Annotated in this window: 52 protein-coding genes and 1 riboswitch (2 of these 53 running past the window's edge); of the genes, 34 read left to right on the forward strand and 18 right to left on the reverse strand. The window is 65.2% G+C overall.

Annotated features, from left to right (window positions below):
- The 3 genes in view from DUGA2_RS09075 to ispF are tightly spaced (at most 15 nt apart) and all read left to right on the forward strand, a layout consistent with a single transcriptional unit that may run on beyond the window.
- A protein-coding gene (locus tag DUGA2_RS09075; protein ID WP_083296261.1) for a hypothetical protein crosses the window boundary here: on the forward strand, positions 1-457 show its 3' portion. 272 nt of this gene lie to the left of the window's left edge; only the last 457 of its 729 coding nucleotides appear in the window; the start codon falls outside the window, past its left edge; it ends in the stop codon at positions 455-457.
- 5 nt (positions 458-462) lie between these two features.
- A complete protein-coding gene (ispD, locus tag DUGA2_RS09080; protein ID WP_070268910.1) occupies positions 463-1176 on the forward strand; it encodes a 2-C-methyl-D-erythritol 4-phosphate cytidylyltransferase in 714 nt (237 codons plus the stop codon).
- Between the two features lie 15 nt (positions 1177-1191).
- A complete protein-coding gene (ispF, locus tag DUGA2_RS09085) occupies positions 1192-1680 on the forward strand; it encodes a 2-C-methyl-D-erythritol 2,4-cyclodiphosphate synthase (protein ID WP_070268912.1) in 489 nt (162 codons plus the stop codon).
- On the opposite strand, the gene DUGA2_RS34180 is transcribed toward ispF, so the two are convergent.
- Both DUGA2_RS34180 and DUGA2_RS09090 read right to left on the reverse strand, forming a co-directional pair.
- Positions 1620-2123, reverse strand: a complete 504-nt coding sequence (locus DUGA2_RS34180; protein WP_210402542.1) for a DUF433 domain-containing protein — start codon at positions 2121-2123, stop codon at positions 1620-1622. The two genes, ispF and DUGA2_RS34180, sit on opposite strands and share 61 nt — an antisense overlap.
- 168 nt (positions 2124-2291) lie before the next feature.
- A complete protein-coding gene (locus DUGA2_RS09090; RefSeq protein ID WP_070268914.1) occupies positions 2292-3017 on the reverse strand; it encodes an SDR family oxidoreductase in 726 nt (241 codons plus the stop codon).
- 137 nt (positions 3018-3154) lie between these two features.
- On the opposite strand from DUGA2_RS09090, the gene DUGA2_RS09095 reads away from it, so the two are divergent.
- Together DUGA2_RS09095 and DUGA2_RS09100 are read left to right on the forward strand one after the other, a co-directional pair.
- On the forward strand, positions 3155-4060 hold the full coding sequence (locus tag DUGA2_RS09095) for a LysR family transcriptional regulator (protein ID WP_070268916.1): 906 nt from the start codon (positions 3155-3157) through the stop codon (positions 4058-4060).
- 54 nt (positions 4061-4114) lie between these two features.
- A complete protein-coding gene (locus DUGA2_RS09100) occupies positions 4115-4417 on the forward strand; it encodes a hypothetical protein (RefSeq protein WP_070268917.1) in 303 nt (100 codons plus the stop codon).
- On the opposite strand, the gene DUGA2_RS09105 is transcribed toward DUGA2_RS09100, so the two are convergent.
- Complete coding sequence (locus DUGA2_RS09105) at positions 4418-5662, reverse strand: MFS transporter (RefSeq protein ID WP_070268919.1); 1245 nt, start codon at positions 5660-5662, stop codon at positions 4418-4420. It abuts the gene before it with no gap.
- A 103-nt stretch (positions 5663-5765) separates the two neighbouring features.
- On the opposite strand from DUGA2_RS09105, the gene DUGA2_RS09110 reads away from it, so the two are divergent.
- Both DUGA2_RS09110 and DUGA2_RS09115 read left to right on the forward strand, forming a co-directional pair.
- Entirely contained in the window at positions 5766-6377 is a 612-nt protein-coding gene (locus DUGA2_RS09110) for a TetR/AcrR family transcriptional regulator (protein ID WP_070268920.1), read from the forward strand.
- A 124-nt stretch (positions 6378-6501) separates the two neighbouring features.
- A complete protein-coding gene (locus DUGA2_RS09115) occupies positions 6502-7107 on the forward strand; it encodes an FxDxF family PEP-CTERM protein (protein ID WP_070268921.1) in 606 nt (201 codons plus the stop codon).
- Between the two features lie 77 nt (positions 7108-7184).
- On the opposite strand, the gene DUGA2_RS09120 is transcribed toward DUGA2_RS09115, so the two are convergent.
- From DUGA2_RS09120 to DUGA2_RS09135, 4 genes are all read right to left on the reverse strand, one after another.
- A complete protein-coding gene (locus tag DUGA2_RS09120) occupies positions 7185-8174 on the reverse strand; it encodes an FHA domain-containing protein (RefSeq protein ID WP_070268922.1) in 990 nt (329 codons plus the stop codon).
- On the reverse strand, positions 8171-9598 hold the full coding sequence (locus tag DUGA2_RS09125; protein ID WP_070268924.1) for a serine protease: 1428 nt from the start codon (positions 9596-9598) through the stop codon (positions 8171-8173). Before DUGA2_RS09125 ends, DUGA2_RS09120 begins: the two co-directional genes overlap by 4 nt.
- Before the next feature lie 22 nt (positions 9599-9620).
- Entirely contained in the window at positions 9621-10274 is a 654-nt protein-coding gene (ribA, locus tag DUGA2_RS09130; RefSeq protein WP_070268926.1) for a GTP cyclohydrolase II, read from the reverse strand.
- Between the two features lie 123 nt (positions 10275-10397).
- On the reverse strand, positions 10398-11099 hold the full coding sequence (locus DUGA2_RS09135) for a pirin family protein (protein WP_070268927.1): 702 nt from the start codon (positions 11097-11099) through the stop codon (positions 10398-10400).
- Positions 11100-11220: 121 nt separating this feature from the next.
- Between DUGA2_RS09135 and DUGA2_RS09140 the strand changes: the two genes are divergently transcribed.
- The 7 genes from DUGA2_RS09140 to DUGA2_RS09170 all read left to right on the forward strand — a co-directional run bounded on the left by DUGA2_RS09140 (position 11221) and on the right by DUGA2_RS09170 (position 17670).
- On the forward strand, positions 11221-12165 hold the full coding sequence (locus DUGA2_RS09140) for a LysR substrate-binding domain-containing protein (RefSeq protein WP_070268928.1): 945 nt from the start codon (positions 11221-11223) through the stop codon (positions 12163-12165).
- A gap of 68 nt (positions 12166-12233) precedes the next feature.
- A complete protein-coding gene (locus DUGA2_RS09145) occupies positions 12234-13214 on the forward strand; it encodes an EAL and HDOD domain-containing protein (protein ID WP_083296263.1) in 981 nt (326 codons plus the stop codon).
- Complete coding sequence (locus DUGA2_RS09150; RefSeq protein WP_070268931.1) at positions 13207-15369, forward strand: bifunctional diguanylate cyclase/phosphodiesterase; 2163 nt, start codon at positions 13207-13209, stop codon at positions 15367-15369. The genes DUGA2_RS09145 and DUGA2_RS09150 overlap by 8 nt, the downstream gene beginning before the upstream one ends.
- 80 nt (positions 15370-15449) lie before the next feature.
- Positions 15450-16145 carry a glutathione binding-like protein gene (locus DUGA2_RS09155; RefSeq protein WP_070268932.1) on the forward strand — a complete coding sequence of 232 codons (696 nt, stop codon included), beginning with the start codon at positions 15450-15452 and terminating at the stop codon, positions 16143-16145.
- Between the two features lie 100 nt (positions 16146-16245).
- Positions 16246-16827, forward strand: a complete 582-nt coding sequence (locus DUGA2_RS09160) for a YSC84-related protein (protein ID WP_070268934.1) — start codon at positions 16246-16248, stop codon at positions 16825-16827.
- Positions 16828-16915: 88 nt separating this feature from the next.
- Complete coding sequence (locus DUGA2_RS09165) at positions 16916-17281, forward strand: glutaredoxin (protein WP_070268935.1); 366 nt, start codon at positions 16916-16918, stop codon at positions 17279-17281.
- Positions 17281-17670 carry a PPC domain-containing DNA-binding protein gene (locus DUGA2_RS09170; RefSeq protein ID WP_070268937.1) on the forward strand — a complete coding sequence of 130 codons (390 nt, stop codon included), beginning with the start codon at positions 17281-17283 and terminating at the stop codon, positions 17668-17670. The genes DUGA2_RS09165 and DUGA2_RS09170 overlap by 1 nt, the downstream gene beginning before the upstream one ends.
- Here the strand turns inward: DUGA2_RS09170 and DUGA2_RS09175 are convergent.
- Positions 17667-17972 (reverse strand): protealysin inhibitor emfourin, encoded by a 306-nt coding sequence (locus DUGA2_RS09175; RefSeq protein WP_070269092.1) that lies wholly within the window; start codon positions 17970-17972, stop codon positions 17667-17669. The two genes, DUGA2_RS09170 and DUGA2_RS09175, sit on opposite strands and share 4 nt — an antisense overlap.
- 10 nt (positions 17973-17982) lie before the next feature.
- Positions 17983-19002 (reverse strand): M4 family metallopeptidase, encoded by a 1020-nt coding sequence (locus DUGA2_RS09180; RefSeq protein ID WP_070269093.1) that lies wholly within the window; start codon positions 19000-19002, stop codon positions 17983-17985.
- 131 nt (positions 19003-19133) lie between these two features.
- On the opposite strand from DUGA2_RS09180, the gene DUGA2_RS33990 reads away from it, so the two are divergent.
- The gene (locus DUGA2_RS33990; RefSeq protein ID WP_168167773.1) at positions 19134-19310 is read left to right on the forward strand and encodes a hypothetical protein; all 177 of its coding nucleotides are present in this window, start codon (positions 19134-19136) and stop codon (positions 19308-19310) included.
- A 2-nt stretch (positions 19311-19312) separates the two neighbouring features.
- Here the strand turns inward: DUGA2_RS33990 and DUGA2_RS09190 are convergent, their stop codons facing one another.
- Entirely contained in the window at positions 19313-19531 is a 219-nt protein-coding gene (locus DUGA2_RS09190) for a DUF3820 family protein (RefSeq protein ID WP_070268940.1), read from the reverse strand.
- Positions 19532-19596: 65 nt separating this feature from the next.
- On the opposite strand from DUGA2_RS09190, the gene DUGA2_RS09195 reads away from it, so the two are divergent.
- The 6 genes from DUGA2_RS09195 (at position 19597) to DUGA2_RS09220 (ending at position 27326) form a co-directional block, all read left to right on the forward strand.
- Positions 19597-19950, forward strand: a complete 354-nt coding sequence (locus DUGA2_RS09195) for a hypothetical protein (RefSeq protein WP_070268942.1) — start codon at positions 19597-19599, stop codon at positions 19948-19950.
- A 146-nt stretch (positions 19951-20096) separates the two neighbouring features.
- A complete protein-coding gene (locus DUGA2_RS09200; protein ID WP_070268944.1) occupies positions 20097-22013 on the forward strand; it encodes a M61 family metallopeptidase in 1917 nt (638 codons plus the stop codon).
- A 103-nt stretch (positions 22014-22116) separates the two neighbouring features.
- Positions 22117-23328 carry an MFS transporter gene (locus DUGA2_RS09205; RefSeq protein ID WP_070268945.1) on the forward strand — a complete coding sequence of 404 codons (1212 nt, stop codon included), beginning with the start codon at positions 22117-22119 and terminating at the stop codon, positions 23326-23328.
- 73 nt (positions 23329-23401) lie between these two features.
- Complete coding sequence (locus tag DUGA2_RS09210) at positions 23402-24847, forward strand: sodium:solute symporter (RefSeq protein ID WP_070268947.1); 1446 nt, start codon at positions 23402-23404, stop codon at positions 24845-24847.
- Positions 24848-24898: 51 nt separating this feature from the next.
- Positions 24899-26782, forward strand: a complete 1884-nt coding sequence (sppA, locus tag DUGA2_RS09215; RefSeq protein ID WP_070268948.1) for a signal peptide peptidase SppA — start codon at positions 24899-24901, stop codon at positions 26780-26782.
- 1 nt (position 26783) lies between these two features.
- Complete coding sequence (locus DUGA2_RS09220; protein WP_070268949.1) at positions 26784-27326, forward strand: N-acetyltransferase; 543 nt, start codon at positions 26784-26786, stop codon at positions 27324-27326.
- Here the strand turns inward: DUGA2_RS09220 and DUGA2_RS09225 are convergent.
- The 3 genes from DUGA2_RS09225 to DUGA2_RS09235 are packed head-to-tail and all read right to left on the reverse strand — an operon-like array spanning position 27289 to position 29798.
- Complete coding sequence (locus DUGA2_RS09225; RefSeq protein WP_070268954.1) at positions 27289-28566, reverse strand: HAMP domain-containing sensor histidine kinase; 1278 nt, start codon at positions 28564-28566, stop codon at positions 27289-27291. The two genes, DUGA2_RS09220 and DUGA2_RS09225, sit on opposite strands and share 38 nt — an antisense overlap.
- Complete coding sequence (locus DUGA2_RS09230) at positions 28566-29279, reverse strand: response regulator (RefSeq protein ID WP_070269094.1); 714 nt, start codon at positions 29277-29279, stop codon at positions 28566-28568. The genes DUGA2_RS09225 and DUGA2_RS09230 overlap by 1 nt, the downstream gene beginning before the upstream one ends.
- 42 nt (positions 29280-29321) lie before the next feature.
- Entirely contained in the window at positions 29322-29798 is a 477-nt protein-coding gene (locus DUGA2_RS09235) for a Spy/CpxP family protein refolding chaperone (RefSeq protein ID WP_070268956.1), read from the reverse strand.
- 251 nt (positions 29799-30049) lie between these two features.
- Between DUGA2_RS09235 and DUGA2_RS09240 the strand changes: the two genes are divergently transcribed.
- From DUGA2_RS09240 to DUGA2_RS09270, 7 genes are all read left to right on the forward strand, one after another.
- Complete coding sequence (locus DUGA2_RS09240; RefSeq protein WP_070268958.1) at positions 30050-31423, forward strand: efflux RND transporter periplasmic adaptor subunit; 1374 nt, start codon at positions 30050-30052, stop codon at positions 31421-31423.
- Positions 31420-34527 (forward strand): efflux RND transporter permease subunit, encoded by a 3108-nt coding sequence (locus DUGA2_RS09245; protein WP_070268959.1) that lies wholly within the window; start codon positions 31420-31422, stop codon positions 34525-34527. Before DUGA2_RS09240 ends, DUGA2_RS09245 begins: the two co-directional genes overlap by 4 nt.
- Positions 34524-37820, forward strand: coding sequence for an efflux RND transporter permease subunit (locus DUGA2_RS09250; RefSeq protein WP_070268960.1), 3297 nt, complete (start codon positions 34524-34526; stop codon positions 37818-37820). The genes DUGA2_RS09245 and DUGA2_RS09250 overlap by 4 nt, the downstream gene beginning before the upstream one ends.
- Positions 37817-39244 (forward strand): efflux transporter outer membrane subunit, encoded by a 1428-nt coding sequence (locus tag DUGA2_RS09255; RefSeq protein ID WP_070268962.1) that lies wholly within the window; start codon positions 37817-37819, stop codon positions 39242-39244. Before DUGA2_RS09250 ends, DUGA2_RS09255 begins: the two co-directional genes overlap by 4 nt.
- 140 nt (positions 39245-39384) lie before the next feature.
- Positions 39385-41970: a chemotaxis protein CheB gene (locus DUGA2_RS09260; RefSeq protein WP_229214645.1), complete on the forward strand. Its 2586-nt coding sequence runs from the start codon at positions 39385-39387 to the stop codon at positions 41968-41970.
- A 1-nt stretch (position 41971) separates the two neighbouring features.
- Entirely contained in the window at positions 41972-43723 is a 1752-nt protein-coding gene (locus tag DUGA2_RS09265) for a PAS domain-containing protein (RefSeq protein WP_070268964.1), read from the forward strand.
- 97 nt (positions 43724-43820) lie between these two features.
- Positions 43821-45929, forward strand: coding sequence for a S46 family peptidase (locus DUGA2_RS09270; RefSeq protein WP_070268967.1), 2109 nt, complete (start codon positions 43821-43823; stop codon positions 45927-45929).
- Between the two features lie 90 nt (positions 45930-46019).
- On the opposite strand, the gene DUGA2_RS09275 is transcribed toward DUGA2_RS09270, so the two are convergent.
- Positions 46020-47009 carry a hypothetical protein gene (locus DUGA2_RS09275; RefSeq protein ID WP_070268969.1) on the reverse strand — a complete coding sequence of 330 codons (990 nt, stop codon included), beginning with the start codon at positions 47007-47009 and terminating at the stop codon, positions 46020-46022.
- A gap of 214 nt (positions 47010-47223) precedes the next feature.
- Between DUGA2_RS09275 and pnuC the strand changes: the two genes are divergently transcribed.
- From pnuC to DUGA2_RS09290, 3 genes are read left to right on the forward strand one after another with little or no spacing between them, the layout of a single operon-like run.
- Positions 47224-47835: a nicotinamide riboside transporter PnuC gene (gene pnuC, locus DUGA2_RS09280; RefSeq protein WP_070268971.1), complete on the forward strand. Its 612-nt coding sequence runs from the start codon at positions 47224-47226 to the stop codon at positions 47833-47835.
- Positions 47832-48353 (forward strand): AAA family ATPase, encoded by a 522-nt coding sequence (locus DUGA2_RS09285; protein ID WP_070268973.1) that lies wholly within the window; start codon positions 47832-47834, stop codon positions 48351-48353. Before pnuC ends, DUGA2_RS09285 begins: the two co-directional genes overlap by 4 nt.
- A complete protein-coding gene (locus DUGA2_RS09290) occupies positions 48350-49075 on the forward strand; it encodes a hypothetical protein (protein ID WP_070268975.1) in 726 nt (241 codons plus the stop codon). The genes DUGA2_RS09285 and DUGA2_RS09290 overlap by 4 nt, the downstream gene beginning before the upstream one ends.
- Here DUGA2_RS09290 and DUGA2_RS09295 read toward each other — a convergent pair.
- On the reverse strand, positions 49072-51210 hold the full coding sequence (locus DUGA2_RS09295; protein WP_070268977.1) for a TonB-dependent siderophore receptor: 2139 nt from the start codon (positions 51208-51210) through the stop codon (positions 49072-49074). The two genes, DUGA2_RS09290 and DUGA2_RS09295, sit on opposite strands and share 4 nt — an antisense overlap.
- A 53-nt stretch (positions 51211-51263) precedes the next feature.
- Positions 51264-51362, reverse strand: a riboswitch (TPP riboswitch).
- A 175-nt stretch (positions 51363-51537) separates the two neighbouring features.
- Here DUGA2_RS09295 and DUGA2_RS09300 point away from each other — a divergent pair.
- The gene (locus DUGA2_RS09300) at positions 51538-52035 is read left to right on the forward strand and encodes an Imm26 family immunity protein (RefSeq protein WP_043481106.1); all 498 of its coding nucleotides are present in this window, start codon (positions 51538-51540) and stop codon (positions 52033-52035) included.
- 7 nt (positions 52036-52042) lie between these two features.
- Here DUGA2_RS09300 and DUGA2_RS09305 read toward each other — a convergent pair whose 3' ends face one another.
- Genes DUGA2_RS09305 through ompR form a run of 3 tightly spaced genes read right to left on the reverse strand, consistent with a single transcriptional unit; the run spans position 52043 to position 54885 of the window.
- A complete protein-coding gene (locus DUGA2_RS09305; protein ID WP_070268979.1) occupies positions 52043-52741 on the reverse strand; it encodes a hypothetical protein in 699 nt (232 codons plus the stop codon).
- Positions 52741-54102, reverse strand: a complete 1362-nt coding sequence (locus tag DUGA2_RS09310) for a sensor histidine kinase (RefSeq protein ID WP_070268981.1) — start codon at positions 54100-54102, stop codon at positions 52741-52743. The genes DUGA2_RS09305 and DUGA2_RS09310 overlap by 1 nt, the downstream gene beginning before the upstream one ends.
- A gap of 15 nt (positions 54103-54117) precedes the next feature.
- Positions 54118-54885, reverse strand: coding sequence for a two-component system response regulator OmpR (gene ompR, locus DUGA2_RS09315; RefSeq protein ID WP_008450215.1), 768 nt, complete (start codon positions 54883-54885; stop codon positions 54118-54120).
- 171 nt (positions 54886-55056) lie between these two features.
- Between ompR and DUGA2_RS09320 the strand changes: the two genes are divergently transcribed.
- Positions 55057-55443: a hypothetical protein gene (locus DUGA2_RS09320; protein ID WP_070268982.1), complete on the forward strand. Its 387-nt coding sequence runs from the start codon at positions 55057-55059 to the stop codon at positions 55441-55443.
- A 173-nt stretch (positions 55444-55616) separates the two neighbouring features.
- Positions 55617-56247: the 5' portion of a flagellar assembly protein A gene (locus tag DUGA2_RS09325; protein ID WP_229214646.1), read on the forward strand. 1274 nt of this gene lie beyond the right edge of the window; only the first 631 of its 1905 coding nucleotides appear in the window; the start codon lies at positions 55617-55619; its stop codon lies beyond the right edge, outside the window.

Raw genomic sequence — 56247 nt, forward strand, 5'->3', positions numbered from 1 at the left:
GTACGCGGTCGATCTTGGCGGGCCGGTTTTGCAGGATGCCGCCAGCGGCTACGAGTGCATCGCGCCGCGCGTGGACGTGAAGCTGAATTACTCGCCGGTGCTGATCTATGTCGGTAACGAGTTCGCGCCGGGCACCTGTGCTTACAAGGAGATCCTCGAACACGAGCAGCGGCATTTGCAGGCCTACATGGAAAACCTGGCGCGCGTGGAGAAGGTGGTGCGCGAGGCGCTGAACAAGCGCTTCGAAGCCAGGCCGCTGTATGCGCCATCCGGCACCGCGATGTCGGCGCTGGAGCATGAGATCAACGGCACCTGGTTCCCGTTCATCCGGGATGAATTCGAAAAGGGCAGGCCGAAGCAGGCGGAGATCGACTCTCCGGAAGAATACGCCCGCATGGGCAAGGTGTGCGACGGCGAGATCGCTGCGATCCTGCTGCGCCGCCATAAAAACAATTAAAGAATATGACTGCATCCAAAACGACACCTCGCTACTTTGCATTGCTGCCCGCCGCCGGCGTCGGCGCGCGCATGGCGGCGGACGGACCCAAACAATACCTGACGGTAGGCGGCAAGCCAATGCTGCGCCACGCGGTCGACGCCTTCCGTGCCAGCGATCTGGTGGCGCACACCTATGTGGTGGTCAGCGCGGCCGACGGCCAGATCGACGGCGTGCTGCCAGCGGACCTGGACGGCGTGACGGTGCTGCGCTGCGGCGGCGCCACGCGCATGGACACGGTGCTCAACGCCCTGCGCGCGCTGCAGGGCGTGGTGGCCGGCGGCGACATGATCATGGTGCACGACGCTGCGCGTCCCGGCCTGACGCCGGCGCTGATCGCCAAGCTGATAGACGGCGTGGGCGACGACGCGGCGGGCGGCCTGCTGGCGCTGCCGGTGGTGGACACGGTCAAGCGCGCGACCGGCATAGTGCCGGTGGCCGCGACGACGGTGTCGCGCAACGGCCTGTGGCTGGCGCAGACGCCGCAGATGTTCAGCTACGAGCTGCTGCTGCGCGCACTGGGCAGCGCGCCGGACGCCAACGCCATCACGGACGACGCCAGCGCGGTCGAGATGCTCGGCCTCTCGCCGCGCCTGATCGAAGGCCATCCGAGAAATTTGAAAGTCACGCTGCCGGCCGACATCCGCATCGCGGAAATGTACCTGGCCGCCGGCGAATAACACAGGATAGAAAACATGACCAAACTCCCATTCCGCATCGGCCAGGGCTATGATTGCCACGCACTGGTGGAAGGCCGCAAGCTGATTATCGGCGGCGTCGACATCCCGCATCATGTGGGCTTGCTGGGGCATTCGGATGCCGACGTGCTGCTGCACGCGATCACCGATTCGATACTCGGCGCGGCTGCGCTGGGCGACATCGGCAAGCATTTTCCGGATACCGATCCGCAGTTCAAGGGCGCCGATTCGCGCACCTTGTTGAAGGAGGCGGCGCGGCGCGTGGTGGCCACCGGCTACAGCATCGGCAACATCGATGCGACCATCATCGCGCAGCGTCCGAAGATGGCGCCGCACATCGCCAGCATGTGCGCGAATATCGCGGAGGATCTGGGCGTGGCTGTCGGCCAGGTCAACATCAAGGCCAAGACTAACGAGAAGCTGGGTTACTTGGGCAGGGAAGAGGGCATTGCCGCAGAGTCGATCGCTTTGCTGATCGCTTCGTAAAACAAGGTCGCATCGTTCTCCAGCACACCGATGGCGGTGTCGCGGGAGACCGATGGATAGTCAGCCAAGAAATCAGCCATGGGTTTGCCTGCAAGCAGATAGTCGAACATCCGTTTGATGGGTACCAGCGTGTTCTTGAATACTGGCATGCCGCCCAGAATATCCGGCTCCATTTGCACCAGCGGTGTGATGGATTTCATGTAGGCCAACCATTCCGGATCGAACGGATCGGTTGGTGATTTTCGCGGCGGAATGATCCTGCCCCTGAACTTATGTACTGGTTCGGTGAAGTATCTCGGATCGTACTCCGGGCCATCTTCATCAATCACGATCTCGTCGTCATAGTTTGGCATGACATTCAGCCAGCTATCTGGGGTATCTAAATATTCTGCTTTTTTCCTGTCTGGTTGTTCTTCGAAATGAGATGATTCGTATTTCATCATTTTCCTCCGTGTATGTTACCGCCGCGCTGCGGCCTTGAAAATGTCCGCACAAGTGTACGTGGTCATTTCAGTGTAGTGGCTTGAGGGCATCCTTCAAGCGGCACAAAAAAAACAGGCGCAGGACATCGTTTTGATATCCTGCGCCCGCCATTCTCAACCGCCTTCGGTCTAGATCAATAGTGCCCCGCCGTCGACGATGTGGGTCTGGCCGGTGGCGAAGCCGCTGCTCATCAGGAACAGGTAGGCGGCGGCGATGTCTTCTGCCGAGCCTACACGGCCGACCAGCAGCGCATCCCCGACGTCGTCGAACATCTGCTTGCGCTGCACCGGCGTCATGTCCGCCCACAGGTTCGTCGCAGTCACGCCCGGCGACACGGCGTTGACCCGCAGCGGTGCCAGCTCTACCGCCAGTGCCCGCGTCAAGGCCTCCATCGCGCCGCACACGCTGGCCCCCAGCACCCATCCCGACTGCGGCCGCATCGCTGCGATTCCGGTCGTGAACGTGATCGAGCCTCCCGGCCTGATATGCCGGGCACCGTGCTTGGCCGCCGCCAGCGCCCCCCAGTAGCGCACGTCAAATGCCGAACGCGCTGCGGTCAAATCGGTCCCGGACAGCGCGCCGATTTGCAGTGCATCGCCCGCCGTGTAGACCAGGTGATCGAACGCTCCATTGGTGGCGAAGAAGCGCTCGATGGCCCGCTCGTCCAGCAGGTCCAGCGCGCATCCCTGCGCTTTGCTGCCGAGGTGCTCCAGCGCCTTCTCGATGCGCGAGATCTGGCTCGACACCACCAGCACTTCCGCGCCTTCACGCAGCGCCTCGCGCGCCACCGCCAGCCCGATGCCCGACGAGGCGCCGAGTACGATCACGCGCTGCCCAAGCAGACGGCCGCTCATGCCGGCACCCGTTTTTTCATTGCATCCATCGTGTTCTCCTTGAATTGGGCGGAAAGTCCGCATGCAAGAATTCTGATGCAAAATCACCGATACTCCGATAGCATGCGACTCATATCATTCATGACCAATTGGCATATATGGGTTTTGACGAACGGGTAGTGAACGGCATGCGCGTGCTGGCGGCGATCGTCGATGCCGGCAGTTTCGTGCGCGCGGGCGAGGCGTTGGAGATGTCGCAGTCCGGCGTCAGCCGCGCCATCGCCAAGCTGGAGGCCCGGCTCAATATCCGGCTGTTCGACCGCACCACGCGCAAAGTCTCTCTGACGGACGAGGGACGCCGTTTCTACGCGCAAATCGGCTCACTGCTGGCGGGACTGGAAGAAGCGGTTGCCTCGGCGGGCGAAGGCGCGGTGGCGGTGCGCGGACGGCTGCGCGTCAACGTCGAGCCGCTGCTGGCGCGGCTGATGCTGGGCCCCAAGCTGGGCGCCTTCCTGAAACGCTATCCGGATCTGGATCTGGATGTGGTGGCGCGCGACCAGCTGGGCGACATGGTCGGTGACGGCTTCGATCTGGCGATACGCTTCGGCCATCCACAGTCGTCGTCGCTGATCGCCCGCAAACTGATGGACACCCGGGTGCTGACGGTCGCCACGCCGGCCTACCTGCGCCGCCATGGCGTGCCGAGGAAACCATCGGACCTCGAAAGCCCGGAGCATACCTGCATCCACTTCCGCAACCCGGCGACGGGCAGGCCTTACGAGTGGGAGTTCCATCGCGGCGGCAAGACCACCATCGTCAACCCGCGCAGCCAGCTGACGCTGAACGACGCCGGCACGATGGAGAGCGTACTGCTGGCGGGCTACGGCCTGGCGCAGGTGATCGATCTGGCGGTCGAACCGCTGCTGCGCTCCGGCGCCGTCGTGCCGGTGCTGACGGCATGGCCGGACGAGCGCTTTCCGTTGTACGCCTACTACCCATCGCGCTACCATCCGCCGGCGAAGACGCTGGCCTTCCTGGACTTCGTCGCTGCGCTGGTGGGGTAGGGCGGCGCCATAGGCGATCTGCTACCATGGCGCTTTTGACGCAGGGGATGAACAATGGCGCGTGATATCTACGCTTATCGGCAGGTGGCGGTGCACTCGGTGGCGCCTGAGGGCAAGGTGGAGATCCATCCCGTGCCGGGGCAGGCGTTCTCGCCCGCGCTGCATGTGCAGTGCTCGCGCCGCATGAGCGACGTCGAGCTTTACCCGCTGGGCACCTGCTTCCTGCTGGACGCCAAGCTGACCGACCGCATGGGCGGCACGCAGTATCTGTACGCCTGGCACGGCGATGAAATCAAGGTGCTGTCAGCCAGTGAGACCGAGACCTTCCTGGCTGCCTTCAAACGCGGACGGATTTAATCAGTGCACGGCGTGCAGCTTGCCCAAAGGCTTGCCGTCGTCCTTGGCCCATGCAGCGATGACGGCTGCCATCGCCAGCGCGAACACGCCGCCGACCACCATCGCACTCGCCACACCCAGATGATCGACTGATACGCCGCCTACCAAGGCGCCGCTGGCCAGCGAGATCTGCGCGGTGGCGACGAATACCGCACCGCCGCTTTCCATCGCATCCGGCGCTGCCTTGAACATCCAGGTCTGCACCGAGATCGGCATCATGCCGAAGGCCAGGCCCCAGATCACGATCAACACCGTTGCACCGGCAGCGCTGGCGCCGAACAGCGGCATCGCCGCAGCCGACAAGCCCATGACGACGCCGGTGGCGATCAGCGAATTTTTCACGCTCTTCGCCACGGCCCAGCCGCCGATCAGATTGCCGACGAAACCAGCCGCGCCATAAATCAGCAGCAGCACGCTGATGCTCTTGGCGCTCAAGCCTGCGACCTGGCTCAGGAACGGCGTCACATAAGTGTAGGCAGCGAACTGGCCGATGAAGATCAGCAGCGTGGCCAGCATGCCCAGCCGCGCCTTCTGCACGCGCAGCAGCGCAGGCAACTGGCCGAAGGTCAGGGACGTGGTGGTCGGCAGGCGCGGCAGCAGCCACATTTGCGCCGCCAGCACCAGCAGCGAGACCGCCGTCGCAGCGAAGAAGGCCATGCGCCAGCCCACCAGTTCACCGATCATCGCACCGGCCGGCACGCCGGCGACGGTGCCCAGCGAGATGCCGGCGAAGATGATGGAGGTGGCGCGCGCGGCCGACGCCTCCGGCACCAGCCGGTTGCCCAGCGCGCCGCCGATGGCCCAGAAGCCGCCGACACCTATGCCCAACAGCGCGCGCCCGAGCAGCACCAGGGCATAGGAGTGCGACAGCGCGACGATCAGGTTGGAGGCGATCAGCGTGGCGGTCAGGCCCCAGATCACGTAGCGGCGGTCGGTCTTGCCGACGCCTATGGTCACGAGGATGGCGGCGAATGCGGCCACCAGGCCGGGCACCGTCACCATCATGCCGGCGACGCCTTCGGTGACGCCCAGCTCTGCGGCGATGGACGGCAGCAGGCCGACCGGCAGGAATTCCGTCGTCACCAGCGCGAAGGAGCCGACGGCGACCGACAGCACGGCCAGCCAGGCGGCGCGGGTGGGGGAGCTTGAAATGGGGAGGGGCGCGTCGTCGCGGAGGACGGCTTGGGCGCTGGTGTTGTTTTTCATTTGAGATTATTCCTATCGACTGTAAAAATACTTGAGTTTTTTACTGATCGGTTCATAATGATCTTCGCAAGGAACTTTGTCAATGAATTTTTAACCGAACGGTATGAAAGATAATTCCGCAGCCGCACGCAAGTCGGGCCGCCCGCGCACTTTTGACGCGGAAACGGCCCTGGATAAGGCCATGAAGGTGTTTTGGGAAAAGGGCTACGAAGGCAGCTCTTTGCCTGAGCTGACCGAAGCGATGGGCATGAACCGGCCCAGCTTGTATGCCGTATTCGGCAACAAGGAAAACCTGTTCCGCATGGCGCTGGAGCGTTACAGCGCGACTCACGATCCGCTGTTCAACGCGGCGCTGGCGCAGCCGACGGCGCGCGCCGTGGTCGAGCATTTCTTGCGCGGCAATGCCGACGCCCAGACAGAAACCGAGAATCCGCATGGCTGCCTGGTGATCAATGGCGCGCTGGCATGCAGCGACGATGCGTTGCCGATCCGCGACTCGCTGATCGAGCGCCGCGCCGCCAGCGAGGCCAAATTGCGCGCGCGGCTGGAGCAGGCCAAGGCCGACGGCGACCTGCCGGCCGACAGCTGCTCGGGCCAGATGGCGCGCTTTGTGATGACGGTCTCCAATGGCATGGCGGTGCAGGCGGCGGCCGGCGCCACCCGCAAACAGCTGCAGGAAGTGGTGGACCAGGTGCTGCGCGGCTGGCCTTCTTGATCTCGCAGAAATGTTGCTTTAAAAATATATTCAGTAACAAAATGAAATTTTAGTTGTGCTTTTGAAATTCTTCGGTAGAATGGCTTCATTCGATCGCCGTTCTATCTTTTTTGAAAGTCACATCATGAAAATGTCTAAACTGTTACTGGCAGCAGCTGTTACCGCACTGACCGCTTCGGGCGCCGCATCGGCTGTCGACCTGATCCAGAACGGCGATTTCGAAAACGTCGCCGGCGTGAATGCATACAACTACGTCATGGTGGGCGCGGGTTCGAATGCGATTGCAAACTGGAATGTCGATGGCGTTTCGGTCGACGTGATCAACAACAGCTATGGTTCGGTGTCGGGCAACAGTATCGACATGCTGGGTACGCCTGGTCCGGGTGTGTTGTCGCAAAACTTCTTTGCCGATGCGGGCATGTACACGCTGTCGTTCGACTTGAGCCGCAATCCTTACGCGCATGGCGCGGGCATGGATGTATTCGTCGGCGGCAACCACTACCTGTTCGAAGGCACCAGCACCATCACCAACTATACCTTCAACGTCAGCCTGGCTGACGGTGCGCAAGGCATCGTCTTCAGCAGCGTGGGTGGCGATGGCTACTCGGGCGCCGTGCTGGACAATGTGTCCCTGACCGCCGCCGTACCTGAGCCGGAAACCTACGCCATGATGCTGGCCGGCCTGGGCCTGGTAGGCGCCATTGCCCGCCGCCGCAAGATGGCGAAGTAATTCGCTGCCTACCCCCAAAGCTAAAGCAGGGGTCTGACCCGTCGGGTCAGACCCCTTTTTCGTTGTGCGGGGTGGATTTATTCGGCGCCGTCGTCGTCCTCGGTTTCCGGCGTGCCGTCCTTGATGGCGTGGGCGCGGGCTGCGTCGGCGCCGGTTTTCAGTTTGGCGGCATCGGCCATGAACTGGTCGACGCTGCGGTCTGCGCTGTGCCGCACTTCCGGCGGCAGCAGCACGGACATGTAGAGCTCGTCCGCCGCCCGCCCTGTGCCTTGCAGGTTGGTCATCAGCATCAGTCCGGCCCCAGCCACCAGCATCACCCAGCAGCTGACCGCGAAGCGTCGCGGATGGTGCGGCTTGATCGTGATCAGGTGGAAGAACAACATGCCGCAGGCGATCGCCAGCGTCACCAGGTTGCCGTAGCGCGTGAAGGTCTCGGCCGACCATGCGTAGGCCAGCGCCGCGCTGCCGATCTTCCACAATCCCACGGTCGCCAGGCCGCTGCCGAGGATGAACAGGTGCCGCCCCAGCCGCGCATGGCTGCCGAACAGGCGGTTGGCCAGCGCCCACAAGCCGCTCCACAGCAAACCGGCGGCCAGGCTGGACGCCAGCACCAGCAGGTAGCGTATCAGCGCGAACGGTTCGACGTCGGACAGCCAGGTCTCCAAACAGGTGAAGATGGCGATCAGCGCCAGGCCGATGGCGGCCGGCACCGTGCCTTCCCATCCATGCATGGTGGTGTCCGCGATTTCGGCGGCCACCGGGAAGTCGGCCGCGCGCACGCGCAGTCGCGTGTGGCCCAGGCGCACCATGGTGTCGCCGCCCAGCACCACGCTGGTCTGGCGCTTGCCCTTCAGGTAGGTGCCGTTCTGGCTGCCCAGGTCGCGCAGCACCAGCTCGCCCTGCTCGTTGGCGTCAACGATGGCGTGGGCGGCGGCGCTGTGGGCGTCGTCGAGGATGACGTCGTTGTCGTAGCTGCGGCCCAGGCGGATCGGCAACGCGTCCACCTTGTGCCGGTGCAGCACGTCGCCGTTGCGGGCCAGGATTTCGATGAAGTAGGGGGCTTTCATTGCGCGCGTCCCTTGCTTGCCACGGCGGGCTTCTTCGCCACCGGCGTCAGGCCCAGCGAATCGATGAACACGCGCGACAGGCGCAGGCCGTTTTCATACGAGACGCCGCGCGCATCGAGCCGGCTTTGCAGGCTCATCAAGCCCTGGTCGGTGGTCGCGGTCAGCAGCGCGAAGTCGTACAGGCCGGCGAACTTGCGGTAGGCCCGCACGCACAGCACGGCGCGTAGCGGCAGGTCCTTGTTCTTGACGAAGTCCTCGGTGCATTGCGGGCCGGTCAGGCGGGTGTCCTTGTTGGTGCCGAAGTGCTCGTTCTTGAACGAGGCGCTGGCCAGTTGCGCGAAGCGCAGCTTGTCCAGCCCGGTGCCGCGCAGGAACTGGTGGCGGATGCTGAGCTGGCCCGTTTGCAGCGAGCCGCTGATGAAGATCGCCGATTCCATCGCGCAGCTGGCGTCGTCCACCGTGAACGGCTTGTCGGCCTTGACGTTGGAGCGCCCCCAGCAGCGCATCTGTTCGGACTCGCGCACCGGCACCTGGTAGGGGCCCATGGGCTTGAGGCTCAGCGGGCTGGCCAGCAGCTGGTCGACCATGGCGCGCTGGTGGTTCAGCAGCTGGGCGGCGACGATGGCGGTGAAGTCGGTCGGGGTTTTCTTTTGCTGTTCCACGCGCTTGAGCAAGTCCTGCGCAAAGCGGGCCGGCACCAGGAAGCTGACCAGCTCGCCATCGAGGCGCTTGGAGACGTTGACGCCGGCCACCGCGCCATCGACCGTCACGCTGGGACCGCCGCTCATGCCGGAGTTGATCGGGCCGGTGAACATCAGCTGGTCGTAGAAGCTGCGCGCGATCACGCCGTTGTAGGCGCCTTCGGAAATGGCGAAGCCCAGGTCCAGCGGATTGCCCAGCGAGTACAGGTACTGGCCCTGCGTCAGCTTGGCCAGCTGATCGGGGATCTTGAAGAAGCCGGTGCCGTTGCGGCTGACGCGCAGCACGGCCAGGTCGTGCAGCACGTCCACCGCCAGCAGCTCGACGTTGCCGCGCTGGCCGCTGGTGTCCACCCATTCGCCGACATAGGTGTCGGGATCGAGCGCGAACTGCGAGACCACGTGGTAATTCGTCACCACCAGGTTGCTGGTGCCGATGAGGAAGCCGGAGCCGACCGACGATTGCGTGCGGCCGCTCTTGAGCAGCGAGCGCACCTGCAGGATATCGTTTTTGGCGGAACCGTAGAGATGCTGGGCCGCGCTGGAGGGCGGCGGCAGCGGGGCGGCGTCGGCGTTGTCGGCGGCGGGCGCCGAAGCCTTGGCGGAGGATTGCGCCGCCGCAGCCAGTTGCGCGGGTGCGGCCGGCGGATGGTCGGCGGGCGCCGCCAGCGCGCCGGCGCTGGCCCAGGTCAGGGCGAAGGTAGCGGCAAGCTCTTTAAATTTCATGCAGTCCTTAAAAATCAACCTCTTACAATGCGCCATCCTCCACCGGGGCCGGGGTCAGCGGCGTCATCATGTGGCCCAGCTTGGCGGCCTTGGTATTCAGGTAGTGCTGGTTGAAGGCATTGCGGTTGACCAGCAGCGGAACGCGCTCGGCCACCTCGATGCCCAGTTTGGTCATGGCATCGATCTTACGCGGATTATTGGTCATCAGGCGCAGGCTTTTGACGCCGAATTGCGCCAGCATCGGCTGGACCAGGCCGTAGGTGCGCTGATCCGGCTTGAAGCCCAGCTGTTCGTTGGCCTGCACCGTGTCGGCGCCGGCCTCCTGCAGGCGGTAGGCGCGGATCTTGTTGATCAGGCCGATTCCACGGCCTTCCTGGCGCAGGTACAGCAGCACGCCGCGGCCTTCGGCGGCGATCTTCTTCAGCGCGCCTTCGAGCTGGGCGCCGCAGTCGCAGCGCTGCGAGAACAGCACGTCGCCGGTCAGGCATTCGGAATGGACGCGCGCCAGCACCGGTTCGCCGTCGCCGATATCGCCCAGCACCATGGCCAGGTGTTCCTTGCCGGTGGCTTTTTCGACAAAGGCGTGCAGCGTGAACTGGGCCCAGGGGGTCGGCAGGGCGCACGAGGTCGTGTAATCCAGTTCATCGGTTGCCGGGGTTGCTGCGCTCTGCGACATAGCTATGCTCTTCAATTAGTGATATTCAAGGTGAAAAAGGCACGCCGGGCTGTTCAAACAGACCCGGCGTGCCCTTCATGATACCAAAACTGGCGGAAAGTTTTTTTAGGCCGGCCTCTAGCCTCAGGCAGGGAGGTCGAACACCAGCACTTCCGCGTCCTTGGCATCCTGCAGCGACACCAGCGTTTCACCGCTGATTTTCAGCGCGTCGCCGCCTTTGAGCGCCGTGCCGTTGACCGTCACCTCGCCCCGGATCACGTGCACGTAAGCCTTGCGCCCGCCGCTCAGCGTGTGCTGCAGGCTGTCGCCGGCCGCCATGATGGTGGCGTAGATCGCCGCATCCTGGTGGATCAGCACCGATCCTTCGCGGCCGTCGCTGGAGGCGATCAGGCGCAGCTGGCCCTGTTTGCTTTCCGGCGTGAAGTGCTTTTCCTCGTAGCTCGGTGGAATACCGGTCTGGTTGGGCTGGATCCAGATCTGCAGGAAATGCACCCGCTCGTCCTGCGAGTGGTTAAACTCGCTGTGGCGCACGCCGTTGCCGGCGCTCATGCGCTGGACGTCGCCGTAGTGCAGCACCGAACCGGTGCCCATGCTGTCCTTGTGGGCCAGCGCGCCGTCCAGCACGTAGGAAATGATTTCCATGTCGCGGTGGCCATGGGTGCCGAAACCCTGGCCGGCCGCTACCTGGTCTTCATTGATGACCAGCAGCGGGCCGAAGCCGACATGTTCAGGATCGTGGTAGCTGCCGAACGAGAAGGTATGGCGCGACTGCAGCCAGCCGTGGTTGGCGACGCCGCGTTCTTCACTTTTACGAATTTGCAACATGGTAGGGCTCCGTTTCTTTTTAATTAATGTGCGATAATTTCGCATCCATGAACCACAGTGTACGCCTGTGTTTTGGAATAAAAAAACGGAAAATTTACCTCACTACTATCGAAAAAATCGAATGCTCAGACTCAGCCTGGAAGCCCTGCAAATCGTCGACGCCATCGACCGTCGCGGATCGTTCTCCGCCGCCGGCAAGGAGCTGCACCGCGTGCCGTCGACCATTTCCTACACCGTCGGCAAGCTGGAGGACGATCTCGGTGTGCAAGTGTTCGAGCGCAACGGCCCGCGCGTGGAGCTGACGGCGGCCGGCGTCGAGCTGCTCAAGGAGGGGCGCTACCTGCTCAAGGCCGCGCAAGACCTGGAGCACCGGGTGCGCCGCGTGGCCTCCGGCTGGGAGACGGAACTGGCGGTCGGCATGGACAGCATGTTCTCGGCCAGCCTGTTCATTGACGATATCAAGGCCTTCTACCAGGTCGCCCAGCAGACCCGGCTGCGCATCGTGCAGGAGGCGCTGTCCGGCACCTGGGAAGCGCTGCTGGACCGCCGCGCCGACCTGCTGGTGGGCGTGGCCGGCGACGGCCCGGCCGGCGGCGGCTATGTCTCGCTGCCGATCGGTAAGATCCCCTTCGTGTTCGCGGTGGCGCCTTCGCACCCGCTGGCCTCGGTGCAGGGCAAGCTCGACCGCGTGCAATTGCAGCAGCACCGCGCCGTCAGCGTGGCCGATTCGGCCCGCAAGCTGGCGCCGCGCACCGTCGGCCTGCTGCTGGGGCAGGACACGCTGACCGTGCCCGACATGAAAACCAAGTTCCAGTACCAGCTCGACGGCATGGGCTTCGGCTTCCTGCCGGAGCCGTGCGCGCGCGCCGCCATCGCCGCCGGCCTGCTGGTGGAAAAGGAAGTGGAGGAGCCGAAGCCGGCCGAAACCTTCTACCTGGCCTGGCGCAGCGGCGAGCACGGCGCCGCGCTGCAATGGTGGCTGGCCCGCATGAAACAGCCCGGACTGTTCGAACGGCTGCTCGGCCATCTGCCGCATCGTTTGATATTGCCGGCCCCGGCACCATAATGTTGGCCGACGCCAATAATTTCGGAGTACCATAGCGGGATCACCGACTGTTATACGCTGGACATTCCATGACCGCTACGACTGCCATGCCGCCCGTGTTTTTGCATCCTCTGGCCGACCGCAACGGCGTGCCGTCGGCGCTGCTGCTCGACGCCGCCAGCCTGCAGGCCGGCGCGGTGCAGACCAGCATGCTGCAGGAGCTGGCGTCGGGCAGCATGAGCTGCTACTACCGCGCCGGCCAGGCCGAGGCGGTCCACCAGATTCTTGACGAGGCCGGCTGGAAGCCGCTGCCCGCCGACAAGCTCCACCACAGCGACACCGCGTTGGCCGCCGACCTGCCGGCCACTGTGACCTGGATAGCCGGCGACTGGTTCCTGGCGCCGCCGCCCAAGCCGGTCGGCAGCCAGGCCGCTTCGCGCGCGCTGGCGCTGCAACTGGTGCAGCTGGTCTCGGCCGACGCCGACACCCATGAAATCGAAGCGCTGCTGCGCCAGGATCCGACGCTGTCCTACCATCTGCTGCGGCTGGTCAATTCGCTGGGCATGGGCACCGGCCGCCGCGTCACCAGTTTTTCGCAAGCCATCCTGATCCTCGGTCGCTCGCAGCTGCGGCGCTGGCTCAACCTGATGCTGTTCTCCTCGCGCGAGGCCGACCAGCGCTCGGCCATGCTGCTGGCGCGGGTGTCGGTGCGGGCGCGGGCGATGGAGCTGCTGTCCAAGGCCGCCGGCCAGGACAAGCCGCACCAGGAGCAAGCCTTCATGACCGGCATGTTCTCGCTGCTGGGCGTGCTGTTCGGCATGCCGCTGGCCGAGGTGCTGAAGCCGCTGTCCATCAGCGTCTCGGTGCAGCAGGCGCTGCTGGCGCGCGAGGGCGAGCTGGGCCAGCTGCTCGACGTGGTCGAGGCGGCCGAGCATGACGACCTCGCCGCGCTGACCCGGGGCTTGCAGGCGCTGCAGATCGACAACGCCGGCTTCAACCAGATCCTGGCCGAGGCCTACCTGTGGATGCAGGGTGTCTCGGTAGGCAAGGCGGGCGCTCCCCATGCGTGACGCGCTGGAGCGCTGCCTGGCGCTGAGCCGGCAAGCCCGCAAAGAGTCGGGCACGGCGCTGGCGGCGACGCTGGCCGAGCTCGACGCGCTGCTGGCGGCCACGCGCTCCGGCATCGCCGAGCCGAACACGGCGCCGACCGCCGACGCCGAGCTGGAGCTGGACCTGGCCGGCTATCTGACCGGCTGGAGCGACGGCGCGCAGCGCATGTTCGGCTACGCGCCCGAGGAGGCGCTGGGCCAGCACGTGCTGTTCCTGTACGCCGAGAACGACGACGACGGCAATATCGCCGAATTGTTCTTCGAGCCCGACAGCGGCGCCACCGACGCCCGCACCGAAGTGCGCCGCCGCAAAAAGAACGGCGAGCTGATCTGGGTAAAGCTGCGCCTGCTGCTGCGTCATGACGAGGCCGGCGATCCGGTCGGCATGCTGGTCGAGCTGAACATGGCCGATGCCGCGCTGTCGGCCTCGGACAAGATCAACCTGCACGCGCGCATCATCGAGGACAGCGACCAGGGCGTGCTGATCACCGACGCGCACGAACGCATCGTCTCGATCAATTCCTCGTTCACCCGCATCACCGGCTACACGCCGGAAGAATCGATAGGCAAGACGCCCGACCTGCTGCGCTCCGGCGTGCACGACGCCGAGTTCCGCGCCAAGGTGCGCTCGGCCATGCAGGGCGAGGGGCCGTGGCGCGGCGAGATCATCGGCAAGCGCAAGAACGGCGAGCTGTTCCCGCAATCCGTGACCATCAGCGTGGTGCGCGACGAGCACGGCAAGATCAGCCATACCTTCTCGCTGTTCTCCGACATCAGCGTGCACAAGGATGCCGAGGCGCGCATGCAGCGCATGGCCAACTACGACTCGCTGACCGGCCTGCCCAATCTGTGCCTGCTGAACCAGCTGGTCGGCCAGGCGCTGACCGAGACCAAGCGCTCGCAGGAGCACGGCGCGCTGCTGGTGATCGACATCACCCGCATCGGCGCCATCAGCGACACGCTGGGCCACGAGGTCGGCAACGGCCTGCTGTGCGAGATCGGCCGGCTGTTCCGGCTGTCGCTGCGCGAGGCCGACGTGCTGGCGCGGCTGGACGGCCACAAGTTCGCGGTCGCGCTGCTGCACATCGAAAAGCGCGAACATGCCGCCATCGTCGCGCAAAAGCTGCTGGCCGCATTGGCCGCGCCCATCGTCATCGGCACGCACAGCCTGCAGGTGGGCGGCCACATCGGCATCACCGTCTACACCGAGGACGGCACCGACGTCCCGACCCTGATACGCTACGCCGACGTGGCGATGAACAAGGCGGCGCAGAATATCGAATCGGCCTTCCTGTTCTACAGCGAGGAAATGAACCAGCGCGCCAAGGAGCACCTGCGCATCGAAAGCGAGCTGCGGCGCGCGCTCAGCAACAACGAGCTGATGCTGTACTACCAGCCCAAGGTCAGCCTGCGCAGCGGCCGCATCGTCGGCGCCGAGGCGCTGCTGCGCTGGCGCCATCCGGTGCGCGGGCTGGTGTCGCCGGGCGTGTTCATTCCGGTCGCGGAGGAGACCGGCCTGATCCTCGACCTCGGCAGCTGGGTGCTGGAAGAAGCCTGCCGCCAGGTGCGCGAGTGGAAGGACGCGAACCTGATCATGCCGCCGATCGCCGTCAACCTGTCGGCGCGGCAGTTCGACAGCCAGCTGCCCAAGCGCATCGCGGCGGTGCTGGAGCGGCACGGCGTGCAGCCCGACCAGATCAACCTGGAGATCACCGAGAGCCTGCTGGTGCGCGGCACCGACAATGTGATCGCCATCATGAACGAGCTGGTGGCGATGGGCATGGCGCTGGCGCTGGACGACTTCGGCACCGGCTACTCCAGCCTGGCCTACCTGAAGAAGTTCCCGATCAGCACCCTGAAGATCGACCGTTCCTTCGTCATCGGCCTGCCGTACGAGGAGAACGATTGCGCCATCGCGCGCGCCATCGTCACCATGGCGCAGCAGCTGCGGCAGGAGATCGTCGCCGAGGGCGTGGAGACGGCCGAGCAGATGAGCTTCCTGCGCGAGCTGGGCTGCGACCAGCTGCAGGGCTATCTGTTCAGCCAGCCGATCCCGGCGGCCGACTTCGCGGGCATGCTGCGCGAAGGCAAGCGCCTGGCCTTTGGCCATCGCTGAAGCGCCCGGCCTGAATGGCCTCCTGAAAAATCCCGCGATTGGCATCCCGCCGGCGGGCCATCCCCGTGCACAATCAAACCATGATAGATCTCTACTACGCCGCCACGCCCAACGGCTTGAAAATGACCATGTACATGGAAGAGGCCTGTATCGACTACCGCCTGATCCGCGTGAACATCGGCAAGGGCGAACAGTTTGCGCCGGAGTACCTGCGCATTTCTCCGAACAACAAGATCCCGGCGCTGGTCGATCACGCGCCGGCCGACGGCGGCGGGCCGCTGAGCATGTTCGAGTCGGGCGCCATGCTGCAATACCTGGCCGACAAGACCGGCTTCGGCCTGCCGCGCGATCCGCGCGCGCGGCTGGAGGCGCTGCAATGGCTGACCTGGCAGGTGGCCGGGCTGGGGCCGATGGCGGGGCAGATCGGCCACTTCAACATCTACGCGCCGGAGACGGTGCCTTACGCCATCGACCGCTACACGCGCGAAGTCAGCCGGCTGTACGGCGTGCTGGACAAGCAGCTGCGAGGCCGCGACTTCATCGCCGGCGAATTCTCGATCGCCGACATCGCCTGCTATCCGTGGATCGTGCCGCACGAGGGGCACGGGCAGACGCTGGCCGACTTTCCCGACTTGCGGCGCTGGTTCGAAGCGATGCGCGCGCGGCCGGCCACGGTCAAGGCCTACGTCGGCGTCGAAAACGTCTACGCCCGCAAGGACCGCAGCATGTCGGCCGAAGAGCGCGCCATTTTGTTCGGGCAGGGACGGCCCGTTTGATACGGATGGGACAAAGCATGAAACGCCGGAAGATGACAGAATAGGGAGGCCATGGCCATCATGGCAACCTTCCGCTCACTGATCCCTTACGGAGACTTCCATGCAAAAACGTACTTTCCTGGTCCGTAGCACCGCAGCGCTGATGTTCGCCGGCTTGACGCTGGGCGGCTGCACCACGACCACCTCCGCCGGCAAGGCCGATTCGGCCGCCGTCCGCACCGAGATCGAGCAGGGCTCCTACGCGACGCTGGAGCGCCTGTATTCCGAAGTCAAAGGTTCGCGCGAGCTGGTGCGCAAGTCGGCCGGCGTGCTGGTGTTCCCGCGCGTGCTGGCCGCGGGCCTGGTGGTGGGCGGCGAATACGGCAAGGGCGTGCTGCGCACGGGCGGCCAGACGGTCGATTACTACAGCGTCGCTTCGGTGTCGGTCGGCTTCCAGGCCGGCGCGCAATCGAAGGCCGTGGTGCTGCTGTTCATGACGCGCGAAGCGCTGGATAAATTCCGCAACAGCAAAGGCTGGACCGCCGGCGTCGACGGCTCGGTGGCGCTGCTGAAGGTGGGTGCCAACGGCGAGATCGATACCAACACCGCCAACAATCCGGTGCAGGCGCTGGTGCTGACCAACGCCGGCCTGATGGCCAACCTGAACCTCGAAGGTACCAAGATCTCCAAGCTGGAGCTCTGACCCGGTCGCCGCCGGCGCGGAAAAGGCTATGCCGCCGCGCCGGTTTGCGGCTACTCTTACGCTCATCTAACATTCATGAGGAACAACGATGAGCCGTAACATCCTGGACGAAGCCCATATCCACCCGGCCGTGCGCGAGCGCGTCAGCGGCTACCACCGCGATCTGGTGGCCGAAGTGCAGGCCGCCGTGGCCGCCAACAAGGTGGTGGTGGTCGGCATGGGCTTGAATCCTTTCCCGCGCAAGGCCCGCAAAATCCTCGACGGCCTCGGCACGCCCTACACCTATCTGAGCTACGGCAACTACCTGTCCCAGTGGCGTCCGCGCACGGCGCTGAAGATGTGGGCCGGCTGGCCGACCTTCCCGATGATTTTCGTAAAAGGCACGCTGATCGGCGGCGCCACCGACCTGCAGAAGCTGGTCGACGACGGCGAATTCGCGCGCATGGTGGCCTGATGCGGACGCTGGCGCTGCGGCTCGATCCGGGCGACGATTTGCGCGCCTCGGTGGTGGCGGCGCTGACCGCCAGCGGCCATCAGGCCGGCTTCGTATTGCAGGGCATCGGCAGCCTGGACGGCGCACAACTGCGCTACGCCGGCATGCCGCACCCCGACACGCTGCGCGGCGACCTGGAAATCCTGACCCTGGCCGGTTCGATCTCGGCCGATGGCGCGCATCTGCATATGTCGGTATCGGACGCGCAGGGCAAGGTGCTGGGCGGCCATGTGTGCGCCGGCTGCACGGTGCGCACCACGGCCGAGCTGTTGCTGGCGCTGCTGCCCGGCCAGCGTTTTACACGCGAGCTGGACCCGCGCACCGGCTATCCGGAATTGAAGATCGGCTAGTCGGGCTCGACTTCATTGAGCCTGTTGGTCAGCTCCTTGAGTGGCGCTGGCGCGGCGTCCAGATGGTAGCGCACGCAATGTGCCTGCCGGCCTTCGTCCACCTTGAGGTCGTACAGAAAGTCAGACGATTGCGGCGCGGTCTTGGTCAATTTTTCCGGCAGCGTGAAGAAGCAGCTGGCCGTCAGCAACTGCTCCAACTCCTGCGCCTGAGGCTGCGGCAGTTGCGACAGCTCGACGGTGCGCGTCTGCGCGCCGGCCGGTCCGGTGAAGCCGCCGGTGCACTTCAAGATCAAGCGTGTCATGGCCATCCTTTCATACAACGCCAACCATCTTCCATGCCGCCTGCACGGCGTGCTGCTCGGCCGAATCGGCGCCGTACAACATCACCGCCGCCTGCGTCGTCGCCTTGGCCATGTCGGCGAAGGTGGCGTTCGAGGTCAGCAGACCGAGCGCCTTGTACCAGATGGGCCCGGCCTTCTCCCAGGCATTGCCCTTGAGCGCGATGGCCGCCGCATAGAAGGCATGGTTGGGGATGCCTGAATTGGTGTGCACGTCGCCGCCGTCCACATATCCTGCCATGGTTTTCGGTTGTTCGTCGCCCGACCAGGTTAATTCCTTGTTGCCGGGATCGGCCATCGAGCGCAGCGCCTTGCCGACGCTGGCCGCCAGGATGCCCGAGCCGATCAGCCAGTCCGCCTGCTCGGCGCTCTGCTTGAGCTTCCACTGCTTGACCAGGCTGCCGAACACGTCGGAGATCGATTCGTTCAGCGCGCCGCTCTGGTTTTCGTAGACCAGGCCGCCGGGCACGGCGTGCTGGGTGACGCCGTGGGTCAGCTCGTGCGCGATGACTTCGACGGCGTGGGTGAAGCCGAGGAAGAGCTTGCCGTCGCCGTCGCCGTAGACCATTTGCTGGCCGTTCCAGAAGGCGTTGTTGAAGCGGGTCTGGTAATGGACGGTGGAGTCGATGCGCAAGCCCTTGTTGTCGATGGAGTTGCGCTTCAGGACTTCGCGGAAGAAATCGTAGGTGGTGCCGGCGCCGTCGTAGGCCTGGTTGACGGAGACATCGGCCACCGCCATGCTGCCTTCGCCGCGCATCAGTTTGCCGGGCAGGGAGGCTTTGTGCCTGGCGTCGTAGACGGTGCGGCGTTTTTCGCCGGGAGCGGCGGTGCCCGCCAGCGTTGGCGCGACCGAGCGCTGGCCGCGCAGGTGAGCCGACATTTCGCATTGGTCCAGCAGTCGATGGCGTTCGGCGGGCTCGGCCTCATCGGCCAACTGGCGCAGCATGCGGGAAGAGATGATGAAGCAAGTGCAGCCGTGCGGTTGGATCGGCATGACGTTCTCCTTCACAAATGCAATGATGTCTTTATACACTTGTTTTCATTGCCTGCATGTCACGATTGCTTTCGCCATTTTTTCATGCGAGGATGCAGAATGTCCCGTTCGAATCGTCCCTGGAGTTCACCATGAGCACATATGTCCCCGCTTTGATCTGGCTGCTTTCGGGCTTTGTGTGCCTCTACATTGCCAAGCGCCGCAACGTCCGGCCGACCACGCTCTGGGCGATGCTGGTGGCTGTGATCGGCCCCTTGGCCATCCCGTTGGTGTTTGCCGCCAAGCCAGAGAAACTCAAGCAGGGCTGAGGCTAAGACCGGGCCTTGCGCAGCGGATCGAGCAGGCTGCGCAGGTCGTTGTGATCGAGTTCGTACATCAGCGCGATCAGGCCGCCCAGCTCGCCGGAGGGAAAACCTTCGCGCGCGAACCAGCCCAGGTAGTGGCCGGGCAGGTCGGCGATGACGCGGCCCTTGTATTTACCGTAGGGCATTTCACGCGTGAGCAGCAGGGCCAGTTTTTCTGAGTTCATGATCGGCTTACAGTACAATCGGATTGCTATTTTAGCTATCTTAAGCCTGGCCTAAAAGGATCCGTATGTTATTTAAACCCTCGTTCAAGTCCCTTACGCTGCTGTGCGCGCTGGCCGTGCCGCTGTTCGCCCAGGCCGATCCGCAGCCCGTCCCGTCCGACAAGCGCGCCTATATCGGCGACTGGAAGGGCAAGGACATGGAACTCAACATCGCCGCCAGCGGCAAGCTGCACTACAAACGCAACCAGCCCGGCAAGAACCTCGACCTCAGCGTTGATATGCTGGGCTTCAACGGCGACAACTTCGACGTCGGCGTCGGCATCATCCGCAGCACCTTCGTGGTGAGCAAGCCGCCGCACCAGGAAGACCGGAAAATGAAGATGACGGTCGATGGCGTCGAACTGACCAAGGTGGAATAACACCGCCATGCCGGCAGCGGACGTCCGGCGGACAGCGCTGGGCGCGCGGCGGACAGGGCAGCGCCCATGCCTGCCCCTGGCCTCCGCCTTTTCGATTGGCATGCATTTTGCAAGTGAAAGCTTTCCATCTCTATTGCACTCTAAAAATGAAAAGCCTGCTACTTGCTTTATCGGCTGCCATCGGCATCGCGGCCCCCGTCTACGCCAGCGTCGGCCCGCAGCCCGCGCCGGACGCCGCCGGGATTGAAGCCCCGCGCGACCGGCCGTTTCGCGGTGCGATCCAGTTGAAGGTCGATGCGAGCGACACCGTCCACAAGATATTCCGCGTCCAGGAAACCATCCCGGTGCAAAAGCCGGGCGCGATGGTGCTGCTGTATCCGCAATGGGAAACCGGCAGCCATTCGCCCACCCAGGAAGCCGCGCCGCTGGCCGGCCTGGTGATCAAGGCCGGTGCGCGACGGTTGGACTGGCAGCGCGATCCGGTCAATCCGTTTGCCTTCCGGCTCGACGTTCCGGCAGGCGTCAAGCAGTTGGACATCGAATTCCAGTTGCTGCCTGCCCTGTCCGGTCCCAAGCTGATCTCCCCGCATATGTTGACGCTGCCATGGCACAAGGTCGCGCTGTATCCGGCCGGCTGGTTCATCCGCAATATCGCGGTCCAGGCCGAGCTGGCGCTGCCCAAGGATTTCCAGTACGCCACCTCGCTGGAAACGGAGCGTGCGGCAGCCAACCGCGTCACGTTCAAGCAGGCCAATTTCGAAGACCTGGCCGATGCCCCGGTCTATGCCGGCCTGCACTACAAACGCGTCGAGCTGACCTCGGCGCCGGCGATACCGGTGCGGCTGAATTTGTTCGGCGACTCCGACGCGGCGCTGGAACTGCCGCCGGAATGGCTGGTCCGGTTCAAGCAGATGGTGGTGGCGGTGCCGCAGCTATTCCGTTCCCAGCACTATCGCCATTTCGATTTCCTGATGTCGATGTCGGAGGTGATGCAGTCCGGCGGCGGCTATGAGCACCAGGAGTCCACCGAGATCAATGTATCGGGCGGCTATGCGAAAAATCCCGGCGAGCAGATGTTCCTGGCCAACCTGATCGTGCATGAGTTCGCGCACTCGTGGAACGGCCGCACGCGCCAGCCGGCCGATCTGTGGTCGCCCAACCTGAACCTGCCGATGCGCGGCAGCCTGCTGTGGGTCTACGAAGGACAAACCGAGTTCTGGGCCGACGTCATGGCGTCGCGCCTGGGCATGCGCACGGTGCAGCAGGGACTGGATGCGTTGGCGGAGACCGCCTCGCTGATGAACGAGCGCAAGGGGCGTCAGTGGAAATCGCTGCAGGACAGCACCATCGACGCGCTCTACATGCCGGGCAAGCCGGTGAACTGGCGCGACTGGCAGCGGCGCGAAGACTACTATCCAGAAGGCGTGATGCTGTGGCTGGACGTGGACATGCTGCTGCGCGAACTGAGCGGGGACAGGAAAAGCCTGGCGGATTTCGCCGCCGTGTTCTTTGGCGCGGGACAGAACAGCCGCACCATATCGACCTACACCTTCGACGATGTCTGCAAAACCCTGAATCGCATCGTGTCCTACAACTGGGCCGGCTATCTCGCCGACCGCCTGAACACGCGCGACGATACCCATTTGCTCGATGGCTTGAAACGCGGCGGCTACCGCCTGGCCTACACCGACCAGCCGAGCGAGTTCTTCGTGCAGCATGAGGCGGACCTGGGCGGCGCCGATCTCTCGACGTCGCTGGGCGTCGTCATGGGGCGCAGCGGCGCGGTCAAAAGCGTGGCCTGGGATGGCCCGGCGTTTCGCGCGGGGATCAGTATCGGCGCCAGGCTGCTGACCGTCGGCAGACAACCGTACAGCGATGAGGCCTTGAAGCAGGCGATCCGCTCGGCCGCCGCCAGCAGGCAGGCGATCGAATTGACCTTCGCGGCGGACGGCGCGGAGCACGCGGTCAGCATCGCGTATTTCGGGTCGCTGCGCTACCCGACGCTGGAGCGCATTCCGGGCACGGTCGACCGCCTCTCGCAGCTGCTGGGCAAGCTGGAATAATGATTATTGACCAGTAATCAAATATGTTTGCCATTTTCGAGTCTTTTTCTCATTAACGAAAGTGCCGATACTGCATGACATCAACTTTTCAGGAGTGAATGTCATGCCTATTGCCTTGCTGGCGCTGACCATCAGCGCGTTCGCCATCGGGACCACCGAATTTGTCATCGTCGGCCTGCTGCCGACCATCGCCGCCGATCTGGGCGTGAACCTGCCGTCGGCCGGGCTGCTGGTCAGCCTGTACGCGCTGGGCGTCGCCGTCGGCGCGCCGGTGTTGACCGCCCTCAGCGGCAAGGTGCCCCGCAAGACGCTGCTGGTGTCGCTGATGGTGCTGTTCACGCTCGGCAATCTGCTGGCCTGGAAAGCGCCCGGCTACGAATCGCTGGTGGTCGCCCGCATCCTGACGGGGCTGGCGCACGGCGTGTTCTTCTCCATCGGCTCGACCATCGCCACCTCGCTGGTGCCGAAGGAAAAGGCCGCCAGCGCGATCGCCATCATGTTCACCGGCCTGACCGTGGCGCTGGTGACGGGTGTGCCGCTGGGCACCTTCATCGGCCAGCACTTCGGCTGGCGCGAAACCTTCCTGGCCGTGTCCGCGCTGGGCGTGATCGCCTTCCTCGGCAGCCTGCTGTTCGTGCCGTCGACCATCAAGCACAGCAAGCCCGCGTCGCTGCTGCAGCAGGTCAAGGTGCTGGGCGAGCCGCGCCTGCTGCTGGTGTATGCGATCACCGCGCTCGGCTATGGCGGTTCGTTCACCGCCTTCACCTATCTCGCACCGATCCTGCAGGACATCACCGGCTTCAACGCCAACACGGTGGGCCTGGTGATGCTGGTGTACGGCGTTTCCGTCGCGGTTGGCAATATCTGGGGCGGCAAGCTGGCCGACCGCCGCGGTCCGATCGGCGCGCTGAAGATCATCTTCCTCGGCCTGGCCGCCGTGCTGTTCGTGCTGAGCTTTACCGCGCCGTACAAATGGCTGGTGCTGGCGACCGTGCTGGCGTGGGGCGCCGTGGCCTTCGGTAACGTCGCCGGCTTGCAGGTGTACGTGGTGCAGCAGGCCGAGCACTTCACGCCGCGCGCCGTCGACGTGGCCTCGGGCCTGAACATCGCCGCCTTCAATGTCGGCATCGCCGGCGGCGCCTGGGGCGGCGGCCTGATCGTCGATCATTTCGGCCTGATCCATACCGGCTGGGTCGGCGGCCTGGTGGTACTGGGCGCCTTGGGCTTGACCGCGCTCAGCGGCCGCCTGGACCGCCTGAACCTGCGTCCCGCCAGCGTCGGCGGCGAGAAATCGATCCATGCCGTAGCCCACTAAAACCGGGACCGGCCGCGCAGCCAGCGCGGCCGGTGTATATTGGCGGCGAATCGAATCACTAAATCGCCTCCCCATGTCTGCTGTTTCCCTGTTCTGCCTGGTCTTCTCCTATTTCGCCTTGCTGCTGGCCGTGGCCTGGCGCACTTCCCGCAACGCCACCAACGACAGCTTCTTCATCGGCGACAAGCGCAGCAACTGGATGCTGGTCGCGTTCGGCATGGTCGGCACCACGCTGAGCGGCGTCACCTTCGTCAGCGTGCCCGGCGCCATCGGCCGCGACGGCTTCGGCTATCTGCAGGTGATACTGGGCTATGTGCTGGGCTACATCGCCGTCGCTTACATCCTGCTGCCGCTGTACTACCGCCTCAAGCTGACCTCGATCTACCACTATCTCGATGTGCGGCTGGGCCGCCGCTCCTACCAGAGCGGCGCCGCCTTCTTCATCCTGTCGCGCACGCTGAGCGCGTCGGCGCGGCTCTACCTGGTGGTCAACATCCTGCAAGCGACCATCCTCGACAGCCTGTGCGTGCCGTTCTGGCTGACCACGCTGGTGATCCTGGCCATGATCCTGCTGTACACCTACGAAGGCGGCGTCCAGACCATCGTCTGGACCGACACGCTGCAAACCACCGGCATGCTGCTGGGCTTGCTGATCTGCGCCGGCTGGCTGCTGGGACAACTGGGCCTAAGCCTGCCGGACAGCCTGGCCGCGATGGAAGCACAGGGCCTGACCCGCATCGTCACCAACTCGGTCGACAGCCCGGCTTATTTCTGGAAGCAGTTCCTGGCCGGCTTCTTCATCGTGCTGGCGATGACCGGCATGGACCAGGAGATCATGCAGAAAAATATCTCGGTGCGGACGCTGCGCGATTCGCAAAAGAACATGCTGCTGCTGACCGTGGTCCTGACCGGCGTGCTGCTGCTGTTTATGTTCCTGGGCGGTCTGCTGAGCCTGTACGCGCCCACGGTGGGCCTGGCCGCGACGGGGGACAAGCTGTTCCCGGCCGTGGTGATGCAGCACATGCCGGCCGCCGTGCAGCTGGTCTTCTTCATCGGCCTGGTATCGGCGCTGTTCCCCAGCGCGGACGGCGCGCTGACCGCGCTGACCTCGACCTTCTGCATCGACATCCTCGGCATCCAGCGCCGCAGCGACCTGCCGCCGGCGGCCCAGCTGCGCCTGCGCCACCGCGTGCACCTGGGCTTTTGCGCGCTGTTCCTGCTGCTGGTGCTGCTGTTCAAATGGGTGGACAACGCCAGCATGATAGGCCTGGTGCTGAAGCTGACGGGCTACACCTACGGCCCGCTGCTGGGCCTGTTCGCCTTCGGCATCCTGACCCGCCGCAGCGTGCGCGACCGTTGGGTACCGCTGGTTGCGCTGGCCGGTCCCGCCATCTGCTACGCCATTGATTATCATCAGAAATTGCTTTTTGGCAGCTATCGTTTGGGCCTGGAGTTGCTTATCATGAACGGCTTGCTGGTGTTTGCCGGGCTGTGCCTGATTTCCAAACCGCGACAGTAGCATTGGCATGCAGTATTATTCTTGTAAATTACGCAATCACCTGGAGTATCAATGAGCAGATCACCGTTTTCCTATATACGCAGCGGCTTTGCCTTTATCTGGCGGGCGCTGGATACCGGCCGCCGTGCGGTACTGAACCTGCTGTTCCTATTCGTGCTCATTGTGCTGGGCTACGCCATCTTCGGCGGCGGCGCCAAGCCGCTGCAATCCAAGACCACGCTGGTGCTGAACCTGAAGGGCCAGCTGGTCGAACAGTCCAGCGGCAACGCCCGCGACGCGCTGCTGACCAGCGTGCGCGGCGGCGAGAACCACAAGATGATGCAGCTGCGCGATGTGCTGTCCGTGCTGGAGACGGCCGCCAAGGATCCGGAGATCACCGGCGCCGTGCTGCTGACCGATGAAATGGAAGGCGGCGGCCAGGCCATGCTGCGCGAAGTGGCGGTGGGCCTGGAGCGCTTCAAGGCCGCCGGCAAGCCGGTGGTGGCGTGGGGCTCCAGTTACAACCAGCGCCAGTACCTGCTGGCCGCACATGCCAGCGAAGTCTATCTGCACCCGATGGGCATGGTGATGCTCGAAGGTTTCGGCCGCTACCGCAACTACTACCGCGACGCGCTGGACAAGCTGGGCGTGACGGTCAACCTGCTGCGCGTGGGCACCTACAAGAGCTTCGGCGAGCCGTTTATCGCCAACGGCCCGTCGCCTGCCGCCGTCGAGGCGGAGGCTTACCTGAACAACGCGTTGTGGGCTTCCTACACCGGCGACATCGAGAAGGCCCGCAAGCTGCCTGAAGGCCAGGTCATGAAGACCATCAACGACCTGCCGGCGCAAGTGGCCGCGGTCAACGGCGACCTGGCCAAGCTGACGCTGTCGGCCAAGCTGGTCGACGGCCTGAAGACCAAGGACGAAGTGCGCGACATGATGATCAAGCGCGGCGCGCTCGACACCGAAGGCAAGAGCTTCCGCCAGATCAGCTTTGACGACTACCTGGCCCGCGTGCACACCAAGTTCACCGGCGACGCCATCGGCGTGATCGTGGCGCAGGGCGAGATCAGCGACGGCAGCACCGGCCCCGGCGCCATCGGCGGCGATTCCACCTCCAAGCTGATACGCGCCGCCCGTGAGGACGACCATATCAAGGCCGTGGTGCTGCGCGTCGATTCGCCAGGCGGCAGCGCTTTCGCTTCGGAGTTGATCCGCCGCGAGCTGGAACTGACCCGCGCCGCCGGCAAGCCGGTGGTGGTCTCGATGGGCAACGTCGCCGCATCCGGCGGCTACTGGATCTCGATGTCGTCCGATGAAGTGATCGCCGATCCGAACACCATCACCGGCTCGATCGGCGTGTTCGCCATCCTGCCGACCGCCGACAAGGTGATCGACAAGCTGGGCATCCACACCGCCGGCCAGCCGACCACCTGGCTGGGCGACGCCGGCAATCCACTGCGTCCGCTGGACCCGCGCTTCGGCCAGGTCATCCAGGGCAGCATCAACCACATCTACGCCGAGTTCACCGGCCGCGCCGCCAAGGCCCGCAAGACCACGCCGGAGAAAATCGACGCCGTGGCGCAGGGCCGTGTCTGGACTGGCGCGCAAGCCAAGGAGCGCGGCCTGGTCGATACGCTGGGCGGCTACGGCGACGCGCTGAAGTCCGCCGCCAAGCGCGCCAAGCTGGCCGACTACCGCGTGGTCTACATCGAACGCGAAACCAGCAAGTTCGACCGCCTGGTCGAGATGGTGGGCGGCTCGGCCGCGCGCGCGGTGGCGCAATCGGTCGCGCAAACCCTGGGCGCACAGTTGAAGGTGGGCGTTACCGCCAGCACCGGCCTGCCGCCCAACGCGGCCGCCGGCATCGTCAACGACCTGGGTTGGCTGTCGGAGGTCACGGCGGCCCGCAAGCCGTTCACCGCGATCACCCACTGCCTGTGCGAATCGCCTTGATATGAGCAACGAGATCGGCATCCGCGCCGCCGCGCGCGGCGACGAAGAGGCCTTGTCCGCAGTGGGCAAGGCCAGTTTTCTCGAAGCGTTTGCCGGCATCCTCGATGGCGGCGACATCATCGCGCATTGCGAACGGCAGCACGCGGCGGCGGTCTACCGCGACTGGCTGGCCGATGCGGATATGCGCATCTGGCTGGCGGAAGCCACGCCGGGCAGGGCGCCGATCGGCTATCTGGTGCTGGCCCCGGCCAAGCTGCCGGTGGCCGACCCGCGTGACGACGACCTGGAAATCAAGCGCATCTATCTGCTGCACCGTTTTCACGGCCAGCGCGTCGGCAGGCGCTTGATGGATGCGGCCGTGGCCGATGCGCGCGCGCGTGGCGCGGGCCGCGTGCTGCTGGGCGTCTACGCCGGCAACCACGATGCGCTGGCGTTCTACCAGCGTTGCGGCTTTGCGCAGATCGGCCAGCGCACCTTCCGTGTCGGCGATACCGACTACGACGATATCATTTTGGCGTTGCCGTTGCAGCCAGCGGCAGCGTAATCTCGAAGCTGCTGCGGCCATCGGGCATCAGCACGCAGCGCGCTTCGCCCCCGTGACGGCGGGCGATCTGGCGCACCAGCGCCAGGCCCAGGCCCGCACCGCTGTTGTCGCGGGTGCCGCGGCGGCGGTAGAACGGCTCGAACACCCGCTCGAATTCCTCTTCCGGTATGCCCGGGCCGCTGTCCCACACGGCCAGCGTGGCCGTGCCGCCGGCACAGGCGATGTTCACGTGCGCCGGCGGCACGCCGTGGCGGTGCGCGTTCTCCAGCAGGTTGCGCAACAGCCGGCGCAGCAGGCGCGGATCGCCCTGCATCACGGCGGAGGCGCCGTTCAGCACCGCGTCGTCGTAGCGCGCGCATTCTTCCGCCGCCAAGGCCAGCAGGTCCAGCTCTTCCAGTTCCGTGTTGTCGCTGATCGCGCCCAGGCGGCTGGCCAGCAGGATCTCGTCCAGCAGCTCGTTCAACTCCGCGATGTCCTGCTCCAGCCCTGCGCGGCGCTTGGGATCGACATCGTCCTTGATCAGCTCCAGCGCCAGGCGGATGCGCGCCAGCGGCGTGCGCAGCTCGTGCGAGGCGTTGGCCAGCAGCGTCTTGTGCGCGCCGACCAGTTGTTCGATCTGGTCGGCGGCGCGGTTGAAGCTGCGCGCCAGCCGCGCGATTTCATCCTTGCCTTCGACCGGAACGCGCGCCGTCAGGTCGCCTGCGCCCAGCGATTCCACGCCTTGCTGCAGGCGCTCCAGGCGCTTGGTCAGGCGCCGCACCAGCGGGAAGGCGGCGATGCCTATGCCCAGTGCGAGCAGCAGCAGGGCGTTGTGCAGCATGGCCTTGGGCCGCGTGAAGCCCAGCGGCTCGCTCGACAGCAGTCGGCGGCCGTCCGGCAGCCGCACATAGGATTCCGGCGGCGGGGCGTCCATATTGTGCTGCCGCCAGTGGCGCGCCGGTATCTGCACGCCGACCACGGCCAGCGGCTCCCAATCGTGCGTGTACAGCGTCATGTGGGCGTTGAGGTTGGCGGCCACGCGTTCCAGCGCGGCCTGTTGCTCGGCGGGCGGCGCGTTGGCCGGCGCCAGCACGTTCTGCATCACCATCGCCAGCGTGGCGTTGGAGCGTTCCAGCGGGCCGCCGGTGCGGTTCCACACCATCACCACCGCCAGCGCGAACAGCAGCAGGCTGAAAAGCAGCGCCGCGTAGAAGCGGAAGTAGAGGCGCGGCAGGCCCCAGCTGAAGCGCGGGCCGGCCATCAGTCCTGCACCTTGGCGAACAGGTAGCCGGCGCCGCGCACGGTGATGATGCGGCGCGGTTTCTTCGGATCGTCCTCGACGGCGGCGCGGATGCGCGACATGTGCACGTCGATCGAACGGTCGAAGGCTTCCAGCGGCTCGCCCTTGAGCAGCTCCATCAGGCTGTCGCGCGACAGCACGCGGCCGGCGTGGCGGGCCAGTACCAGCAGCAGGTCGAACTGGTAGGCGGTCAGCTCGCAGGCGACGCCGTTCAGCCTGGCCGCATGGGCGGCCGGGTCGATCTCCAGGCGGCCGAATTGCAGCAGTTCGCTGCGGTGTTGGGGCGCGGCGTCCGGCTGGTGGCGGTGTTCGACGCGGCGGCGCAGGATGGCGCGCACGCGGGCCAGCAGCTCGCGCGGCTCGAAGGGCTTGGGCAGGTAGTCGTCGGCGCCGATCTCCAGGCCGATGATGCGGTCGATGGCGTCGCCGCGCGCGGTCAGCATCAGCACCGGAATGTCGGAGACGGCGCGCAGCTGGCGGCAGACATCGAGGCCGTCCATATCGGGCAGCATCAGGTCCAGGATCACCGCATCGACCTCGCCGGCGGCGATGCAGTCCAGCGCCGCGCGGCCGTTGGGCGCGTGCGTGACGCGAAAGGCCGCCTGGCCCAGATACTCCACGAGCATCTCGGCCAGGCGGGGGTCGTCTTCGACCAGCAGAATATGATCAGTCATGCGGATCATTCTACGGACAGGCGAGCCGCTTCACAAGACGGCTTAGCCGTGATGCCCATGGCGGCCGTGCATCTGGCTCAGATGCGCAGCCAGCTTCTGGCGCTGCGCCGGCGTCAGGGTGTCGCCGACGTCGGCCAGCAGCTGCACGATGCGCCTGGACGCCTGGTCGGCCAGCGCCAGGCCGTTTGCGCGGGTGGTTTCCAGCGCGGTGCGGTCGATGGCGGCGGCGGACATCTGCTCGATCAGCTGCGTGTGGAGCTGGTGCACCTGCTGGTGCAGCGGTTTGATGTCGGCCATGGCGGCCTTCACCAGCGGCTCGATCTTGGCCTTCTGCGCATCGGTGGCGTCGACTTCGACGTACAGGTGCTTGAGCATGCGGTCCATATGGGCGCCGGCGTCGATGGCGGCGTGCGTGCCGCCCATGCCCATGTGGCGTTCGACGGCAAAGGCGCCGACACCCACGACCAGCGTGGAACCCAGCAGGAATGCGGCAACGGTTTGGCGGTTAAAGATACTCATGTTTTATCCTCGTTTGGTTGATTTGGGAGACAACGAGGCCAGTGTGCGCCGCCAGCGTGAAGCGGCGATGTCGCGCCGGTAAAGATATGTAAAGCTACATTAACGGAAGATACGCAAAGTCCTTGATTTGTAGCGAGTTTGTAACCCCGGGCCGGCTGCGACTGACAGCGGCGGGACGCCTGTGCTAGAGTCCACGCATTGATCGCCATGGTGGGTTTGCCATGGACACGCACGCCTAAACAAGGATAAAGATGGACACACCAGTCAAGCCGAATCAGACCGCCACCCCACCGCAGCGCAGCCGCCGTTCCCGGGTCGTCGGCAGCGTGATCGCTGTCGCCGCCATGGCGGGGCTGGGCGGGCTGGCCTGGTACCTGACGCACCAGCCGGCCGGCACGGGCGGTGCGCCCGGCGCGCCAGGGGCTGGAGCTCCCGGCGCCGGCGGTCCTGGCGGTCCCGGTGGCCCGGGCGGCGGACGCCGTGGCGGTGCCCCCACCACGGTTGGCGTGGCGACCGCCGAGAAGGCGGACATCCCGGTCACGCTGGAAGCACTGGGTACGGTGACGGCTGCGGCCACCACCACCGTGCGGCCGCAGGTGTCGGGCATCTTGCAGAACGTGTTGTTCAAGGAAGGCCAGATGGTCAAGGCCGGCCAGGTGCTGGCGCAGATCGACCCGCGCCAGTTCGAAATGGCGCTGTTGCAGGCTTCAGGCCAGCGTCAGCGCGACGAAGCCCAGCTGGAAAACGCCAAGCTGACGCTGAACCGCTACCGCACGCTGCTGGGCCAGGACTCGATCGCACGCCAGGACGTGGACACGCAGGCTGCGCTGGTCAAGCAGCTTGAAGGCACGGTCATGACCGACCGCGCGCAGGAAGGCACGGCCAGGCTGAATCTGGGCTACACCAAGGTCGTCGCGCCGATCACCGGCCGCGTGGGCCTGCGCGTGGTCGATGTCGGCAACCTGGTGGGGTCGGGCGACGCCAACGGCCTGGCCGTGATTACCCAGTTGTCGCCTATCGATGTGGAATTCTCGATCCCGCAGGACAGCGTGCCCGGCGTGATGAAACAGGTGAACGACGGCGCCTCGCTGACGGCGATAGCGCTGGACCGCACCCGCACCAATGCGCTGGACAACGGAAAATTCTCGGCCATGGACAACCAGGTCGACGTGCAGACCGGCACGGTGAAAGCCAAGGCGCGCTTCGCCAACGCCAAATCCAACCTGTTCCCGAGCCAGTTCGTCAACGTGCGCCTGGAGCTGCGCACCATCAAGGACGCGGTCATGGTGCCGGTGACGGCGGTGCGCCACGGCGCCAATGGCGACTTCGTGTATGTGCTCAAGGCCGACAAGAGCGTGACCGTGCGTCCCGTGACGCGCGGCCAGGCCACGACGGACAAGGTGCAGATCGCCAGCGGCCTGCAACTGGGTGAGCAGGTGATTACCGAGGGCGGCGACCGATTGAAAGAGGGCGCCAAGGTCACGCTGCCGGGCGAGGGCGGCAGGGGCAAACGCGGCGGCTCAGGTGGCGGCTCCGCTGGTGCATCGGCCGGCGCTTCCGCCGACGCCTCCGCACCGGCCGGCGAACGTCGTCATCGCAAAGAACAGGGCGCGGCACAACAATGAGTCCATCAGCACCCTTCATCCAGCGTCCGGTAGCGACATCGCTGCTGATGCTGGCGATCGTCCTGGCCGGTATCGTGGGCTTCAAGTTCCTGCCGCTGTCCGCGCTGCCGCAGGTCGACTTCCCCACCATCCAGGTGCAGACGCTTTACCCCGGCGGCAGCCCCGAAGTGATGGGCCAGACCGTGACCGCGCCGCTGGAGCGCCAGTTCGGCCAGATGGCCGGCTTGCAGCGCATGAGCTCCACCAGCGCCGCCGGCGTCTCCATCATCACCCTGCAGTTCGGCCTGGGCCAGACGCTGGACGTGGCCGAGCAGGAAGTGCAGGCCGCGATCAACGCCGGCGCCTCGCTGCTGCCGACCGATTTGCCGGCGCCGCCGGTCTACGCCAAGGTCAACCCGGCCGACGCGCCGGTGCTGACGCTGGCCATCACTTCGGATACGATGCCGCTCACCGAAGTGCAGAATGTGGTCAACACCCGCCTGGCGCTGAAGATCAGCCAGGTGTCCGGCGTCGGCCTGGTCACGCTCAGCGGCGGCCAGCGTCCGGCCGTGCGCATACAAGCCGATACCAACGCGCTGGCTTCCTACGGCCTGGGCCTGGACACGCTGCGCACAGCGATCACCGCCGCCAACGCCAACGGCGCCAAGGGCAGCTTCGACGGCCCGACCCGCGCCTACAGCATCAACGCCAACGACCAGCTGGTGACGGCCAAGGATTACAAGGAGCTGATCCTCGCTTACAAGAACGGCGCCCCGGTGCGCCTGAACGATGTCGCCATCGTCAAGGACAGCGCGGAGAACGTCGAACTGGGCGCATGGTCCGGCAACAAGCAGGCCATCATCCTCAACGTGCAGCGCCAGCCCGGCGCCAACGTCATCGCCACTGTCGATGCGATCAAGGCCCGCCTGCCGGAGCTGCAAGCCGGCCTGCCGGGCGCGATGAAGGTCGAGGTGCTGAGCGACCGCACCACCGGCATCCGCGCCTCGGTCGAACACGTGGAGATGGAACTGCTGCTGGCCGTGGTGCTGGTGGTGCTGGTGATCTTCGCCTTCCTTCACAGCCTGCGCGCCACCGTGATCGCCAGCCTGTCGGTGCCGATCTCGCTGATCGGCACCTGCGGCGTGATGTATTTGCTGGGCTATAGCCTGAACAACCTGTCGCTGATGGCGCTGACCATCGCCACCGGCTTCGTGGTCGACGATGCGATCGTCATGATCGAGAACATCGCCCGCTACATCGAAGAGGGCGAAACGCCGATGGCCGCCGCGCTCAAGGGCGCCAAGCAGATCGGCTTCACCATCATCTCGCTGACGGTGTCGCTGATCGCCGTGCTGATCCCGCTGCTGTTCATGGGCGACGTGGTGGGCCGCCTGTTCCGCGAGTTCGCGATCTCGCTGGCGATCACCATCCTGATCTCCGCCGTGGTGTCGCTGACGCTGGTGCCGATGATGTCGGCGCGCTGGCTCAAGAGCCACGCCGAAGAGAAGCCTAGCCGCTTCGCCCGCCGCTTCCAGCAGTTCTTCGACTGGGTGGTCGGCCACTACGACCGTTCGCTGACCTGGGTGCTGAACCACGCCGGCCTGACGCTGCTGGTCGCACTGGGCACGATGGCGCTGACGGTGCTGCTGTACGTGGTGATCCCGAAAGGCCTGTTCCCGACCCAGGACACCGGCCAGTTGCAGGCACGCCTGGAGACCGGCAAGGCCGTCTCCTACGCCAGGATGGCGGAGCTTCAGCAGCAGGCCGCGCGCCTGATCCTGGAAGACCCGGACGTCGGCACGCTCAGCTCCGTGGTGGGTGTGGACGCCGCCAACAACACCATGCTCCATACTGGCAGCATGCTGATCAACCTGAAGCACAAGCGCATCGGCAGCCAGCAGGAAACCATGGACCGCCTGCGCCAGCGCGTGTCGCAGATCGCCGGCCTGACGCTGTATCTGCAACCGACCCAGGACTTGACCATCGACGCGGAATCCGGCCCGACCCAGTTCCGCGTGTCGATCGAAGGCGCGGATAACGCCACCGTCAACCTGTGGGCCACCAAACTGGCGGAGCAGATGCGCACGCGGCACGAGCTGCGCAATGTGGTGTCGGACGTGGGCGCCAGCGCCAACGCGGCCTACGTCAGCGTGGACCGCGACAGCGCCTCGCGCATGTCGATCACCGCCGCCTCCATCGACGACGCGCTGTACAGCGCTTTCGGCCAGCGCATCGTCTCGACCATCTTCACCGAGACCAACCAGTACCGCGTGATCCTGGAAGCGCGCCGCGACGACATCACCACGCCGGCCGACCTGGGCAACCTGCAGATCCGCACCGGCTCCGGCAAGGCCACGCCGCTGTCGGCGGTGGCCACCATCAGCGAGCGCGCCGCGCCGCTGCAGGTCACGCACGTGGCGCAGTATCCGGCCACCACGCTGGGCTTCGACACGGCGCCCGGCGTTTCGCTGGGCACGGCGGTGGACGGCATCAAGCAGGCCGCCGCAGACATTCATTTCCCGGCCTCGGTCACGCTGACCTTCCTCGGCGCGTCCGGCGCCTACCAGGCCTCGCTGTCGAATCAACTGTGGCTGATCCTGGCCGCCGTGATCTGCGTGTACATCGTGCTGGGCGTGCTGTATGAGAGCTATGTCCACCCGTTGACGATTCTGTCGACGCTGCCGTCGGCCGGCGTCGGCGCCTTGCTGGCGCTGCTGGTCAGCGGCCAGGACCTGGGCGTGATCGGCATCATCGGCATCATCCTGCTGATCGGTATCGTCAAGAAGAACGCCATCATGATGATCGACTTCGCCATCGAGGCGGAGCGGGAGCAGGGCAAGCCGCCGCGCGAGGCCATCCACCAGGCCGCGCTGCTGCGCTTCCGCCCGATCCTGATGACGACGCTGGCCGCGCTGTTTGCCGCCGTGCCGCTGATGCTGGGCTGGGGCGAGGGCGCGGAACTGCGCCGTCCACTGGGCCTGGCCATCTTCGGCGGCTTGATCGTCAGCCAGATGCTGACGCTGTTCACCACGCCGGTGATCTACCTCGGCTTCGACAGCCTGGCGCGCCGCTTCGGCCGCAAGGCAGCCAACCCGCCGGCGCAGATTGAAGGTGGTGCGCTGTGAACCTGTCGTCGCCCTTCGTCAAGCGCCCGATCGCCACCGTCCTGCTGACGTGCGGCCTTGCGCTGGCCGGCATTGGCGCGTTTTTCGTGCTGCCGGTGGCGCCGCTGCCGCAGGTGGACTTCCCCGTCATCTCGGTCAACGCCAACCTGCCGGGCGCCAGCCCCGCGACCATGGCCACCAGCGTCTCCACGCCGCTGGAGCGCCACCTGGGCGTGATCGCCGGCGTCAACGAGATGACGTCGCAATCGAACACCGGCTCCTCCAGCGTCACCCTGCAATTCGACTTGAACCGCAACGTCGACTCGGTCGCGCGCGAGGTGCAGGCGGCCATCAACGCCAGCCGCGTCGACCTGCCGGCCACGCTGCGCAGCAACCCGACCTACCGCAAGGCCAATACCTCCGGCATCCCGGTGATGATCCTGGCGCTGACGTCGGACACCCGCACGCCAGGCCAGATCTTCGACGCCGTCTCCAACACCGTGCTGCAACGCCTGTCGCAAGTGACCGGCGTGGGCGACGTGGAACTGGGCGGCAGCTCGCTGCCGGCGGTGCGCGTGGAACTGAACCCGTATGCGTTGAACCGCTACGGCCTGTCGGCGGAGGACGTGCGCGCGGCCATCCAGGCCACCAACGCCAATCGTCCTCGCGGCGCCTTGCAGGGCAATGGCCGCCGCTTGCAGATCTATTCCGTCTCGGCCAACGCCAGCGGCGGACGCTCCGCCGCCGACTACCGCAACCTGGTGGTCGGCTGGCGCAACGACACCGCGATCCGCCTGCAGGACGTGGCGCAGGTGATCGACGGCGTCGAGGACAACAACAACCTCGGGCTGTTCAACGGCAAGCCGGCGATCATCGTCATCCTGCGTTCGCAGGCGGGCGCCAACGTCATCGAAACCGTCAACAGCGTGCGTGCGCAACTGCCGCTGTTGCAGGCGCAGCTGCCGTCGGACGTCAAGATCGACGTCGCCAGCGACAGTACCAACTCGATCCGGTCGTCGCTGCACGAGATCGAGATTACGCTGATCATTTCCATCCTGCTGGTGGTGCTGGTGGTGAGCGCCTTCCTGCGCAGCGTGCGCGCCACCATCGTGCCTGCCGTGGCGACCGTGGTGTCGCTGCTGGGCACTTTCGGCGCGATGTACCTGCTGGGCTTCAGCCTGAACAACCTGTCGCTGATGGCGCTGACCGTGGCCACCGGCTTCGTCGTCGACGACGCCATCGTGGTGCTGGAAAATACCACCCGCCACATCGAGGCAGGCATGGACCGCTTCGAGGCGGCGCTGCTGGGCGCGCGCGAGGTGGGCTTCACCGTGCTGTCGATCAGTCTTTCGCTGATCGCCGTGTTCATTCCGCTGCTGTTCATGGGCGGCCAGTTCGGCGCGCTGTTCAAGGAGTTCGCCGTCACGCTGTCGGCGGCGGTGATGATTTCGCTGGTGGTCTCGCTGACCACCACGCCGATGATGTGCGCCTGGCTGCTCAAGCCCGGCCACGTCCACGCCAAACCGCCTGGCCGCATCGCCCGCTTCTTCGAGCGCGGTTTCGATTTCATCCTGAAGGGCTACGAGCATAGCCTGGACTGGGCGCTGTCGAGCGTGTGGCTGGTGATGCTGAGCCTTGTGTTCGTGATCGGCCTGAACTTCTACCTGTTCGCGGCGATACCGAAGGGCGGCTTCCCGCAGCAGGATACGGGCCAGATCAACGGCGGCATCCGCGCCGACCAGAGCATCTCGTTCCAGGCCATGCAGGGCAAGCTGAAACAGCTGGTCAACATCATCAAGGACGATCCCGATGTCGCCACGGTGGTGGGCTTTACCGGCGGCCGCAGGGCCGGCGGCGGCTTCATGTTCATCAACCTGAAACCCGCCAGCCAGCGCACGGTGGCGGGGCAGGCCGTGATCGCGCGCCTGCGGCCCAAGCTGGCCAGGGTGACGGGCGTGAGCCTGTTCCTCAGCCCCGTGCAGGATCTGCGGGCCGGTGGACGGCAGGCCAATTCCAACTATCAGTACACGCTCAAGAGCGACAACCAGGCCGACTTGAAGAAGTGGGCCAGCCGTCTGGCCGATGCGATGAAAGGGCAGAAGGCGCTCACCGACGTCGATACCGACCAGGCGGACAATGGCGTCGAGACCTTCGTCACCATCGACAAGAACAGCGCCTCGCGCCTGGGACTGTCGGCGCGCGATGTCGACAACGCCTTGTATAACAGCTTCGGCCAGCGCCAGGTCGCCACCATCTACTCAGAGCTGAACCAGTATCACGTCATCATGGAAGTGCCGCGCGAGTTTGCCAAGAGCCCGGCGGCACTGAACGATGTCTACGTGCCGTCGAAAGGATTGCCTGCGCCGAGCGCCAGCAATCCGAACGGCGCACCGGTGGCGTTGACGGTGGCCTCCGGCGCGACCGGCACCAGCACGAGCACCAGTGCCAGCACGGCCAGCGCCACGCCGGCCAACGTGGCCGCGCCTGCGGTCAAGGATGCCTCGTCCGGCTCGGCGCTGAGCACCAAGGCCACCACGATGGTGCCGCTGTCGACGCTGGCCAGCTTCGCCGAAAGCTCGGCGCCGACTTCGATCAACCACCAGGACGGCGAGCTGGCGACCACCATCGCTTTCAACCTGCAGCCTGGCACCAGCCTGTCCGACGCCGCTGAACAGATCAAGGCGGCGGAGGCGGAAATCGGCATGCCTAACAATGTGCGCGGCAGCTTCCAGGGTTCGGCCAAGGCCGCGCAGGACAGCAACAAGTCGCTGCCGTTGCTGATCCTTGCCGCCATCGTGGTGATCTATATCGTTCTCGGCATCCTGTATGAAAGCCTGGTGCACCCGATCACGGTCCTGACCACGCTGCCGTCGGCGGGCGTGGGCGCGGTGTTGGCGCTGTTGATCTTCAAGATGGAGTTCTCGACCATTTCGCTGATCGGCATCTTCCTGCTGATCGGTATCGTCAAGAAGAACGCCATCCTGATCATCGACTTCGCGCTGGAGGCGGAGCGTTCGCGCGGCCTGACGCCGTTGCAGGCGGTGCGCGAAGCCTGCCTGCTGCGCTTCCGCCCGATCCTGATGACCACACTGGCCGCCGCACTGGGCGCGCTGCCGCTGGCGATCGGCTTCGGCGAAGGCTCCGAGCTGCGCCAGCCGCTGGGCGTGGCCATCATCGGCGGCTTGATCGCCAGCCAGGTATTGACGCTGCTGACCACACCGGTGGTCTACATCCTGATGGACAAGCTGCGTCGCCGCGGCACGTCCGAACAACATTTAAGCCGCATCCACAGCGAAGCGCCGAGCACACCATGAACACACACGCACCATCCTTCCGCTACACATTGATCGCGCTGGCGGCGCTGCTGGCCAGCGGCTGCGCCGTCGGCCCTGCGTACCAGCTGCCGTCCACGCCGCAGCCGTCGGCCTACAAGGAAACCGCCACCGAGGCCGAGAAAACGGCCGCCGGCTGGACCGCCGCCGCGCCGGCCGATACGCTGGAACGCGGCCCGTGGTGGCAGCTGTTCGGCGATCCGCTGCTGAACCAGATGGCCGACAGCATCGACGTCTCCAACCAGAACGTTGCCGCCGCCGTCGCCAACTACGCGCAGGCGCGGGCGCTGGTCGACCAGCAGCGCGCTTCGCTGTTCCCATCGGCGACGCTGAACGGCAGCGCCAACCGCTCCGGCGGAGGCGGCAACACGCCGACCGCCAACCAGTACCGCGCCAGCATCGGCGGCAGCTGGGAGCCGGACATCTGGGGCAAGCTGCGCGCCGGCGCCAACAACGCCAGCGCCGGCATGCAGGCCAGCGCCGCCGAACTGGCCGCAGCGCGCCTGTCGGCGCAGGGCGAGCTGGCCACCAACTACTTCTCGCTGCGGCAGACCGACGCGCAAAAAGCGCTGCTGGACGCCACCACCGAAGGCTACGCGCGGGTGCTGCAGATCACGCAGAACCGCTTCGACGCCGGCATCGCCGCCAAATCGGACCTGCTGCAGGCGCAAACCCAGCTGGCCAACGCCCGCATCGACCAGGTCACGCTGGGCCGCCAGCGCGCCACGCTGGAGCATGCGATCGCGGTCCTGCTGGGCAAGGCCGCCAGCGATTTCACGCTGCCGCCGGCGCCGTGGAAAGTGGTGGTGCCGGACGTGCCGACCGGCGTGCCGTCCACGCTGTTGCAGCGCCGCCCGGACATCGCCGCCGCCGAGCGCCGCGTGGCCGCCGCCAACGAGCAGATCGGCGTGGCCCGCAGCGCCTATTTCCCGAGCCTGAACCTGACCGGCTCCTTCGGCTACGGTTCCAGCTCCACCGGCGGCTTGTTCAACGCCTCCAACAATCTGTGGTCGCTGGGCCTGTCGGCGGCGCAGACGCTGTTCGACGCCGGCGCCACCAAGGCCCGCGTCAGCGGCGCGGAGGCCGCGCGCGATGCGGCCATCGCCCAGTACCGCCAGACCGTGCTGACCGCGTTTGCCGATGTCGAGAACCAGCTGGCCGCGACCCGCGCGCTGGCCCAGCAGCAGGACTTGCGCAAGATCGCCTCCGAGGCGGCCGACCAGGTCGAGGCGCAGATGCTCAACCGCTACCGCGCCGGCCAGGTGGGCTACAGCGACGTGGTGACGGCGCAGAACACGGCGCTGGCCGCGCGCCGCGCGCTGGTGCAATCGCAGGCCGATCGTCAGACAACCGCCGTGGCGCTGATCCAGTCGCTCGGTGGCGGCTGGCATATGGCTAGCGAGTAGGCCCAACAACAGCGGGGCGTTGGCGCTTGGTTTTTGGGCGCGGTGTTTGTATAATCATCTGGCAAGATGTAAACAAATACCATTTTCTCCGAGACGCCTGACCGCCGGTGCAGGGTTCTTCCGGCGGTGGCCATGCCACGATGACCAAACGCACCGCCCATGAACTGCTAGCTCCTCCCGTCGAAGATCCGGCGTCGATGCCGGATGGCGGGGCTGTGCCGGTGGTCGGCATCGGCGCGTCGGCCGGCGGCTTCGATCCGATCTGCGAATTCCTGGCCTGCGTGCCTCCGGGCAGCGGCTTCGCCTATGTCGTCATCCAGCATCTCGACCCGATGCACAAGGCGCTGCTGCCTGAGCTGCTGCAGCGTGTCACCAGCATGCCGGTGCGCGAAGTCGAAGACGGCATGGCGGTCGAGGCAGGCCATGTGTATGTGATCCCGCCCAACCACGATCTGGGTTTCGACGGCGACCGCTTTGCGGTGTTGCCGCCATCCGGCTCGCGCGGGCGCCGCCTGCCGATCGACAGCTTCTTCCAGGCGCTGGCTGCACGCGGCAATGAGCGGGCGGTGGCCATCGTCTTCTCCGGCATGGGCGAAGACGGTACCTTGGGCTTGCGCGCAGTGCGCGAGCGCGGCGGCCTGACGATGGCGCAGCTGCCGGAGTCTGCGCGCTTCGACCCCATGCCCTCCAGCGCTATCGCTGCCAACGTGGTCGATATCGTGGCGCTGCCGGGCGAGATGGCGGCCCGCCTGGCCGACTGGTGGCGCGGCGAACAAACCGTTTTTCCGGCCGATGCAGCCGTCCATCGCAACGCGCTGCAACAGCTGTTCCACCTGCTGCTCAAGCAGACCGGCGCGGATTTTTCGGACTACAAGCGGAGCACCATGTTGCGCCGTATCGACCGCCGCATGCAGGTGCGCCAATGCGCCGCGCTGGCCGACTATGTCGCCGTGCTGGCCGGGAACCCGGCCGAGATCGAGCTGCTGTTCAAGGAGCTGCTGATCGGTGTCACCAACTTCTTCCGCGACGCCAAGGTGTGGGAGTACCTGATGGCGACGGCGCTGCCGCAGCTGCTGGCGGCGCATCCCGAAGGTGCGGCTTTCAAGGCCTGGGTGCCGGCCTGCTCGACCGGCGAGGAAGCCTATTCGCTGGCGATCGCTTTCAACGAAGTGCTGGAGCAGCAGCGGCCGGCCGCGCGCTACACGCTGCAGATCTTCGCCACCGATCTCGATGGCGACGCCATCGACCGCGCGCGCCAGGGTGTGTTCGACGCAGGCATCGAAGACTATGTCACGCCCGGGCAGCTGCAACGCTACTTCATACCGGCTGAAAATGGCGGCTACGTCATCCGCAAGGATGTGCGCAACACCATCATCTTCGCGCGCCAGAACATCATTTCCGATCCGCCGTTCACCAAGCTCGATATCCTGTGCTGCCGTAACCTGCTGATCTACTTCACGGCCAAGCTGCAGGAACAGCTGATACCATTGTTCCACTACGCGCTCAAGACCGACGGGCTGCTGATGCTCGGCAGCGCCGATACGCCCGGCCATTTCAACGAGCTGTTCGCGTCGATGAGCGGCGCGGGCCGCATCTATCGCCGCCTGGACGCGTCTATCGAACGCGTCGCCAACTATTTCCCGACGCGCGTCAACAGCGTATCGATTTCTTCCGCCAGCGAGACTCAACACCCATCCATGAACGGTAATCTTCAATCCCAGGTCGAGCAGCAGCTGCTCAAGAAGCATGCGCCGGCCGCCGTGCTGGTCAACGCTCATGGCGATATCCTGTACATCCACGGCCGCACCGGCGCCTATCTGGAACCGGCGGCGGGCAAGGCCAACTGGAACATCCATGCGATGGCGCGCGAGGGCCTGCGGCACGAGCTGGCGGACCTGCTCAAGCGCGCGGTCCAGGGCGAGGGCATGATCGCCGTGCGTGGCCTGATCCAGCGCGACGACGCCGGCAAGCCTTCGCAGGCGCTGGACCTGACCGCCGAGGCCATGCCCGGCAACGGCCCCTTGTCCGGCAGCGTGCTGCTGACCTTTGGCAGCGTGCCGCTGCCGCCGGAAAAACGCCGCTCGCGCTCCAGCAATCCGCAGGTGCTGGAACTGGAGCAGCAGCTGGCGCAGGCCAGGCTGGAGATCAAGGCGGTGCGCGACGAGATGCAGGCTTCGCGGGAAGAGCTCAAGTCGGCCAACGAGGAGCTGCAGTCCACCAACGAGGAGCTGCAATCGACCAACGAGGAGCTGACCACCTCGAAGGAGGAGATGCAGTCGCTGAACGAGGAGCTGTACACCGTCAACGCCGAGCTGCAATCGAAGGTCGACGACCTGTCGCTGGTGAACGGCGACATGAAGAATCTGCTCAACAGCACCGATGTCGCCACCATCTTCCTCGACGGCGAGCTGCGCATCCGCCGCTACACCGACCGCAGCACGCAGATCTACAAGCTGATACCGGGCGATGTGCAGCGCCCGCTGAGCGACATCGTCAACGACCTGCAATACCCCGAGCTGGAGCAAGACGCCCGGGAGGTGCTGCGCACGCTGGTGTTCAGCGAGCGGCAAATACCGACGCATAGCGGCGGCTGGTACACGGTGCGCATCATGCCCTACCGGACAGTGGAGAATGTGATCGACGGGGTGGTCGTCACTTTTATCAACATCAGCGAGTCGAAGCAGCTTGAAACGCAGCTACGCTCGATGCAGAGAGGCTCAGACTAGCATGCGCAAACGCCATCGTCCCGAACTCGATCCAGTGCAACTGCGCCAGATCGCCGAAATGACGGTGGCGGCGCTGCCGGATGTCCGCCCACCATCGGCGGCGAGCGAAAGCGATGAGCTCAAACGCTGGCATGAGCTCCAGGTCAGCCAGATCGAACTGGACATGCAGAACACCGCGCTGGTCGAGTTGCAGCTGGAGCGCGACCAGGCCGAGGCGGGGCGCGACAATTACGCCGCGCTGTACGACCAGGCGCCGGCCGGCTATCTGTCGCTGGACGTCGACGGCCGCATCATCCGCGCCAACTTCGCCGCCGCCGAAATGCTGGGCAGCGCACGCCAGAATCTGCAGGGCAAGCGCTTCGAACAGTTTGTGGCGCCGCAATCGCAGGCGGCGCTGCGCAGCTTCCTGCTGGCGTTGCGCCACGACGGCGGCCGAGCCGTGCTGGAGGTGCCGCTGTTCGATCCGCACGCCGGCGCGGCGGCCCGTTCGCTGCACCGCATACGCATCGAAGCCAATATGGATATGGCGGTGTCCAAATGCCGCATGATCCTGACCGACATCGGCAGCGACGATGTGCGCGATGAGGCGCGGCGGCGGGCCTTCCAGGTACTCGATAGCATCAACGAGGCGGTGCTGGTATGCGACGCCTTGCAGGACATCGTGTTCGTCAACCCTGCCTTTACCACGCTGACCGGCTACACGGTGGAGGAGGCGCTGGGCCGCAATCCGCGCTTCCTCGGCCGGCCCGGCGCCCATCCCGTCGGCTACCACGCCGAGGCGATGCGCTGCCTGCGCACCTACGGCAAATGGCAGGGCGAGGTGTACAACCGGCGGCGCGAGGGCACGCCCTACGTGGCCTCCATGTCGCTGACGGTGGTGCGGGGCGACGACGGCGTTATCAGCCACTTCATCGGCGTGTTCTCGGACATCACGGCCCGCCAGCAGGCCGAGGCGGCACTGCTGAAACTGTCGCGCGAGCTCGATGCGCGGGTGGAGGCGCGCACCGCCGAACTGACCGAGGCCAATCGCCAGCTGATGCTGGAGGTGGTCGAGCGCAAGCGCGCCGAGGCCGCGCTGCAGGAATCGCGCGAGCAGCTGCGCAAGCTGGCCGAGCACCTGGAAGTGGTCAAGGAGGAGGAACGCACCAGCATCGCCCGTCATATCCACGACGAGCTGGGACAGAACCTGCTGGCGCTGCGCATCGACATCTCCATGCTCAGCACCCGCACCAGCGAGCGCCATGCGCGGCTGCACCAGCGGGTGGATGCGGTGCTGGAGAACGTCGACACCACCATCAGCAGCGTGCGCGGCATCATGAACGATTTGCGGCCGGCGGTGCTGGACCTGGGCCTGCAGGCGGCGCTGGAGTGGCAGGTGGGCGAGTTCCGCAAGCGCAGCGGCCTGGCATGCAACTTGGTGCTGCCGGAGGACGCGGTGTTCGCCGCCATCGCACCGGCGATGGAGATCGTGCTGTTCCGCAGCCTGCAGGAGGCGCTGAGCAATGTGCGGCGCCACGCGGGCGCCAGCCGGGTCGAGGTGACGCTGCGGCGCAAGGGCGGCCGGCTGCTGTTCATCGTCAGCGACGACGGCGTCGGCATCGCGCCCCAGCACCGGGGCAAGAGCGAGTCGTTCGGCTTGATCGGCATGGCGCAGCGGGCTGCCTCGCTGGGCGGGCGCCTCGATATCGGCCAGTACGCACCGGGCGCCGGTTGCACGCTGACGATGGATTTTGAGCTGCCCGCCTGTACATAAAAGCATTTTCAGCCTTCCGCAGAAGGCATATACTGCCGCCAGAACTCAAACTGGGGCATATATCTTGTTAAAATATCTCATTCTTCCAGCGGCGCTGATGGCCGCCACCGCAGCCCAGGCCGACGAAGGCCAATGGCAACCGTACCAGCTGCCGCAGCTGAAATCCGAATTGAAGCGGATCGGCATCACCATCCCGGCCGAAAAACTGGCCGACCTGTCCAAGCATCCGATGAGCGCCATCGTCTCGCTGGGCGGCTGCTCGGCGTCGTTCGTGTCGGACGCCGGCCTGGTGGTGACGAACCACCATTGCGCCTACGGCGCGATCCAGCGCAACGCCACGCCGGAACACAACTACATCGTCGACGGCTATCTGGCCAAGACCCGCGCCGACGAGCTGCCGGGCGGTCCGAACACGCTGGTCTACGTGACCGACAAGGTGGAAAACGTCACCGCGCGCGTGCTCAAGGGCGTGAGCGACACCATGAGCGGGAAGCAGCGCCACGACGCCGTGGAAAAATCGATCAAGGCGCTGATCGCCGAATGCGAGAGCGACAAGATCTACCGCTGCTCGGTGCCGGCCTTCCACCGCGGCCTTGAGTACTACCGCATCCGCCAGATGATGATACGCGACGTGCGCCTGGTGTACGCGCCGGCCGACATGATCGGTAACTTCGGCGGCGACATCGACAACTACGAATGGCCACGCCAGGGCGGCGACTACTCCTTCCTGCGCGCCTACGTCGGCAAGGACGGCCGTCCGGCCGATCCGTCGCCGGACAACGTGCCTTACCACTCGAAGGACTTCCTGGTGGTCTCCGCCGCCGGCCTGAAAAACGGCGACCCTGTGCTGCTGGCCGGCTACCCTGGCCGCACCAGCCGCTACAAGCTGCCGTCGGAAATCCGCGCCGCGCGCGATTCGGCTTATCCGGCCAAAGTGGCCGAGATCCAGGCCGACCTGGACGTGATCGCCGCCGCCACCAAGGGCAATCCCGCCGCCGCCGTGCGTTACGCCAGCGTCGACAAGAGCATGAACAACGTGATGAAGAAAACCCAGGGCCTGCTGGACGGCTTTGCGCGCAAGGACATCGCCGCCATCAAGGATGTGCAGGATGCGGAGTTCCGCGCCTGGTACAACAAGCAGGCGGGCGTGTCGAAAACCCTGCTGGCCGAACTGGACGCCGTGATCGCCGCCGACCTGGCGCTGAGCGACGAGGAATTCGGCTACAGCGTCGCCACCACCGGCGACCTGCTGAAAAGCGGCAGCACGCTGTACCGCCTGGCGCGCGAAAGCGCCAAGCCGGACGCGGAACGCGAAACCGGCTACCAGCAGCGCGACCTGACCTTCATCAAGGCCCGCCTGAACCGCCTGGAGCAGTCCTACGTGGGCAGCGTGGACCAGGCGCGCTTCGTCGCCGCCTTGCAGCGTTATGCAAAACTGCCGAAGTCCATGCACGTCAGCGGCCTGGATGCGCTGCTGCCGGCCGTGGATGCGGTGCCTGCGCTGTACGCCAAGTCCGAGCTGGGCGACACCGCCAAGCGCCTGGCGTGGGTGGGCAAGGATGCCGCCGCGATGGCCGCGTCGAACGACGCCTTCGTGCAACTGGCCGTCAAGCTGGATGACGTGACCCAATTGCTGAAGGAGCGCCGCAAGGAATTGGACGGCAACCTGGAACGCGTGATCCCGCAATACATGCAGGCTGTGATCGCGTGGAAGAAATCGCAGGGCAAGCCGGTCTACCCGGATGCGAATTCGACGCTGCGCGTGACCTACGGCACCGTGTCGCCGTACTCGCCGAAGGACGGCATCACCAAGGGCCCGTTCACCACGGTCGAAGGCATCGTCGAGAAGAACACCGGCAAGGATCCGTTCAACGCGCCGCAGAAGCTGCTGGACGCGATCAAGGCCAAGCGCTACGGCCAGTTCAAGGATCCTGTCCTGGGCACGGTGCCGGTCGACTTCCTGACCAGCGCCGACACCACCGGCGGCAATTCCGGTTCCGCTGTGATGAACCGTAACGGCGAGTTGATCGGCCTGAATTTCGACTCGACCTACGAGTCCATCACCAAGGACTGGTACTTCGATACCGCCATTACCCGCGCCATCCACATGGATATCCGCTACATGCTGTGGGTGATGGCCGAGGTGGACCACGCCGACAACGTGCTGAAGGAAATGACCATCAAGTATCCGGCCAAGTCCAAGTAAGCCGGGACGATCCCGATGCAAAAAGCCCCGTGTGCCGTGCGACGATCTTGAGCGTCGCATGCGCACACGGGGCTTTTTTCTTGTCCGGGCTTAGCGCGGATCCTGGCACTTGCGCGATGGGTTGGCGATGCTGCATTGCCACAGCCAGTACACGTGGACCTGCTCGCTCAGATTGGCCGTGAAGTTCACGCCCGGCGAGGTCAGCGTCAGCGTGATGGCGTCGCCGCTCAGGTCATACGGCGGCTCGTTGGTGCCCAACACCGCATTCAGGTTGGCGCCGCTGCCCAGCTTCAGCGTGATCTGGCTGTTGGCGATCAGGTAGGGCAGGTTGTTGGCGATGTATTGGCCTATCGGGAAGCTGCCGCCTGGATAGGTGACGACCTTGTCGGCCGGGATCAGACGGTTCAGGCCCACCAGCCAGTTCTGGTCGCGCTTGAAGAAGAAGTTCTGCGTGACGTTGCCCAAACCATTTTGCACGGCGCTGGCGATACCGGCGTCGACCTTGCCTTCGGCTTTGTTGATCAGGATGTCGCCGAGCACCGGCAATATCCAGCTGAGGTTGGAATCGCAATCGGTGGAAGTGTTCAGGGTGCCGGTGATGCCGACCTTGGTGGGCGGGATCACGCCATCAGCCGTGCCGTACTGCGCGGTGACGGCGATGTTTTTGTAGTCGGTGGTGTTGGTGCAGCTGTAGTTGATCACGCCCCACTTGGTGCCGCTGAACGACGAGGTGACACGATAGCTGAGGCCGGTCATGGTCGCAAACACCACGCCGCTCGCATCGGGACGCAACGTGAGGGTAGGGGTGCCGGTGACGGTGCCTCTGCCGAAAGTCGCGCCATGGCCGTTGATGGCGTTGGCGGCGGCCGCGTTCAAGCCGTTTTCGATCTGGCGGGGGACGTTCTGCGCTTCGACAATCAGGGCGCCCAGCGTGCCGTTGCCCCAGGGTTGCGAGTACGACAGGCTGCCGCCGTTCAGGCTGACGGTAGCGACGTTTTGTCCGGAGACGACGCGGGGGATGAAGTCGGCGTGTGCTGCGCCGGCCGCCAGGGCTGCGGCGAGAAACAGGATTTTTCGCATTCTTATGCTCCATATGGATTAAAAGGATGTTGCCAATTAATAATGACATATGAGCAATTTCAAATCAATAACAATGTTTTTTTTATAATGTTGTGTTTTTTTAAAATGTGTGGGTGGCGGCCCGCCAAATCTTGCTTATTCAGCTGAAAACTCGCATACTGCCGCGGCGCTATTTCCCACCCTGGCGGCCTTGGCCGCGCTACCTCCTGATCCGATGAACGATCCGCTTGTCCTGTTTGGCTTCGGCACTACGCCGCTTGAACTGCTCGGCTTTGTGCTGGCGGTGGGCACGGTGCTGTTCAACATCACCCAGCTGCACTGGGCCTGGCTGCTGTCTATCCTGTCGTCGGCGATATACGGCGTGGTGTTCTACGACGCCCGGCTGTACGGCGACATGGCGCTGCAACTGGTGTTTATCGCGGTGTCGGTATGGGGCTGGCAGCAGTGGCTGAGCGGCGTGCCGAGCACGGCCGAATCGCTGCCTGTGACGCGGCTGGACCGCCATGGCGGCTGGCTGGCCGTCGGCGGCTGGCTGCTGGGTTTCGGGCTGTTGTGGTGGTTCCTGTCGCACTACACGGATACCGATGTGCCGATGGCGGATGGCTTCCTGACCGCCGGCAGCCTGTTGGGACAGGTGCTGTTGTCGCGCAAAAAGCTGGAAAACTGGGTGGTATGGATCATCGTCGATGTGCTGTACGTGGCGCTGTACGTGCACAAGCACCTGATGTTGACGGCGGTGCTGTATGCGGTGTTCGTCGTCATGGCGATGATCGGCCTGCGCGCCTGGAGCATAGACGGCAAGGATCGCCGCATGGTGCTGGAATGAGCGCGGCGCCGCTGCGGGTGGCGGTACTGGGCACGACGTCGTCGGGCAAGTCGACGCTGGCCGCGGCGCTGGCCGATCACTATCAAACGCTGTGGGTGCCGGAGTATCTGCGCGAGTTCGTCGACACGGAAGAGCGGGTGCCGGTGGCGGAGGATCAGTTCCACATCGCCGCCACGCAGCGCGACCGCGAGGATGCGGCCGCGCCGCGCGCCCACAAGTATCTTTTTTGCGACACCGCACCGTTGATGACGCTGGTGTACGGCCGCCATTATTTCGGCGGCTTCGACCAGCAGCTGGCGGCGCTGGCGGCCACTCACCAGCAGGACTACGCCTTCACGCTGGTGACGGCGCCGGACATCCCGTGGGTGGAGGAAGGCCTGCATCGCGAATCCGAAGAGGTGAGCGTGATTATCGACCGCATGCTGCTGGACGAGTTGGCGGCGCGTGGGATACCCTATCTGCTGGTATCCGGCGATCCGGCTGAACGACTATCCCAAGTGGAGCGGCATCTACGATGAAAAAGCGGCTGGCGGCGATGTTGATGTGCGTATCCCCGCTGGCGCTGGCCGATACCGGCTACTACCTGGTCTCCACCTACGACGTGGAAGGCCAGCTCTCCCTCGACTACAAATACTGGAACGCCCACTACAAGGGGCTGACCGTGGCCGCGCCGGAAATCGGCATCGGCTACGGCGTCACGTCGCGCTGGTACACCGAGGTCTATGCCAAGTGGGTCAAGATCAACGGCGGCGCCGGCCATTGGGTGGAGACGGCGTGGCAGAACGACTATCTGCTGACGCAAGGCCAGTACGACTTCGACCTGGCACTGCACACCAAGCTGGAAAAGGCGCGCGACAACGCCGACGGCTACGCGCTCGAATGGGGGCCGGTGCTGCAGACGGAAATCGGCCGCACGCAGTTCAACGCCAACCTGTTCTTCCAGCGCGATTATCGCGTGGCGCCGAGTGGCGGCGAGCATCCGATGGAGCTGACTTATCAACTACAGGTCAAGCACAACTGGAAGCCGTGGTTTCAACCCGGCGTGCAGGCTTTCGGCGAGGTGGGGAAGTGGAATGACTGGCTGCCGTACCGGCAGCAGTCGCACCGCGCCGGACCGGCGGTGTTTGGGCACCGCGATATCGGCCGGCAGGAGATCAAGTACGAATTTGCTTACCTGATCGGCAGGAACTCGGCGCGCGCAGCGAAGAGTTTTTCGATGCGCGCGCAGCTGATCTTTTAGAAGTCCATCTGGGCCGACACGCGGAAGGTCCGCGTGGCGCCCGGCATCAGGTAGCCGCCCAGGTCCGGCGTCACATCGCGCCAGTAGAACTTGTCGAACGCGTTGTCGACGCTGGCGCGCAGCGTGGTCTGCATGCCGGCGATGCGGGTGGCGTAGGCGCCGCCCAGGTTCATCACGTGGTAGCCCGGCACGAATACCTGGTTCTCCTTGTCGAACGCTTTCTTGCCCGAGTAGACCCAGTTGGCGTTGACCGACAGGCCTGCCACTTGCGGTACGGCGTAGTCGGCGTACACGCTCGACTTGAAGGCGGCGACGTTGGTGACGCGTTTGCCGTCCAGGTCCGCCTGGCCGGTGTCGCGCTGGCGGGTGTTGAGCGCGGTGGCCGATACGCCCACCGTCAGGTCGCGCGAGGCGCGGCCGTTCAGGGCCATCTCCAGGCCGCGGTTCTGCGCCTGGCCGTTGCGCACCAGGTACTTCTGCGCGTCGGTGTATTCGAGGCCCTTGCGGATCTCGAACAGGGCGACGCTGGCGCTCAGGTCCGGATGGATGTCGGCCTTGACGCCCACTTCGACCTGTTTCGATTTGCCCGGCGCCAGTGCGAGGCCGACGTTCTTGGTGCCGATGCCGGCGACGCCGCCGTGCTCCAGACCCTGCGCATACGAGGTGTAGACCGAGACGTTGGGACGCAGGCTGTACACCAGCGCCACGTTCGGCAGCCAGAAGCCGACATCGGTGTGGGCGAACGGCAGCGTGGGGTCGACGATTTCGTCGCGCTTGACCTGCACGTAGCGCGCGCCGGCGTGCAGCTTTAGTTGCTCGTTGAGGCTGACGATGTCCTGCGCGAACAGGGCGCGTTCGTTGTCGCGGCGGCGCTCGGAGACCGGGCCGCTGCTGCCGCCCGCCGGTAGAACCACGATCGGATGGTAGATGTTGCTGAACGCGGTGTGGTCCGGGTTGGCCTGCACGTACAGGTAGTCGCCCCATTTCTCGCTGTTCTTGAACAGCGATGCGCCGCCGGTGAAGGCGTGCGCGATCGAGCCGGTGGTGAATTTACCCTGCACCAGCGCCTGCACGGTCAGCGGCGATTTCTTCTCGCCCAGGCTGACGTAGTCGTAGACGTCGTAGTCGCCATTGCCGCAGAAGCCAGGATACAGGCCTTCCGCGCCGCAGCCGTAAGGGAAGGCGGTGTAGTCGTCGCGCTTGAAGTTGTGCTGGTTGGCGCTGACGGTGGCGCTCCAGTCGGGCGTGAACTTGTATTCGAAGCGGGCGCCGATATTGCTGCTGGTGGTTTCCACCGGGCGGCTCCACGGCTGGTTGTTGAGCATGGTGTCGGCCGGGATGTTAGGCAGCGTCAGGTTGTTCAGCAGCTGGAAGCCGGGCGCGGTCACTTGCGATTTTTTCTGGTAGTCGGCGTCCACCTGCAGCAGCGCCTGCGGCGAGATCTTCCAGTCGAAGGCGGCCGAGACGAACTTGCGGTTGCCGTCCGCGCCCTTGATGTAGGAGCGCAGGCGTTCGGCGGCGGCGTTGAAGCGGTAGCCGAAGCGCGTGTCTTCAAAGCGGCCGCCCAGGTCGACGGCGCCGTACAGCGTGCCGCGCTCGCGCTCTTCCAGCACCACGGTGCGCACCGGCGTATCGGTCGGGCGCTTGGTGACGTAGTTGACGATGCCGCCCGGTGCGGATACGCCGGCTTGCAGGCCGGACAGGCCTTTGAGCACTTCCAGGCGTTCCTTGTTTTCCAGCGGGATTTGCGTTTCGCCAGGGATGGCCATGCCGTCCTTGCGGTAGCTGGAGGAATTGTCCAGCTTGAAGCCGCGGATGGAGAACTGTTCCGAGTAGCCGACCGCGTTGTAGGCGTCGCTCAGGCTGGCGTCGTATTTGGCGGCGTCGGTGGTGGAGCGGATTTGCAGGTCCAGCATCTGCTGCGAGCTCAGCACGCTGACCGAGGCCGGGGTTTCCAGCAGCGGTGCGTTGGAGAAGCCGGCCACGGAGGCGCGGCTGGCCTGCGCCTTGGCGCCGGTGATCACCACTTCGGGCAGGGCTTGCTCGGGGGCGGAGGTTTCAGCGACGGCGGCGCCTGGAAAAGCCTGTAATACCGCCATGGCGATGACGGAAACTGCAAATTTTGGTGTGGACATATGGACTCTCTACGTGTTCGGCTGGAACCGCGAAGAGAGCCATCAAAGGAGGGGAGAACTACTTTGCGCTTTCCTTCGCTGGCATTATCCAGATCAGGTACGAAGGGTATCTCTCACCCGGCAGCAAAGCTCCAGGACCCCTAGCGAGGCCGTAGTGTAGCACAGGCGCGGGTTGCGGTGCCGTGCGCCGCGTTCCGCGCCGCGCCGCTAAACTTGCGCTTTGCGCCGCAGGGCGCCAACGAAGCAGTCACAGCTTTTATCGGAGGCGCCGTCATGTCGGTACATTTTGGCGACACCTTGCTGCATCGTGCAAGTGAAAGGTTAGGAATGAGGCAGTCGTATCACGAGGGAAGCTGGTTTGCCGTGCCGTTGCTGGATGGCGGCTATGGCTGGGGTTTGGTGGCGCGCTTGTCGCCGGGCAGCAAGATCATGCTGGCGTATCTGTTCGGCCCCAAGCTGCCGCGTTTGCCATCGCTGGAAGAGCTCGCCACGCTGCGGCCGCAGGATGCGGTCAAGGTGTTGCGCGTCGGCGATATGGCGCTGGCCAGCGGCCATTGGCCGGTGCTGGGCGATGCGCTGGAATGGGATCCGGCGCAGTGGCCGGTGCCGCAGTTCCTGCGCCGCGCCGACGCGCTCAAGCGCGCCTGGCGCGTGACGTATTCGGACGCCGACCCGAGCCGTTCGGAGCGGGAGGAATCCGTGCCTTACGATACGCCGGGGCTGGAGACGGATTCGCTGTATGGCTACGGCTCGACCGAGCTGCTGCTGACCCGGCTGCTGGAGCCGCTGGACCATCCGATCAACCGCAGCGGCGCCAGCGCGTAGTCTCCGCTTAGTCGCAGTCGACGTTCCAGGCCGCGTACTCGCCGCGGTGGCGGCGCACGGCCACACGGGCCACAGTGTCGCGGTCGCTTTCAAATACCAAACTGAACATCACGGGCGCGCCGGCCGCCGGCGCCGCCGGTGCGATCGCGCGCAGCGTGAACGGCAGTGCGCGCTGGCGGATGCAGCGCGAGTTGCCGGCGAAGAGCAGGCGCGCGCGGCTCAGCAGTTCGGCATGCTGGCGCAGCAGCGCCACCACGTCCTCCGGCCGCACCGCCTGGTCCATCAGCACGGTGTGCTGGACGGCGCTGCAGATGGTGTTGGGCTGGGCCAGCCACACGTGCCAGGTCGGTTCCTGCGCCGTTACGCTCCAGCGGCCGTCCTTGGGCGCCTTGGCGTCGTAGATGAAGCTGGAGCGTATCTGCCGGCACAGGTCGACCGCCGAATGGCGCGGCGCCGAATCGACGCGGGCGATCACCTGCCACGGCTTGCCGCGCTGGCGCTGGATGTCGAAGGCCGGAGCGAACAGCGGCATCATCGGGCGCGCGCCGTGCGATTCGGCCACCATTTTCTGGTGGAAGTAGATGTCGAAGGAATCGCGTTCCTCTTCGGTCGGCGCGCGTTGTTCGATGCGCGGCGGCGGCGCGGGCTTGGCGGCCACGGCGTGGCCGGCTGCGGTCAGCAGCAGTGCGATCGTGATAGCCCGCATCAAACCGCCTTCATCACGATCTGGATCAGCAGGCCGCCGCCTTCGCGGTTGCGCACTTGCAGTTCGGCGCCGTGGCGCAGCATCACGCGGTCGACGATGGCCAGGCCCAGGCCGGCGCCGTTGGCCTGGCCGCGCGCGGCGTCGAGCCGGGTGAAGGGCTTGAGCAGCTGTTCGATCTGGTCGTCCGGCACGCCGTTGCCGTGGTCCTGCACTTCGACCACCACGCGGCGCGAGGTGTGCATGCCCTTGATGCTGCACTTGATGTCGATCTCGGTCAGCTCGCTGCCGGGCGTCTTGCCGTAGCGGCGGGCGTTCTCGATCAGGTTGTTGATGACGCGCTTGATGTCGGTGGCGTTGCCCATCACGTGGGCGTTGGGCGCGATGTCGGTGCTGATGCGCACGTCCGGCAGGCGCTCGGCCTCATGCGCGGTGTCGCTCAGCAGCTCGCTGAGGTCGACGTTGATGAAGCTCGATACCTCGGTCGGCTTGGCGTAGTCGAGGAACTGGCCGATGATGGCGTCCATCTGGCCGATGTCGGACTGGATGCCTTCGCGGGCCTCGTTCGACAGGTTGGCCATCTCCACTTCCAGCTGCATGCGCGCCAGCGGCGTGCGAAGGTCGTGCGAGATGCCGGCCAGGATCACGGCGCGGTCGGACTCCACCTGCTGCAATTGCGTCACCATCTGGTTGAAGCTGCGGTTGGCTTCCATGATCTCCATCGGGCCTTTTTCCGGCAGGCGTTCGGGGCGCTTGCCCTGGGCGAAGGCGCGCGTGGCCTGCGTCAGGCGGCGCAGCGGCAGGTTGATCAGGCTGGAGATGAAGGCCGCGCCCAGCAGCGACACCACCGACACCACGCTGGCCCAGCCCAGCCACTGGATGCCGGTCAGGCCGCGGATGCGCTCGCGTTCCAGCATCAGCCAGTAGGCGTCGTCGTCGATCTTGAAGCTGACCCAGAAGCCGGCCACGCCGTTGACGCGCGCGGAGAAGCGGGTGTCGGCGCCCAGCTTGGCCTTGACCAGCTTCTGGATGTCGGGCATCAGCGCGTTGTCGGGTGGCGGATCGACCTTGTCGTCGTCCTCCAGCGTGAACACGCGGATGCCTTCGTTAGAGACCAGGTCGAACAGCAGCTCGCGCCGCAGTTCCGGCGCCGAGTGGGTGAGGGCGGCGTGCGTGATCGTCACCACCGAGATCACCTGGGAAGAGATTTGCTGCACCTGCGGCTCGTGCTGCACCACGCTGATCATGCCGACCCAGGCCGTCATGCTGGTGGTGGTCAGCGCGCCCAGCAGGAAGAAGGTGCGCCAGAACAGGCCGCTTTTAAGGCTGGCCGCCCGAAACGTAAAAGGGAACTTCGACTTCATGCGCGCGTCCGCGCCTTAGCGCGGCTGCCCCTCCGGAATGAACACATAGCCCAGGCCCCAGACGGTCTGGATGTACAGCGGGCTCGACGGATCTGGCTCGATCAGCTTGCGCAGGCGGGAGATCTGCACGTCCAGGCTGCGGTCGAACACTTCGTATTCGCGGCCGCGCGCCAGTTCCATCAGCTTTTCGCGCGACAGCGGCTGGCGGGCGTGGCGGGCGAATACTTTTAGTACCGAAAACTCGCCGGTGGTCAGCGGCACGGTTTCGCCGTTTTTCTTCAGCGTGCGGGTGCCCAGGTCCAGCACGAACTGGCCGAACTCGAACGATTGCGGGGTTTCCGACGGCGCGCCCGGGATCTCGTCCGGGCCGCGGCGGCGCAGCACGGCGCCGATGCGGGCCACCAGCTCGCGCGGGTTGAAGGGCTTGGGCAGGTAGTCGTCGGCGCCCATTTCGAGGCCGACGATGCGGTCCACGTCCTCGCCCTTGGCGGTCAGCATGATGATCGGCGTCTGGTCGCCGGCGCCGCGCAGGCGGCGGCAGATCGACAGGCCGTCTTCGCCCGGCAGCATCAGGTCCAGCACCAGCAGGTCGTAGCGCTCGCGCAGCCACAGCTTGTTCATCGCGGTGGCGCTCTCGGCTGTGAAGACGTTGAAGCCCTGCTCGGTCAGGTAGCGGCGCAACAGGTCGCGCAGGCGGACGTCGTCGTCCACTACCATGATCTTGGCCTGATGGCCATGCTGGTTGGCGGGGGTGTTGCCGGATTCAGTCGTTGTGCTAGTCATTTGGCTGCCAGATTTGTCATATTCATGTTGCTATGGTAACGTCATAATCGGACTTGCGAAAACGTCTGTGACAACCCATTACAAAGTGTTACAAACTTTACCCAATTCGTCTTACCCCCTCAGGTAAAGCATCATACACTCTGGGCATAGATTCAGCTTTTTAGGAACGCCATGGGCATCGATCACAAAAAACACTACGCGGCAGCAAGCGCAACTTTTTGCGTTCGTACCCTGCTGGGTGTTCTGCTGCTGAGCGGCAGCGCCATGGCTTACGATAATTCGGCCGACCGCGACCCGCCGCGCCGCGAAGATCCGCGCAGCCTGCCTGCGCGCGAAGTGCAGCCGGTGCGTCAGGAGCGCCAGGCCGAACCCCGCCCGCTCGATCCGCGCAGCTACGACGCCCGCGCGGAAGAGCAGCGCCGCGCCATGCAGGAAGCCGGCCGCAACGCCGAAATGAGCCGCCGCGCCGGCCGCCTGACCCCCGACGAGCGCCGCGATCTGCGCCGCCAGATCAATGAAGTGGGTCAGGATATCTACGCCAACCCGCCGCGCCACTAGCCGCTTGCTGTTGCGTATTGCTCCCATGTTATTTATTGAACATTGATCTGTAGCAATAAGTTCACACTTTTGGCGTCGACGTCACTAAAATCGCTTTCTTTTTCTTGGCCCAAGTGTAATATTAATTAATTACACGCAATGCCTTTCGGCCGCGTGCCGTTCGGAGGAAGACTGTGGTTCAACCGCTAGCACCTGCAGCGCCAGGAGAGGAGTCGCACGCTCCGGCCGCAGGCTTGCCTATCGGACTGGCCAAGCGCCCGGACGGCGTCTACATTGACATGTCCCTGTCGCCGCTGACGCTGGCCGCAGCCATCAATGAAGTCTTCCATTCCCACAGCTATTTCGTCGGCCTGAACTACCCGGTGCTGGTCAAGGCGCTGTACGGCGTCGGTCCCGACCTGGGCAAGCCGGGCATGACGCGGCTGGCGAACGATCTGAGCGCGATGTCGGACGAGCGCATCGCGCTGTACAAGCAACCCAAGATGGGGCGCGGCTACGCCGAATACTATTTCGAGACGCTGTATCTGGAGGAGATCACGCTGCCCGACGGCACCGTGATCCCGGAACGGCCGACCCGGCTCGATGTCGACGAATTCGTGGCTGAGATGTGGAACAAGGGCATCCTGTTCGGCATCGAGGTGGCTGCGGTGGCGGCGGCCATCGCGTCCACCAAGGCCGACCGCATCACCGTGGCCACCGAGCTGGAACCCGAGCCGGGCCAGGACGCCACCGTGGTCGAGGTGTCGTCCGACCTGCACCGCAGCGACGCGCCCAAGGCCAGGGCCGACGGCCGTATCGACCTGG

The organism is Duganella sp. HH101, assembly GCF_001758795.1.
GTDB classification, from domain to species: domain Bacteria; phylum Pseudomonadota; class Gammaproteobacteria; order Burkholderiales; family Burkholderiaceae_D; genus Rugamonas; species Rugamonas rivuli.

Bases quoted from the DNA above. Each gene is read 5' to 3' on its own strand.
- DUGA2_RS09115 (WP_070268921.1), top strand. From the start codon at position 6,502: ATGAAAATGTCTAAACTGTTACTGGCAGCAGCTGTTACCGCACTGACC.
- DUGA2_RS09160 (WP_070268934.1), top strand. From the start codon at position 16,246: ATGCAAAAACGTACTTTCCTGGTCCGTAGCACCGCAGCGCTGATGTTC.
- DUGA2_RS09195 (WP_070268942.1), top strand. From the start codon at position 19,597: ATGTTATTTAAACCCTCGTTCAAGTCCCTTACGCTGCTGTGCGCGCTG.
- DUGA2_RS09090 (WP_070268914.1), bottom strand. From the start codon at position 3,017: ATGAGCGGCCGTCTGCTTGGGCAGCGCGTGATCGTACTCGGCGCCTCG.
- DUGA2_RS09320 (WP_070268982.1), top strand. From the start codon at position 55,057: ATGGGCATCGATCACAAAAAACACTACGCGGCAGCAAGCGCAACTTTT.
- DUGA2_RS09175 (WP_070269092.1), bottom strand. From the start codon at position 17,972: ATGACACGCTTGATCTTGAAGTGCACCGGCGGCTTCACCGGACCGGCC.
- DUGA2_RS09110 (WP_070268920.1), top strand. From the start codon at position 5,766: ATGAAAGATAATTCCGCAGCCGCACGCAAGTCGGGCCGCCCGCGCACT.
- DUGA2_RS09290 (WP_070268975.1), top strand. From the start codon at position 48,350: ATGAAAAAGCGGCTGGCGGCGATGTTGATGTGCGTATCCCCGCTGGCG.
- ispF (WP_070268912.1), top strand. From the start codon at position 1,192: ATGACCAAACTCCCATTCCGCATCGGCCAGGGCTATGATTGCCACGCA.
- DUGA2_RS09235 (WP_070268956.1), bottom strand. From the start codon at position 29,798: ATGAGTATCTTTAACCGCCAAACCGTTGCCGCATTCCTGCTGGGTTCC.
- DUGA2_RS09255 (WP_070268962.1), top strand. From the start codon at position 37,817: ATGAACACACACGCACCATCCTTCCGCTACACATTGATCGCGCTGGCG.
- DUGA2_RS09225 (WP_070268954.1), bottom strand. From the start codon at position 28,566: ATGGCCGGCCCGCGCTTCAGCTGGGGCCTGCCGCGCCTCTACTTCCGC.
- DUGA2_RS09180 (WP_070269093.1), bottom strand. From the start codon at position 19,002: ATGCCGATCCAACCGCACGGCTGCACTTGCTTCATCATCTCTTCCCGC.
- DUGA2_RS09120 (WP_070268922.1), bottom strand. From the start codon at position 8,174: ATGAAAGCCCCCTACTTCATCGAAATCCTGGCCCGCAACGGCGACGTG.
- DUGA2_RS09205 (WP_070268945.1), top strand. From the start codon at position 22,117: ATGCCTATTGCCTTGCTGGCGCTGACCATCAGCGCGTTCGCCATCGGG.
- DUGA2_RS09300 (WP_043481106.1), top strand. From the start codon at position 51,538: ATGAGGCAGTCGTATCACGAGGGAAGCTGGTTTGCCGTGCCGTTGCTG.
- DUGA2_RS09140 (WP_070268928.1), top strand. From the start codon at position 11,221: ATGCTCAGACTCAGCCTGGAAGCCCTGCAAATCGTCGACGCCATCGAC.
- DUGA2_RS09125 (WP_070268924.1), bottom strand. From the start codon at position 9,598: ATGAAATTTAAAGAGCTTGCCGCTACCTTCGCCCTGACCTGGGCCAGC.
- sppA (WP_070268948.1), top strand. From the start codon at position 24,899: ATGAGCAGATCACCGTTTTCCTATATACGCAGCGGCTTTGCCTTTATC.
- ispD (WP_070268910.1), top strand. From the start codon at position 463: ATGACTGCATCCAAAACGACACCTCGCTACTTTGCATTGCTGCCCGCC.
- DUGA2_RS09155 (WP_070268932.1), top strand. From the start codon at position 15,450: ATGATAGATCTCTACTACGCCGCCACGCCCAACGGCTTGAAAATGACC.
- DUGA2_RS09190 (WP_070268940.1), bottom strand. From the start codon at position 19,531: ATGAACTCAGAAAAACTGGCCCTGCTGCTCACGCGTGAAATGCCCTAC.
- DUGA2_RS09245 (WP_070268959.1), top strand. From the start codon at position 31,420: ATGAGTCCATCAGCACCCTTCATCCAGCGTCCGGTAGCGACATCGCTG.
- DUGA2_RS09310 (WP_070268981.1), bottom strand. From the start codon at position 54,102: ATGAAGTCGAAGTTCCCTTTTACGTTTCGGGCGGCCAGCCTTAAAAGC.
- ompR (WP_008450215.1), bottom strand. From the start codon at position 54,885: ATGACTAGCACAACGACTGAATCCGGCAACACCCCCGCCAACCAGCAT.
- DUGA2_RS09210 (WP_070268947.1), top strand. From the start codon at position 23,402: ATGTCTGCTGTTTCCCTGTTCTGCCTGGTCTTCTCCTATTTCGCCTTG.
- DUGA2_RS09150 (WP_070268931.1), top strand. From the start codon at position 13,207: ATGCGTGACGCGCTGGAGCGCTGCCTGGCGCTGAGCCGGCAAGCCCGC.
- DUGA2_RS09165 (WP_070268935.1), top strand. From the start codon at position 16,916: ATGAGCCGTAACATCCTGGACGAAGCCCATATCCACCCGGCCGTGCGC.
- DUGA2_RS09095 (WP_070268916.1), top strand. From the start codon at position 3,155: ATGGGTTTTGACGAACGGGTAGTGAACGGCATGCGCGTGCTGGCGGCG.
- DUGA2_RS09220 (WP_070268949.1), top strand. From the start codon at position 26,784: ATGAGCAACGAGATCGGCATCCGCGCCGCCGCGCGCGGCGACGAAGAG.
- DUGA2_RS09265 (WP_070268964.1), top strand. From the start codon at position 41,972: ATGCGCAAACGCCATCGTCCCGAACTCGATCCAGTGCAACTGCGCCAG.
- DUGA2_RS09305 (WP_070268979.1), bottom strand. From the start codon at position 52,741: ATGCGGGCTATCACGATCGCACTGCTGCTGACCGCAGCCGGCCACGCC.
- pnuC (WP_070268971.1), top strand. From the start codon at position 47,224: ATGAACGATCCGCTTGTCCTGTTTGGCTTCGGCACTACGCCGCTTGAA.
- DUGA2_RS09275 (WP_070268969.1), bottom strand. From the start codon at position 47,009: ATGCGAAAAATCCTGTTTCTCGCCGCAGCCCTGGCGGCCGGCGCAGCA.
- DUGA2_RS09100 (WP_070268917.1), top strand. From the start codon at position 4,115: ATGGCGCGTGATATCTACGCTTATCGGCAGGTGGCGGTGCACTCGGTG.
- DUGA2_RS09145 (WP_083296263.1), top strand. From the start codon at position 12,234: ATGACCGCTACGACTGCCATGCCGCCCGTGTTTTTGCATCCTCTGGCC.
- DUGA2_RS09230 (WP_070269094.1), bottom strand. From the start codon at position 29,279: ATGACTGATCATATTCTGCTGGTCGAAGACGACCCCCGCCTGGCCGAG.
- DUGA2_RS09170 (WP_070268937.1), top strand. From the start codon at position 17,281: ATGCGGACGCTGGCGCTGCGGCTCGATCCGGGCGACGATTTGCGCGCC.
- DUGA2_RS09240 (WP_070268958.1), top strand. From the start codon at position 30,050: ATGGACACACCAGTCAAGCCGAATCAGACCGCCACCCCACCGCAGCGC.
- ribA (WP_070268926.1), bottom strand. From the start codon at position 10,274: ATGTCGCAGAGCGCAGCAACCCCGGCAACCGATGAACTGGATTACACG.
- DUGA2_RS09135 (WP_070268927.1), bottom strand. From the start codon at position 11,099: ATGTTGCAAATTCGTAAAAGTGAAGAACGCGGCGTCGCCAACCACGGC.
- DUGA2_RS09285 (WP_070268973.1), top strand. From the start codon at position 47,832: ATGAGCGCGGCGCCGCTGCGGGTGGCGGTACTGGGCACGACGTCGTCG.
- DUGA2_RS09260 (WP_229214645.1), top strand. From the start codon at position 39,385: ATGACCAAACGCACCGCCCATGAACTGCTAGCTCCTCCCGTCGAAGAT.
- DUGA2_RS09295 (WP_070268977.1), bottom strand. From the start codon at position 51,210: ATGTCCACACCAAAATTTGCAGTTTCCGTCATCGCCATGGCGGTATTA.
- DUGA2_RS34180 (WP_210402542.1), bottom strand. From the start codon at position 2,123: ATGATGAAATACGAATCATCTCATTTCGAAGAACAACCAGACAGGAAA.
- DUGA2_RS09200 (WP_070268944.1), top strand. From the start codon at position 20,097: ATGAAAAGCCTGCTACTTGCTTTATCGGCTGCCATCGGCATCGCGGCC.
- DUGA2_RS09105 (WP_070268919.1), bottom strand. From the start codon at position 5,662: ATGAAAAACAACACCAGCGCCCAAGCCGTCCTCCGCGACGACGCGCCC.
- DUGA2_RS09270 (WP_070268967.1), top strand. From the start codon at position 43,821: ATGGCCGCCACCGCAGCCCAGGCCGACGAAGGCCAATGGCAACCGTAC.
- DUGA2_RS33990 (WP_168167773.1), top strand. From the start codon at position 19,134: ATGAGCACATATGTCCCCGCTTTGATCTGGCTGCTTTCGGGCTTTGTG.